The sequence below is a fragment of the Idiomarina sp. PL1-037 genome (genome assembly GCF_034422975.1).
Classification (GTDB): domain Bacteria; phylum Pseudomonadota; class Gammaproteobacteria; order Enterobacterales; family Alteromonadaceae; genus Idiomarina.
In genome coordinates this window covers 1-57671 of record NZ_CP139873.1, presented here as the reverse complement: position 1 = coordinate 57671, position 57671 = coordinate 1, and the positions used below count along the sequence as shown (strand labels likewise).

Below are 57671 nucleotides of genomic sequence, written 5' to 3'. Positions count from 1 at the left end.
CGCTTCATCGATGTGGGTACAGGGCCCGGGTTACCAGGTCTTCCCTTAGCCATAGCCGAACCGGATAAAGAATTTGTTTTGCTTGATAGTTTGGGCAAGCGCATCCGTTTTATTCGTCAGGTTTGTCATGAGCTAAAACTGAACAATGTCACTGCTGTGCAAGCGCGGGTGGAAGACTATCAGGATGAAAAGCAGTTTGATGGTGTAATCAGTAGAGCCTTTGCCTCGCTTAATGATATGCTTTCGTGGTGTGAACATTTACCGGCTGAAAACGGTCGGTTTTATGCGTTGAAAGGGCTGTATCCGCAAGACGAACTGGAGCAGTTGCCTGAGCAATATAAAATTGAAAGTATTGATCAAATTAACGTTCCCGGCATTGATGCGAGCCGGCATATCGTCATTATAAGCAAACGGTCATAAAACAACCGACTGTCGACTACCCGACAACAACAAGAGGTTATAAAACCCGTGGCTAGAACCATTGCTATTGCGAATCAAAAAGGCGGAGTAGGAAAAACAACCACAGCAGTTAACTTAGCTGCGTCCATGGCTGCTACTCGTCGCAAAGTGTTGTTGATTGATCTGGACCCTCAGGGTAACGCGACTATGGGTAGTGGCGTTGATAAGTACGATGTTGAAAATACCGTTTACGAATTGCTGATTGAAGAAAAGCCAGTCGGCGACGTTGCCGTAAAAGATACCAACGGGAAATACCATTTAATTGCAGCTAATGCTGATGCTACGGCTGCTGAAATTAAATTAATGGAAGTCTTTGCGCGCGAACTGCGTTTGCGTAATGCGCTTAAAGCCGTTCAGGACAGCTACGATTATATTTTTATTGATTGTCCGCCATCGCTGAATATGCTGACCGTTAATGGCATGGCTGCCGCTGATTCTATTCTTGTGCCTATGCAGTGCGAGTATTATGCACTGGAAGGCCTTACCGCATTAATGGAAACCATTCGTCAGCTGGCCGATGTGGTGAACCCCGGGCTGGAAATTGAAGGTATTTTGCGGACTATGTACGATCCGCGTAATCGTCTGGCTAACGATGTTTCAGAACAACTTAAAAACCACTTTGGTGAGAAAGTTTACCGAACTGTTATTCCACGTAACGTCCGTTTAGCCGAAGCGCCGTCATTTGGTGCGCCGGCTATGTACTACGACAAGTCATCCACCGGATCAAAGGCCTATTTAGCCTTAGCGGGTGAACTAATCCGACGTTCTGAAAATCGTAAAGAAGTAATAAAAGAATCATAACAAGGGAATAAAGCGAATCATGTCGGCAAAAAAACGAGGTTTAGGTCGCGGTCTGGATGCCTTACTAACCAGTAATCAGCAAAACTCTGACCGTCAATCAGAGCAAGTGACGGAAGAAGTTAAAGGTGAGTTACAGAAGCTGCCGGTTGAGTTTTTAAAGCCCGGCCGTTACCAACCTCGTAAAGACATGTCACCCGAAGCATTAGAAGACTTAGCCGCTTCGGTAAAAGCTCAGGGAATAATCCAGCCTATTGTTGTGCGCCCCGTTGGCAACGACGAATATGAGATTATTGCGGGTGAACGTCGCTGGCGTGCGGCGCAGCTGGCGAAACTTGAACTCGTTCCTTGTTTAATCAAAGACGTGCCCGATGAAGCTGCAGTAGCTATCGCGTTAATTGAAAACATTCAGCGTGAAGATTTAAACGCGATGGAAGAAGCCACCGCATTACAACGATTGTTGGTTGAGTTCCAGATGACTCACCAGGATGTTGCTCAGGCGGTGGGTAAGTCCCGCACTACAGTGACCAATTTGCTGCGTCTGAATAATTTGCAGGACGGCGTTAAAGTGTTGCTGGAGCGTGGTGATATTGAACTTGGCCATGCCAAGTTGTTGCTTGCGCTGGAAGGTGAGCAACAGGCCGATGTAGCGCAACAGATTGTCGCAAAAGATATGACCGTACGTGACGCAGAAAAATTGGTCAGACGGACAATTGACCCTCCTAAAGAAACCGAAAAACCAAAGCCAGACGCTAATATTGAGCATTTAGAAACCAAGTTGTCTGAGACCCTGGGAGCCAAAGTTTCCATTAATCATGGTCGTAAAGGAAAAGGTAAACTGGTTATTAGTTATACCAATCTGGACGAACTGGATGGCATTCTGACTCACATCAAATAATGATTTCCAATGCATTGATTGTTGTAGAACTTTTGTTAAATGGCATAGAAACCGTCGGCTACAGGCAAATTTGTTTGCAATTGCATGGCAGATCTTTATACTAGCGCGAGTTTCATTGTGGCTAGTTAAAAGCCTCAAAAAAATAACCGCCAGTTAAAAGGTTTTCGTCGTGACACAGGCACTTAATGCGGTAGGTAAAAAGCTGGCAGGTAAAGTTGTAGGTACACAATTTATAGCGGTTTTGATAGCCGCACTTGTCACGATAGCGGTTTCAAATACACAGTCGGCTTTGGGTATTCTGTGTGGCGGATTAACCGTCGTAATACCAAGCGCTCTATTTGCACTTATCGCTTTTAGACACGCAGGAGCGCGCGCTAATCAGAAAGTTGTACAAAGTTTCTTTTTAGGCGAAGGCGTTAAACTACTGCTTACAGCAGTGTTGTTAACAATCGCATTGCTGGTAACAAATTTATATCCTGTGTGGTTATTGGTCGGTTTTGTCATCGCCGTCACCATGCAGTGGATAGCACCGGTTTTATTTTTAAAATCAACCTAACTGGGAAACAACATGATAAGTGGAGAACAAACTCCGACTCAGTATATCCAGCATCACCTCCAAAATTGGACGGTTGGTGAAGGGTTCTGGGCGGTGAACGTCGATACTATCTTCTGGTCCGTGTTACTGGGTGTGCTGTTTCTGTGGAGTTTCCGCAGAGTAGCTAAAAAATCCTCTGCTGGGGTACCTGGTAAATGGCAATGCTTTGTCGAAATGCTTGTCGAGTTTGTCGATAACAGCGTCAAAGAATCCTTTCACGGTAAAGATAAACTGATAGCACCTCTGGCATTAACCATCTTCGTCTGGATATTCCTGATGAACCTGATGGACTTAATTCCGGTTGACTGGTTACCAACAGCTGCTATGTATGGTGGTTATTGGTTAGGCTTTGTTGACGACCCGCATGACGTGTACATGAAAGTCGTACCAACAACGGACCTGAATACAACCTTTGCATTGAGTTTAAGCGTATTTGCGCTAATTATTATCTACTCAATCAAATACAAAGGCGTGAAAGGTTTCGCTAAAGAAATGACTTTTACCCCGTTTAATCACTGGGCATTAATACCAGTGAACTTTGTACTGGAAAGTATCACGTTATTGGCAAAACCAGCGTCACTGGCACTGCGTTTGTTCGGTAACCTGTATGCAGGTGAATTGATATTTATTCTAATTGCAATGATTGGATTCTGGCAGCTACCGGCGCACTTTGCGTGGGCAGTGTTCCATATTCTGGTTATTACATTGCAAGCGTTTATTTTCATGATGCTGACCATTGTTTACTTAAGCATGGCATCATCTGAACATTAGTGTTCGAAACAAAAGTTTTTAGCTTTACTTTTAACTTTAATCTACTGAAAAACTGGAGAAATCAATGGAAACTGTAGTTGCTTTTACTGCTATCGCTGTATCAATCATGATCGGTCTGGCTGCACTGGGTACTGCCCTGGGCTTTGGTATTCTGGGTGGTAAATTCCTGGAAGCTGCTGCTCGTCAACCAGAACTGGCACCACAGCTGCAAGTTAAAATGTTCATCGTTGCAGGTCTTATCGATGCTATCGCGATGATCGGTGTTGCTGTTGCATTGCTGTTCACGTTTGCGAACCCATTCTTAACCCAGGTAGCAGGCTAATCGTTATTCGACGGTCACCAACTGAAGGAGGTCCGTTGTGAACATCAACGCTACTCTAATTGGACAAACGATCGCGTTTATCGTGTTCGTGTGGTTCTGCATGAAATTTGTATGGCCACCGATCATCAAAGCTATCGAGGAACGTCAGAAGAAAATTGCTGACGGCCTTAATGCCGGTGAACGTGCTCAAAAAGATTTAGAGAAAGCCCAGCAAGAAATTGCCGAGCAGCTCAAAGAAGCGAAACAGCAAGCCGCTGAAATCATTGAACAGTCGAAAAAACGTGGTGCTAAAATTGTTGAGGAAGAAACTCAACGTGGCCACGAAGAACGTGAAAAAATCGTTGCGGCCGGACATGAAGAAGTTGCTGCTGAACGCAACCGCGTTCGCGAAGAGCTGCGCAAGCAAGTTGCCGTATTAGCGGTGTCTGGGGCTCAGAAAATCATTGAGCGTGAAATTGATAAAGACGCTCATAGTGACATTGTTGAAAAACTGGTCGCTGAACTTTAATAAAGGGGTTTGAGCTTATGTCAGAACTGACTACGGTCGCTCGCCCTTACGCAAAAGCAGCTTTTGATTTTGCTTTAGAACAGGGAGCGCTCGATAAGTGGGCAGAAATGCTTAGCTTCGCTGCTGCGGTAGCGCAAGACGAGACTATTGCCTCATTTTTGAGTAGCTCCTCGACTGTTGGGAAAACAACAGAAGTTTTCTTAGGTGTTTGTGGCGACGAGCTCGACGACGACGCTAAGAACTTCGTTAAAGTATTGGCTGAAAATGAACGTCTGCCAGTGCTGCCAGCAGTTAGTGAGCTCTATCAGTCGCTTCGTGCTGAACATGACAAAGAAGTCACTGTCGATGTTAAATCGGCAGTTAAACTGCTGAAAGCACAACAAACGGCTTTGAGTAAAGCACTTGAGAAGCGCCTGCAACGCAAAATTAAGCTGAACTGCAGTGTCGACAAGTCCATTATTGGCGGACTTGTTATAGAAGCTGGTGATACCGTTATTGACGGCACCTTGCGCGGCAAGCTCGACAGACTTGCTTACGCACTGCAATCCTAATTGGGGACTTGAGCATGCAATTGAATTCAAATGAAATCGCAGAACTGATCAAACAGCGAATTGAGAAGTTCGAAGTCACCAGCGAAGCTCGCAACGAAGGTACCATCATGTCTGTACAAGACGGTATCATTCGCATCCACGGACTTGCAGACTGTCTGCAAGGCGAAATGGTTGAGCTACCTGGTAATCGTTACGCTATCGCACTAAACCTTGAACGTGATTCTGTTGGTGCGGTTGTTATGGGCCCTTATGCAGACTTGCAGGAAGGCACCAAAGTAAAATCAACAGGTCGTATTCTGGAAGTTCCGGTTGGCGAAAAACTGTTGGGTCGTGTGGTTAACACACTAGGCCAGCCTATCGACGGTAAAGGTCCTATCGAAGCTGACGGCTATGAGCCAGTCGAGAAAATCGCACCGGGCGTTATTGAACGCCAGTCAGTTGATCAGCCAGTACAAACGGGTTATAAATCAATTGACTCGATGATTCCAGTTGGTCGTGGTCAGCGTGAGCTTATCATTGGTGACCGTCAGACAGGTAAAACGGCTTTAGCAGTAGACGCTATCATCAACCAGAAAGATTCTGGTATTAAGTGTGTTTACGTAGCCATTGGTCAGAAGAACTCAACCATTTCAGCGGTTGTACGTAAGTTAGAAGAGCACGGTGCAATGGAAAACACCATTGTGGTTGCAGCTTCTGCTTCTGAATCAGCGGCCCTGCAATATCTGGCAGCTTACTCTGGTTGTACCATGGGTGAGTACTTCCGTGATCGCGGTGAAGACTCTCTTATTGTCTACGATGACCTGTCTAAACAGGCTGTTGCTTATCGTCAAATTTCACTGTTGTTGCGTCGTCCTCCGGGTCGTGAAGCATTCCCTGGTGATGTTTTCTACCTTCACTCTCGTCTACTTGAGCGTGCTGCGCGTGTAAACGCTGACTACGTAGAAAAATTCACTGACGGTAAAGTGAAAGGCCAGACCGGCTCATTAACTGCCTTACCTATCATTGAAACTCAGGCAGGTGACGTATCGGCATTCGTACCGACTAACGTTATCTCTATCACCGATGGTCAGATCTTCTTAGAAACTGACTTGTTTAACTCAGGTATTCGTCCTGCGGTTAACGCCGGTGTCTCGGTTTCTCGTGTTGGTGGTTCAGCACAAACTAAAATCATCAAGAAACTGGGTGGCGGTATCCGTCTAGCCCTGGCTCAGTATCGTGAATTGGCGGCGTTCGCGCAGTTCGCATCTGACCTTGATGAATCGACTCGTTCACAGTTGGAACACGGTCAACGTGTAACCGAGCTGATGAAACAGAAACAGTACAAGCCTATGAGCGTTGCTCAAATGGCTGTATCAATTTATGCCGTTGAAAAAGGCTTTTTGAAAGACGTAGAAATCGACAAAATCATGGATTTTGAAGAGTCACTGCAATCTTTTATGGCGAGCGAATACGCCGAGCTAATGGCTGAGATTGATAAAACTGGCAACTATAACGACGACATCGATGCACAATTGAAAGCCGCGCTTGAGAAATTCAAGCAAACGCAATCATGGTAATCGCACCTGGCCGCAGTAGCGGCCATTTGTCGTTGAGTTAACAGGAGAATCGTCATGGCCAGCGGTAAAGAGATAAAAACTCAGATCTCGAGTATCGGTAATACTCAGAAGATCACCAGTGCTATGGAAATGGTCGCTGCGTCGAAAATGAAAAAGGCGCAAGAACGTATGGAGGCAAGTCGCCCCTATGCAGACACCATTCGCAAGGTGATTGGTCATGTGGCGCGCGGTAACCTCGAATATCGTCATCCATTTATGGAAGAACGTCAGGTTAAGCGTGTGGGTTACATCATTGTGTCTACCGATCGTGGTTTGTGTGGCGGCTTGAATGGTAATGAATTCAAGAAGGTCGTTAAGCACGCTAACGAATGGAAAGAGCAGGATGTTGAAGCGGATTTTGCCGCTATAGGCAGCAAAGCAACCAGTTATTTTAAGCGTTTTGGTAAGTTGAAAGCGCAGGTTTCAGGTATGGGTGATAAGCCAGAACTGAAAGAAATCACCGGTTCAATCCAGGTTATGCTGGATGCTTTCGAAGAAGGCAAAATCGATCGCTTGTACGTTGTATTCAACAAATTTGTGAATACGATGACCCAGGAGCCGACCATTCATCAATTGTTGCCATTGCCGCAAGCAGGATCGGAAGAAGATGTGCAGACAGGTAGCTGGGATTATCTGTATGAGCCGAATCCAGAAAGTATCCTCGATACGCTAATTCGTCGCTTCGTAGAAATGCAAGTGTACCAGGGCGTAGTGGATAACTTTGCTAGCGAGCAAGCCGCTCGGATGATTGCTATGAAAGCTGCAACCGACAATGCCGAAGACATTATTGATCAATTACAATTGCGATATAACAAGGCGCGTCAGGCAGCAATTACGCAAGAAATTTCGGAAATCGTGTCCGGCGCCGAAGCGGTATAACGCGGCAACGGTTAACAGAATTGAAGAGTTAGAGGAAACGTCATGAGTCAAGGTAAGGTCGTACAAATTATCGGCGCCGTTGTGGATTTAGAATTTCCACAAGACGCTGTACCAAAAGTATACGACGCACTGAAAGTGACCGAAGGTGGTTTAGAAGGTTTGGTTCTGGAAGTTCAGCAGCAGCTGGGCGGCGGAATCGTGCGTGCCATCGCAATGGGTACAACTGACGGTCTGCGTCGTGGTGTCACCGTTCAAAATAGCGGTGAATCAATCATGGTTCCAGTGGGTAAGAAAACCCTGGGCCGTATTATGGATGTATTGGGTAACCCAATTGATGAAGCGGGCCCTATCGGTGAAGAAGAGAGAATGTCGATTCACCGTGCGGCACCAAGCTACGAAGAACAGTCAAACACGAACGAACTGTTAGAAACCGGTATCAAAGTCATCGACTTGATTTGCCCGTTCGCTAAAGGTGGTAAAGTCGGTCTGTTCGGTGGTGCTGGTGTTGGTAAAACCGTTAACATGATGGAGCTTATCCGTAACATCGCTATCGAGCACAGCGGTTACTCAGTATTCGCCGGTGTTGGTGAGCGTACTCGTGAAGGTAACGACTTCTATCACGAGATGAACGATTCAAACGTTCTGGATAAAGTATCATTGGTTTATGGTCAGATGAACGAGCCACCGGGTAACCGTCTGCGTGTTGCTTTAACGGGCTTGACTGTCGCCGAGAAATTCCGTGACGAAGGTCGCGATGTGCTTTTCTTCGTTGATAACATCTACCGTTACACTCTCGCCGGAACGGAAGTATCAGCATTGTTAGGCCGTATGCCTTCAGCGGTAGGTTATCAGCCTACGCTGGCCGAAGAAATGGGTGTTCTGCAGGAACGTATCACCTCTACTAAGACAGGTTCAATCACGTCTGTACAGGCCGTTTACGTACCTGCGGATGACTTGACTGACCCATCTCCGGCAACAACCTTTGCTCACTTGGATGCGACTGTTGTACTTAACCGTGACATTGCGTCATTGGGTATCTACCCTGCGGTTGATCCTTTGGACTCAACTTCACGTCAGTTGGACCCACAGGTTATCGGTGATGAGCATTACGACACAGCAATGGGTGTTCAGGAAGTACTGCAACGCTATAAAGAACTAAAAGACATTATAGCCATTCTGGGTATGGACGAGCTGTCTGAAGAAGACAAACAGTCAGTATCTCGTGCTCGTAAAATTCAGCGTTTCTTGTCGCAGCCTTTCTTCGTAGCCGAAGTATTCACTGGTGCTCCAGGTAAATATGTATCTTTGAAAGATACCATTGCCGGTTTTAAAGGCATTTTGGAAGGTGAATACGACGACATGCCTGAGCAGGCCTTCTACATGGTTGGTACCATCGAAGAAGCGGTAGAAAAAGCCAAAAACCTGTAACCGACCGGGAGGTTTGAATGGCAGCACAAACATTAAATCTGGACATTGTCAGCGCTGAAGACAAATTGTTTTCAGGCGTTGTACAAACAGTTCAGGTCACTGGTAGCGAAGGTGAGCTGGGTATTTACCCAGGTCACGCGCCCCTACTGACTAAAATCAAACCAGGTATGGTTCGTTATGTCAGTGAAGCGGGTGACGAAGAGCTTTTGTATGTTGCCGGTGGTGTGGTAGAAGTACAGCCAGGTCACGTTATTGTTCTTGCGGACGTTGCTGTTCGTGGTGACGAGCTTGACTTGCAGGAAGCTGAAGCAGCGAAAAAACGCGCTGAAGAAGCCATTGCCGATTCAAGTGCAGATGTGACCTATGCCGAAGCTATTGCTGAGCTATCGCGAGCGTTGGCTCAAATCGATATTATTCGTAAGCTTAAGCGCTAAAACTTCTGCGTTAAAATACGTAAAAGGCCTTGTTGTTAGTGCAACAGGGCCTTTTTTGTCGTTACAATAAGCTAATGTCATAAGGCTTACGCCAGCGATACTGAATCAAGGATACATTAATATGAAGTTACGCGTTGTTATTCTGGCCGCAGGAAAAGGAACCCGCATGCGATCGGAGCTTCCCAAGGTGCTGCACAAAGTGGCAAATAAACCGATGGTAGAGCATGTTATCGATACGGCACGATCGCTTAAGCCAGACGCCATTAATTTAATTTACGGCCATGGCGGTGACCAGCTTAAACAGGCGATAGCAGGTGATGACTTAACCTGGGTTGAACAACGCGAGCAATTGGGTACAGGTCATGCGGTTCAGCAGGTTATCCCCCACCTGAAAAGCAGTGAAAAAGTCATTATTTTATATGGTGACGTGCCCCTGTTAACAGAGTCGACATTAATTAAGCTGGTAACCGCCAGCGCAAATACCTCGCTTGGCCTGCTGACTATGACGTTAACAGAACCAACAGGTTATGGCCGTATTGTGCGTAATGAACGTCGCAGTGTAACCGGCATTGTTGAGCAAAAGGACGCAAATGCTCAGCAATTAGCTATTAAAGAGGTGAATACCGGCATTATGATTGCCGACAGCGACAAGCTAAAAAGTTGGCTTGAGCAACTGAGCAATGACAACGCGCAAAAAGAGTATTACCTGACCGATATTGTGGCAATGGCCGCGCGGGAAGGTGTTAATATTGCCACTGCACAGCCTGACAACGCGCAGGAAGTGGAAGGAGCCAATAACCGTCAGCAGTTAGCCTCTTTAGAGCGTGCGCTGCAACAGCGTCAGGCAGAAGAGCTCATGACTCAGGGTGTCACCTTAATTGACCCTGCTCGTTTTGATTGCCGCGGTAAACTAAGCGCTGGCAGCGATGTCACTATTGATATTAACGCGGTGTTTGAAGGCAATGTGGTTCTGGGTGACCGGGTTGTCATTGAACCAAACTGCGTCATAAGAAACTCCGTTATTGGTGATGACACCGTTATTCGCGCAAACTCTCATATTGAAGACGCAAAAGTGGCTAAAGGCTGTAAAGTCGGTCCTTTTGCGCGTTTGCGTCCCGGGGCGGAACTTGCGGATGAAGCGCAGGTCGGAAACTTTGTCGAAATGAAAAAAAGCCGCCTGGGTAAAGGCTCTAAAGCCAGCCATTTAACCTATTTGGGAGACACCCAGGTGGGTGAATACGCAAACATTGGTGCAGGTACCATTACTTGCAATTATGATGGTGTGAATAAGGCGCTTACCGAAATTGGTGACGGCGCATTTATTGGCTCAAACAGCTCTCTGGTTGCGCCTGTCGCCATTGGTAAGAATGCAACCGTTGGCGCCGGCTCGGTCATAACCCGCGCGGTAGCGGATGAAGAACTGGCTGTAGCCCGCGGCAAGCAGCGTAATATCAGCGGATGGCAACGTCCTCAGTCGAAAAAAGGAAGTTAATTTATGTGCGGTATTGTAGGTGCCACCTCGGAACGTCGGGTAACAGGTATTTTGCTGGAAGGTTTGAAACGACTGGAATACCGGGGTTATGACTCGGCTGGTGTGGCTGTTATTGACGCTGATAATCACCTTAAAAGCGTACGCCGTACCGGTAAGGTACAAGAGTTAAAAGACGCGATAGACCAGAATCCCTTAGACGGCACTATTGGTATTGCCCATACGCGCTGGGCGACGCATGGCGGCGTGACCGAAGCGAACGCTCACCCTCACCGCTCTGAAGATGAAATTGCCGTAGTGCATAATGGCATTATTGAAAACCATGAACGCCTGCGCGAAGAGCTGCAAGCGGAAGGTTATGTTTTTAATTCGAAAACTGACACTGAAGTAATCGCTCACTTAATTCATCATGAGAGAAAAACTCATGGCGACTTACTGGCGGCGGTTAAGTCGGCAGTACGTCAGCTGGAAGGTGCTTACGGCACCGTGGTTATGGATACTAAATATCCTGAGCGTTTAGTGGTGGCCCGTTCAGGCAGCCCTCTGGTTATTGGTGTGGGTATTGGTGAGAACTTTGTAGCTTCAGATCAGCTCGCGTTATTGCCCGTAACCCGTCAGTTTATTTACCTGGAAGAAGGTGATGTTGCAGACATTAACCGCACTGAAATCGATATTTACGACACTGAAGGTAACGCTGTAGAACGTGAGGTTGTTGAATCTGACGTAAGCTACGATGCGGGTGGTAAAGGCCAATATCGCCACTTTATGCTGAAAGAAATTTACGAGCAGCCTATTGCCGTGCGTAACACGCTGGAAGGTCGTTTGTCTGAAACCACCGTGCTGGATAACGCTTTTGGTGAAGATGCAGCGAGTATCTTAAAAGACATTGAACACGTTCAGATAGTTGCCTGTGGTACCAGTTACCATGCGGGAATGGTGGCACGTTATTGGCTGGAGTCTATGGCGAATGTGTCATGCAATGTCGAAATTGCCTCGGAGTTTCGTTACCGCAAGTCCTATGTTCACCCGAACAGCTTGTTGGTGACCATTTCACAAAGCGGTGAAACAGCAGATACTCTCGCGGCACTGCGTTTATCTAAAAAGCTTGGCTATAAAGGCAGCCTGACCATTTGCAACGTAGGCTCATCGTCTATGGTGCGCGAATCTGACCTAGCCTTTTTAACCCGCGCCGGTGCAGAAATTGGTGTGGCGTCGACCAAAGCCTTTACTACCCAGTTAACTGGTCTGCTTATGCTGACTTTAGGCATTGGTAAATACCGGGGCATGCCAGAGCAGCAGCAAGAAGCCGTAGTTCATGCCCTGCAAGCCTTACCAACCAAGCTGGAAGAAGCGGTATCATTAGCGGATGAAATTGAAGAATTAGCGCAAGACTTTGCCAATAAAGAGCATAGTTTGTTCCTGGGGCGTGGTAACCAATACCCTATTGCTATGGAAGGTGCGTTAAAACTGAAAGAAATTTCCTACATTCACGCCGAAGCCTATGCCGCAGGTGAGTTAAAGCACGGCCCGTTAGCGCTTATTGATGAAGAAATGCCGGTTATTGTTGTAGCACCGAATAACGATTTACTGGAAAAGCTGAAGTCCAACGTTGAAGAAGTACGCGCCCGCGGCGGCCTGATGTACGTTTTTGCCGACAAAAACGCCCGCTTCAAAGGCGATGACTCGTTAACCGTACTTAACGTCTGCCATTGCGACGAAGTAATAGCACCTATTGTTTATACCGTTCCTTTACAGCTGCTGTCTTACTACGTTGCCTTGATAAAAGGTACCGATGTGGATCAGCCCAGGAACTTGGCCAAATCAGTTACCGTTGAATAAGGAAGGGCCGAAAGGCCCTTTTTTTTGTCGGTGTACATTAAAGTTTTTAAATAACATTAATGATCTTAAAAAATGGTGAATTTACATTAAAGTCTTTAAATTCTTATAGCCCGGGTATTTACCCGGGGGACTGATTTAAAGTTACATTAACCCGGTATTGGTTAATACCCGGGGAACTATAAATACTGACTACTTTCTTTTGTGTTAAGCGTAAGCTAGTCACTTCACATCATAAACCCTTTTGCTACAAAGGCTATAGAGTCGCCAGGCAGTGACTAATTTTTTAGTACTGTCACAAATTTAGTCATTGGTACCAGGCACCCGGGATAATATTGGCGTGACTTTTCTCTATCTACCCGGGTTAACAAACGGTAAGACCCGGGTGTTTTTAAGAGCTTTAATGTCAAAAGGAAAAGAGTGGCTATATAAAAAAGAATTCGAACCTGTAATTTAGTCATTTTTAGATTTTTTCTGAAATGTCAGGGTCATCCTCATTTTCTTTGTAGACTAAGTAAACTTCCCCTTCAATGGTTTTAAGCTGAGCCTCGTAAACAACATTTTCTATTAGACGGACTCTTTCAGGCTTCATTATAATTTCATTATTGGCTTTATGAACACTCAGTCACAGTTGCCAATACACCGGGAACCGCCAATAAACAATCTGCTGTAAGGAGACCATCCCGACACTCCTCCTCCGGCAGCATTCAGTAAGGTCTTTTTATCAAGACCTATCACTTTTCCTAAATAACCATAATTGTAGTTACCTGCATCTGCTTTTCTACTACTCTATCTGTGAGTTTTCATTCCACAATTATCTTAGCATTTTTATAATTCAATAAAACTCGTAGCTCTTTCACTCCCTGCACTTCTGCTGGTTGCATAACAATGCTAATTGGTTGCTCAATTTTTTGGATGAGATCCTTGGAAAATTGTTCGGGTGAACTCTGTTGGGAATAATCAAGAACTGCTGCACAAACCTCATCATTGCAGCCAATACTTCTAGGCAACATTCCATTATTGGATTGAACAACATCGTGGACTGAATTTCTAAACCGCTGTTCGAATTCTTGGTTACTTGCGGTGTTTTCAATTTGATATACCAAAGAATCGAAATTTCTTAATCGAAATGCCATTTCGACTGAAGTATCAGATAAACCACCTTCGTTCGCGGATAGATTATTAATCAGGTCGTCTATAGAAGAGACGTCGTCAGGCTGGCTCTTGTCATCGGGTTTTATAGTGATTCCTGAAGATTGTTGAGTATTAATAGAGGCCTTGTTTTCGCCGGGGAGTTGTTCTACCGAATTCAATGGATCCATTGTCTTATTATAATCTGTCGAATCCGCGGGTTGATTTAACTCAGTGCCGTTGGTCGGGAGCGGTGATTCGGGTGAATAGAGGAATACTAACGTTGCAACAACGCTAAGCCCTATTAGTAGTAAATATAGTTTTTTCATAAGTTAACTCTCTAACTGACACTAAAATAGCTTAAAGCACCTAACAACCGAAGTCATTGTTAGGTGCGCCTAGTACTAAGCTCTATTCTATTATGATCGCGTCTCGCCTGAGCTCAGCGACAGTTCCTCCACAACAATCGCCGATCGTCATAGGAGGTCCGGAGTCAATGCTGCAAGAGTTAGAGCATTCATACGTAGTTCCATTTACCGTCACTTTGTCTGCATAGCTAACACCGGAAAAAAGCACTGCAAACGTTGCTAGTATCGATGTAAAAAATATTTTTTTCAAAACACATTCTCCACAGTTGATTGTTTATTGGAGAGATACCTCAAAGGCTGCAGAATAAAGCATCAGTAATTATCTACGTACATCGTCTCCGTCTCCCCTCATTTTCAAGCTTTAAAACTACATAAAGCTGATATTAATATTGTTGAGCTATTTATTTATGTCAAATATTTTTAACATCTATATATTATTATTAGTTTTCATAAAACTGTTTAAAGCCGCCCCTGCGTAAGGGCAAAATGAACTTCTTATTGCCTGCCAATGGACAAAGCCTGATAATCCCCGAAGGATCACTTAAGGAATGACACCAGTGTTTAACCGAAACTGGACTGCTGTAAGTTTATTGGTTTTAGCCTGTTCGCAATTGACAGCCTGTAACTCCGATTCGTCGTCAGAAAATACGGATAATGGGGAATCTGGCATATGGCAACCCAAACCAGGGACAAGCTGGCATTGGCAGTTGGAGAACTACGACAACCTGAATGTAAACAAGGACGTCGAGGTGTTCGATATCGATTTATTTGAAGGTTCAGAGGGTGGTGACGAAAGCATCATCAGTTCATTAAAGGCCAACGATAAGCGAGTTATTTGTTACTTCAGTGCAGGAACCCGAGAAGACTGGCGACCCGATGCGAGTGAGTTCTCGGACGACGCGGTTATTGCCGATGGTGAAATGGCAGACTGGCCGGGCGAGGTCTGGCTGGACATAAATAATGAAGTTGTCCTGAATGAAAATATCAAACCTATTATGGAAGCGCGTCTGGACTTAGCTCAATCTGCGGGCTGTGATGCGGTTGAACCCGACAATGTCGACGGTTATATCAACACTGACGAGACAAAGGGCATTATCACTTACGATGATCAGCTAAATTACAATAAATGGTTAGCAAATGCCGCACATTCGCGGGGTTTGAGTATTGGTTTAAAGAACGATGTAGACCAACTGAATGAACTAGTTAGTGACTTTGATTTTGCCGTAAACGAACAGTGTTATGCCTACGGGAATGAATGCGTCAGTTACGAAGACACTTTCCTGAATAATAACAAAGCGGTGTTTGTGCAAGAGTACTATGAAGACGGCTCTGAGGGTGAAATCAGTCAGCAGGAGTTCGAAAGTAATGCCTGCTCTTACTTCCTTGGTGTTGGTATTTCCGCTTTGTGGAAAGAGGGTTTTAACCTCGATGGGGAAAACGTTCTGAGCTGCAGCGAATTATGCGTTAAAGAAAAGGTCAATTTCCTTGGTTTGGATCAATTTTGGACAGGCTTAACGTAAGCTACTATTTTGAATGTGAGACTGTAAAAGATTTTGTGTAAATGGCTGACTGCACTGTTAAATCCGGTCCTGGTACATAATCTCGAATTGCGCCATGGCCGGTTTCCAGTTGCGTATGGGCATCGTCCACTTTTTCGATGCCTGATGCAAGGCTAAGTACAATACCTTCATGATAGCCTCATCATTTGGGAACGACCGGCGAGTCTTGGTAATTTTACGCAATGACGCGTTCAGCGATTCGATGGCGTTAGTGGTGTAGATAGCCTTACGTATCTCCGCCGGGTATTCGAAGAATACGCTTAAGCGTTCCCAGTTTGCCCGCCATGAGCGGCTTATGGTCGGATGCTCTTCATCCCACTTTTCAGCGAACTCTTCCAGCGCCTGCTCTGCTGCAGCGCGGGTGGCAGCGCCATAAATTAGCTTTAAGTCAGCTGCGATAGTCTTGCGTTGCTTCCAGTTCACGTAACGCAACGAGTGGCGAATTTGATGCACGATGCACAGTTGCACCTGAGTTTTCGGGTAAACCGCTTCAATGGCTTCAGGGAAGCCTTTAAGGCCATCGCAACAAGCGATAAAGATATCATCGACGCCGCGATTTTTAAGCTCGTTCATCACAGATAACCAGAATTTAGCGCCTTCGGTTTGCGCCATCCACAGGCCAAGGAGCTCTTTTTCACCGTCGGTGTTAATGCCAAGCGCCAGGTAGACTGACTTATTTTGAACAACGCCAGAGTCACGGCTGCGAACCACCAGGCAATCGAGGTATACGACCGGGTAAAGCTTTGCCAGTGGTCGATGTTGCCAGGCCTTTACTTCCTCCATCACCTCGTTTGTAACCTGAGATATGAATGTGGGGGATACTTCAACACCGTAGGCTTCTTCGAGGTAAGCCTGGATATCCCGAGTAGTCATGCCTCTGGCATAGAGCGCGACGATGCGCTCATCGAATCCGTTAAGCTGGCGTTCGCCCTTGCGGACTAATTTAGGCTCAAAGCTACCGTTGCGATCACGGGGAATATCCAGCTCGACGTCACCGTTAGTGCTACGAACAGCCTTCTTGGTTTTACCGTTGCGGGAGTTACCGCTGTTATTGCCGGCCGCATCATTTGGGGCGTAGCCTAAATGGGCTTGCATCTCGGCTTCTAAAGCGCGTTCAGCGACTTTCTTGGTAAGCTGCTTGAGCAGCCCAGCTTCACCTAAAATGTCTTCTGGCGAGTCACAGCCATCAAGCAGCTGATCGATGAGTTTGTCTGATATTGGCATTCTGATATCCTTCTGCGATATTGGTAAGAATGCCATTTACACAGATATTTTTACACTCTCTTGAATGTAGTCATATTTTTATTTTAATCGCCTGAATTCTAAAATAATTTAACCAGATCAAGGAGCCAGCATGGAGAATTTTCTATCGCTATGGGGCGAGTCGGCCTATACCAGTCTGGGCTTTTTCTGGATGGCGTTGTGGGCATTTGTACTAGGTTATTTAATCAGTAGCTTAATCCAAGTGCTCATCACAAAGCGTCGAATGCGCAAGGCTATGGGCGGCAATGACTTGAAGTCTGTGTCACTTGGCACTTTCTTTGGCTTTATCTCCAGTTCTTGCAGTTTCGCTGCGTTATCAACCACCCGGGCTTTGTTTAACAAAGGAGCGGCGTTCAGTGCTTCAATGGCGTTTATGCTGGCCTCCACTAATCTGGTTATTGAACTGGGCTTTGTTATTTCTATTTTCCTTGGTTGGCAGTTTGTGGTTGGTGAATACGTTGGCGGGTTATTGCTGATTTTATTCGTCTGGCTCTTTATTACGCTAACTAACCCTCAAAAACTGATTAAGAATGCGCGAAAAGAAGACGAAGAGGACGACGAACATCAACACGAGAGCACATTATCGGATCTTTTCAGTAAGGATACCTGGCAAAAGGTAGGCCAAAAGTACGTAATGGAATGGCAAATGGTCTGGCAAGACGTACTTATTGGTTTTACGGTCGCTGGTGTTATTTCCGCCTTTGTGCCTAGTGCGTTTTTTGAATGGTTGTTTATTGGTGTGGGTACAGAGGGTGACCCGGGTTTCTGGTCATTACTTCAACAAGCGGTAGTGGGTCCGGTGGCTGCATTTTTCACCTTTATTGGCTCTATGGGCAACATTCCACTGGCTGCCGTTTTGTTTGGTGAAGGTGTGGCCTTTGCTGGTGTTATGGCGTTTATTTTTTCCGACTTAATTGTACTGCCTGTGCTCAAAATTAATGCGCGGTATTATGGCTGGAAAATGGCTCTGTACATAGCCTTAATGCTCTTTACCTGCCTGGTCGCGGCGTCTTTAGCTATGCATTATGGTTTACTGGCGTTTGATTTACTGCCGGATGCATCGCAGTGGTCCTCTCCGGCAGAACAGCAGCACTTTAAGCTGGACTATGGCTTTGTTCTGAACCTTATTTTCTTACTGCTGAGCGTTGTTATGGTTGTGCTTTGGCGGCACAAGCAAAAAGAACATCAACATCACCACCACCATCATGACCATGGCGGCTCATCTTCGTTGAGCGACAAGGTTATGAATGGACTGTGCGGTATCAGTGTCCTTTGGTTAATAGCCGGAATGACTGTCTATGTTTTATAAAAATATCTTAACGACGACGCTCTCTTGTGGCATGTTTAGAACATGAAAATTTTAATTTGTGATGATTCAACCGTCGCTCGCAAAAGTATTGAGCTTGCTCTGCCCAAGGGCTGGAATATTGAGGTGCGCTTTGCTGAAAATGGGCAAGAGGCACTCGACTTAGTCGAGAAAGGGTTGGCAGAGTTGCTTTTCCTGGATTTAACCATGCCTGTAATGGATGGTTTTGAGGTATTGCGAAAGATTAAGGAAAAGCAGCTAGACTGTCTCACCATCGTTGTTTCCGGTGATATACAAGCAACCTCTCAGCGAGAGGTTGAAAAATTAGGTGCGCTAGGCTTTATAAGAAAACCGGTTGTTATTGAGGAGTTACACAGTTTACTTGAGCGTTACGGGCTCATTAAAGAACTGTTACCCGAGAACGTTCAACGCGAACAAGCGAAAAGTGGGCACATAGAACCTACTGATATTTTAAAAGAAATGAGCAATATCGCCCTTGGCGATGCTGCTAAGCTGCTTGGCGATATGCTGGGATCTTTCATTCAACTACCCGTTCCTGATGTTGCGAAGCAGCCTTACGATAAACTTATTAATGAACTTCATAATGAAAATTACCGCATTAATATGGTGTCTGAAGGCTTTGTTGGTAATGCCATTGCTGGAGAAGCTATTTTATGTGTCGACAACCGCACGTTTAGCGACTTGCCATCTAAACTTTCGGACTACCACGGTTATGAATTTCAGGACGATAGCCAAAGTGTCTTTTTGGATGTAGCCTCAACCCTTATAGCGGCTTTTTTGAAAAGCTTCTCTTCTCAACTCGATTTAGAGCTAAACATTAGTCAGCCAGCTTTTCTGGGAATGAGCGAAACGATCAATAATGTCTTTAAAGAGGACGTTAAGGATAAGCAGGTTTTAATCATCACCATTGATTACGAGATCCCTGATTACAATCTTAATTGCGATCTCTTTGTTATTTTTACTGAAGCTTCAATTGCCGCACTTGAAGAAAGAGCCGGGTACTTTATCGATGAATAAAGATGAACTGGATATCAGCAATTTACATTGGGTATTACAAATCCTTCAGAATATCGAAGTGGGTTTAGTGGTTTTTGACAGGGACTATGAGGTCAAAGTATGGAATGGCTTTATGGAAAACCACAGTGGTATAAGCAGTGTTGCTGCTAAAGACAAAAACTTGTTCAAGCTACTACCAACCCTGCCGGAAAGCTGGTTTGAATACAAAGTGGAATCTGTACTAAAGCTGGGCATTCAGGCGCACTGTAACTGGCAACAGGAACCTCATATTCTGAACTTTGAAAATACCAGACCTTTTACCGCAAAATCGGAGCTAATGTTTCAGAACGTAACGCTGTTCCCGTTGTTTTCCACCGACAAGAAGATTAACCACATTTGTGCGTTGGTTTACGATGTGAGTGATGAAGCCAATAACTTATTAGAGTTGAAAACAATCAGTCAAACCGACGCCTTAACTCAGTTATTTAATCGCGGGCATTGGCAAAATATGTTCGAGCAAGAGTTTCTTCGCTGCCAGCGTTATGACGACACCGCTTCGGTTGTCATGTTGGATATAGACCATTTTAAGGCCGTTAATGATACCTATGGGCATCAACTGGGTGATAAGGCTATTCAGTTGATAGCGAAAATCATATTGGACAGTCAGCGTGAAACCGATATTTGTGGACGTTACGGGGGGGAAGAGTTTGTCATACTCTTGCCTCACACTTCAGTAAATGAAGGTGTTTTAGTGGCCGAGCGTCTGAGAGAGAAAGTAGAGAATACTCTGCTGCCTCTGGGTAAAGAATATAACAACGAACAATTGCAGTTAACGATTAGCGCTGGTGTTGCGGAGTTTTCGGATGAATTTTCGACTGCCGAGAATTGGCTGGAAAAGGCTGACGCTGCATTGTATCAATCTAAAGAGAATGGTCGAAACCAAGTGGCAAAATAAAACCTCCGGCCAATAGCCGGAGGTTTTTAAGTTAGAATGAAGTTATGATATTCAACTCATCGGTCACTTTACTTTTGTCCGACACATAACCTATCCCTTGCGGGTTATTAAGCAAAAACGATATAACCTCGTCATCACTTTTTAATTCATTAAGTGGTGTTCCACGCCCAGTAAATTTAAGTTTAGCCCAGTGGCGCTTTAACTGTTCACCCGATTTTCCTACTAAAGATTCCTCAAAGGCTTTACGCGCCGACGAATCTTCAGGTAAATTTACGCCTTTTAACACCTGAGACTGGCCCAAATAAATTCTGGAAACAGACTCTTCGTTAATTTCCGTTTGTGATACCACTACACCATTTTGTGCAAAAGTTGAAAAGCTTAGTACGCTTGTTACAAAAACGATGAGAAATGAAGTAATTTTTTTCATCATAATTCCTTAAAATACAAATTGAACAGCGGCAGAAACCAATACGTCAGACTCGTCTGTGCGCTCATAATCCGAGTGTGTGACGTCAAACTTCAATACTGCGCTTGGAGCGATGTTAAAGTTTGCGCCAAGAGATGTGTAAGTGGCTTCGCTAAGAAAACTATTTACGGCTTGGTCGATACCCGCCTGTAAAACTGGAGAGCTCACGTTAAAGCGTTCCGCATCGACGACTTCATCATCGGTTTTCCCAACTGTGGTATGAACGGCCCAGCTATCGAAACGCTTACCTGCAGTAATGTAGCTAGAGCGCTGCTTGGGGATATAGCTATTTTCGACTTCGAGCTCGGTGTACTCACCACCCACAAACCAATTAAAGTTGTCGTACATAAAGCCTACGCTTGCGAAAGTCCCTTTATCTTCAGAAACGTCTAGTTCAGAAACGATTTGACTTTCACCTGCACTTGTTAAACTGTTAAAGAAGTCGCCAATTTTCTGCTCTTGTCCATTAAGCTCAATGGCTACGTCTTCAACCTGAATATTGGTATCGTTGGTCTGGTAATACGCAATACGCATGGTTAAATTATTGTAGATGGCACTGGTATTAAAGCCTATCAAGTTGTTCATTTCGGCTTTGGCTTCTTCAGTACCGCCTGCCTCAATGTCATCGTTCATGTTGCCGGCTATAATTTGGGTATTAAAAATAAAGTCACCGACAAAGGCATTGTGCTGGACGCTCACACCGGTGTAGTTATCAAACGCTACGCGGTAAACGCTTTGTGGCGTGCGTAACCAGTGGTAGCTGTAACCTACGTCGAGAGAGTCGGAGTACATATAAAAAGGTAGGCGTAATTTACCAATATTAACGCTCGCTGAATCCGTTAATTGATATTGAATGTAAGCCCATTCAACGCCCAAATCAAAATCGTCAGAACCACGGGAAATAAGTTGACTGGTAACGGTCAGCTTATCGGATAGACTGGCTTTTGCCTGGAGTGCAAAAAGCGTTTCCGGATTAAAATCCAGATCATTATCATAGCCAAATAGCTGGTCATCGCTGCCGGTGGTCATACCCGCTGCAATGTTACCAAAGCCACTCCACTCAATCTTATCCTGTGCTTGAGACGGGAGACCAGTAAGTAGTGCAGCTGCACCTATACAAGCCACTAAAGAATACTTCATTTAAAACTCCTGAGATTGTTCGCATCCTCTTAATTTAGAGGAATGTAAATTTGGCGAAATTTTGCACGTTTAAATTTCCAAGAGCAATAGTTCAATCGTTCTATTAAAAAGTGTTAAATTATGTACAACACTTCAATTTTTCGTTTGTTGTTGTCATTTGAGACAAAAACGAATCAACAATTAAGGTAGCTATGCACCACCATCATCACGAAAGCTCATCTGAGCGCATCGGTTGGGCGTTTTTTCTTAATTTATGCTTTACCGTTATTGAATTTATTGGTGGAATTTTAACCAATAGTACAGCCATTTTAGCTGACGCGGTACACGATCTTGGCGACAGTATCTCCATTGGCATGGCCTGGTTGCTGGATAAATTCAGTCGTAAAGATGCGACACAGACATTTACCTATGGTTATCAGCGTTTATCTCTGGTTGGCGCCTTTATTAACGCGGTTGTACTGACCGCAGGCTCTATCTGGGTTTTATTTGAAGCCATTCCCCGTTTATGGGATCCGGTAATGCCAATGGCGGAAGGAATGGCTTTATTGGCTATATTCGGCGTGATTGTAAATGGTTATGCGGCGTTTAAGTTGTCCCATGGTAAATCGTTAAACGAACGCGTACTTAACTGGCATTTACTCGAGGATGTACTGGGCTGGGTTGCGGTTTTAATCGTGTCGATTATTTTAATGTTTGTCGACTGGCCTATTCTTGATCCTTTGCTGTCTGTTGGCTTCACTTTGTTCATTTTGATTAACGTTGTCCGTCACCTGGGTTCTACCGTGAAGCTCTTTGTGCAGGCCTCTCCAGACCCTAAAGTGTACCGGAAAATACGTGAGCAACTGACCTCGCTGGAGCTGGTTAATGATGCCCATCATTTGCATTTTTGGTCATTGGATGGCGAGCGTCATGTATTAACGGCGCATATTGTGGTATCAAAAGAACTGGAATGTGCAGAGCGCGCACTTTTAAAGCAGCAAATATCGGAGCAGCTGGCAGCGTTTGAATTAGCTCATACCACCATAGAACTGGAATACCCTGACGAAGCTTGTCGAGACCATTAACAGGAGAAGATCATGGAGTTGTTCGGAAGTTATACCTCGCCGTTCGTAAGACATTGCCGTATTGCTTTGCTTGAGACCAAGACAAAGTTCTCATTTACCGAAACGGATTTTGAAACCAGTGCCAAATTAAGCCCGGCGAAGAAGGTTCCTTTTCTTCACCACCAAAACTTACGTTTGCACGACTCTACCAGCATTCTAAAATATGTCCGGGAGAAGGCGGATGAGCGCTTCTTTGCCGATGTAAAAGATTTTGATCAATACTGTCTGGTTAATACGGCGATGGATTCAGCAGTCAATATCTTTTTACTAGAGAGAGAAGGCGTGACAGCGGACAGTGTTAAATATGTTAAGCGCCAGCAGCAGCGTATTGATGACATACTGCAGCTAATGGAAGATAAAGACCATGCGGTGGCTTATGAAGGTCCGCACCCTTTTAGTGACGGCGAACTGAGGCTGGGTTGTTTCTTAAGCTGGGGACTTTTCCGTGAGCGATTTAATCTGGATAAGTATCCGCGACTTCAGGCCTTTGTCGATAAGTTAAACGACTACCCTTACTTCGCGGATACTGATCCGGGTCGTTCTTAAATATCCTTAATAGCACGGCTGCGTTCGGGTATTTCCTCGTTTAGCAGCCGGTCATTTTGCGAATAATCCACGGGCACATCAATAAGGTGCACACCGGGCTTGTTAAGGCAGTCTTTTAACAGCGGTATCAGGTTTTCGGTTTTATCCAAACGGTACCCGTTAGCGCCGTAAGACTCAGCATATTTCACAAAATCCGGATTGCCGAAATCTAAGCCGTAATCGCTCAGTTTCATATGCTGCTGCTTCCACTTGATCATGCCATAGCCACTATCGTTTAAGATAACGACAACAATATCCAGCCCCATGCGTACCGCGGTTTCAAGCTCCTGAGAGTTCATCATAAAACCGCCGTCACCGCATATTGCCATGACTTTCTTTTCCGGATTAACCAGTTTGGCTGCCATTGCAGAGGGTAATCCCGCTCCCATGGAAGCAAGAGCATTATCTAGCAGTACAGTGTTTGGTTGTCTTGCGGGATAGTTACGGGCAAACCAAATTTTGTAGATGCCGTTATCCAGTGCAATGACGCCGTCATCTGGCATCGCTTCACGCACATCTTCAACAAGACGTTGAGGTAAGACCGGAAAGCTACCGTCGTGAGCGCCTTCATCAGTATGGTCGCGCATGTGATCGCGAACCTTCAGAATAAAATCGAAATCCCAGTGACTTTGCGGTTCAATCCCCTCTTTTAACTGCCAGATACTGTTGCCAATATCACCGATCATGCTGGCATGAGGAAAGTAAACTGAGTCAACCTGAGCACCCTGAAAATTAATGTGTACAACTTTACGGTTATCGTTGTCGCCGGTTTTCATCATAAAGGGCGGCTTTTCAACTACGTCGTGACCGACATTAAGAATCAGGTCAGATTTTTCGATGGCGCGGTGTGGGTAATCGCCATCGGAAACCGCCGCATTACCAAGCCAGCGTGGGTGATCTTCGTTTATAACACCCTTACCCATTTGTGTGGTAATAAAAGGAATACCGGTTTTATCGACAAACTCACGCAGCATTTTGGCTGTAATTTTCCGGTTAGCGGCAGCACCTATAAGCAGTAACGGATGTTTGGCTTCACGCAGTAACTCCAATATGCGACGAACCGATTTGTGCTCGGTTATGGGACGGCGCGAGTGGCTTGGTTCAATCGGCAGAGTGTTCACATCTTCGCGACTAATATCGTCGGATAGCTCCAGATGAGAAGCGCCGGGGCGCTCGTCCTCTGCCCGGCGGAATGCTTCACGTATGTGCGCCGGAATACTGCTGGCACTGACAATAGCCTGCGTGTATTTGGTAATGGGCGTCATCATGTCCACTACATCAATGATCTGGAACTGACCCTGATGACGCTCTTTTATGGGCTTCTGACCGGTAATAACCACCATAGGCATAGCGCCGAGTTGCGCGTAGGCGACGGGAGTAACCAAGTTGGTTGCTCCCGGACCTAAGGTGGAAAGACACACTCCGGGTTTGCCGGTCAGGCGGCCATAAGTGGCGGCCATAAAACCTGCACCCTGCTCGTGGCGGGTTAAAATGAGCTCAATACTGGATTTTGAGAGGGACTCAAGTAAGTCCAGGTTCTCTTCGCCGGGAATGCCGAAAATGTACTTCACACCCTCGTTTTCAAGTGCTTTTACGAATAAATCGGATGCTTTCACTTCGCTTTCTCCTTGCGTTAAAGAATATTTTTCTAGTTAGGCCTACGTAAAGCATAGGAGAGATGATCAAAAAAATCCGTAACCAGAGTCAACTGATTACGGATTTTACAGTTTTTAAACCTGAGTTTTAGAACGAGTAACTGACTTTCGAGTAAACAAAGCGACCACGAGGGTTGTGAACGCTTGATGCGTACCCGTAAAGATCATCGTTAAATGCTTCTGGGGGTTCTTCGTCGAGTAGGTTAGTTGCACCTATAGTTAAACGAAGCTCTGACGTTACATCGTAATAAGCTTGTAAATCGACAAGCAGCTGCTTATCAACGGTACGAGCTTTACTCGCTTCAACTTCAGCTGGTGCTTGATAATCTTCAAACTCGCCAATGTAGTTCAGATTCAAATTAACGCCTAACGCATCACGAGACCACTCCGCACGAGCAGTCCAGCGATGTTCTGGATACTCGTATTCACCGGCGTAATCAATGCCGTCTTTTTCAAACTTACTCATATAAGACCAATCAAGCCCTAAGCGAACATCGCCAATGTCTTGTAGTTCCCAATTATAGTTAGCCGAAAAATCGACCCCCGCAGCTTCTTGGCTGGAAAGGTTAACATAGGTATTGTAAAGGGTTGCTAACTCACCCAGCTCATCACCTGGTAATGGGTCGCGACGCTCACAGATTTCACTGTCTTGGTCATTACAATGTTCCGCGTAGACGTTCTCAAAGTCGTTTTGAACAATTTTGTTATCTTGTTCAATTGACCAGTAATCGGCAGAGAGGTCAAAAGCGTCACTAACCTGCCAAACACCACCGATGTTGTAGTTCGAAGACTCTTCTGGCTCTAATCCTTCAGACCCTGAGAAAACAATAGTGTAGTCAAGTGGTACGCAGCTTTCTTGATCTGCTTCACAACGATAGGTATCAGTGAAGAAAGTTGATACTTGTGACGGACCAAGGCCGATTTGCGCCAGTGAAGGAGCACGGAAACCTTCACCATATGATGCACGTAAAGTTACGTCTTCAGTTGGACGCCACTGTAATTTAAACTGTGGGTTAAAAGTTGAGCCGAAGTCGCTGTAGTCGTCGTAACGTCCAGCAACAGTTGCTTCTAATTGATCAGTAATTGGGATTAGGAACTCGACATATGCAGCCCACTGGTCGCGCTCGGCCTCCGCTTGTACAGACTCAGTACCAAAAATTAAACCGCGCTGGAACTGATCATCAGGCTGGTCGAAAACGTCTTCTTCACGGTACTCGAGGCCAGCTGCCATGGATACCCAACGTTCACCCAATTGGAAAGCTTCGCCCGCGATACTGGCGTCAATGGCGGTCAAGTGTGACTTACCACGGCGCACAAGTGATGTAGTAATATCGTTAATTACATCAGGATCATTGACTGTACCACCAAACGGATTGTAGTTACCTTCGTTAATTTCTTCTTGTAAGAAATCGGTACGCACCCAACCTTGCTCACGTGAACCGGTTTGCATACCTTCACTACGCCCTTTCTGGTAGGAAACATCCCAGTTCCAGCCGCCTAAGTTCCCTCTTAGTCCAGCAATAAAGCGCAGAGTGTCAGACTCGACGTCCCAAATACGGGGACCTGCATCAACTGTTCTAAAAAAGTTAATATCAACACGCTCACCCCAGGGGTTATTAGGGTGGTCGGCTGGCACATAAAGTCCGGCATCGGCATCAAGAGGCGTTGGTGCGCCGCCTGCTTTCGAACGGTTGTGCTGAGCTGCGATTTCAATATAGCCTTCTACGTCTCTTGAAAACTCTTTTCGAGATTGAACAATGGCACCCACGCGTTCAGCTTCCGGAAAAATTTGAGCATAAGGCCCGTAATCGAAAACACAGCGTGTTCCAACTAGTGAGTCTGAAGGGCAGTCCGGATCTGCTCGCTCCTCACCGTCTACAATAAAGCTTCCGGGGAAACCTCGCGATGAACGGAAATCGTTACCGCCCCACGGGCTTTGATTTGCCGTACCATTCCGACCAAACTCTGCACCTGTTATTGAGGTGTTTTTCCAGTAGTCCAGAATCATCGTGGTGTTACTGTCGTCGTCGCCAGTGCCCCAAACCAAACTCATACTGGTCTCTTCGTAGTTAACATCACCGGTTGTTCCACCGTGACTGGCGGTTAATTCTGTACCAACAAAGTCATCTCTTAAAATGATGTTAACGACACCAGCAACGGCGTCTGACCCGTATATTGCTGAAGCCCCATCTTTTAGAATATCAATTCGTTCAATGGCGGCTACCGGAATTGAGTTGATATCAACAAAGGAGTTGGCTACACCTTCAGCAAATGAGGACACAGCGACTCGGCGCCCGTTTAGCAGAACCAGTGTTGAGTCCGCACCAAAGCCACGCAAGCTGATAGCAGCTGCACCGTTAGCAGTGGTGTCCTGACTGTTTCCCTGGGTTGAGAAGGTTCCGACACCTGCCGATGGTAAGCGCTCTAATAACTGCTGTAGGTTGTTAAAACCTGAAGCTTCAATGCTTTCTCTGTCAATTACCTCTACCGGAGAAGCGCCTTCCATATCGGTTCGTGAAATTCGTGAGCCAGTAACCTGAATGCGCTCAAGAGCGTCATCGTTTGCTTCACTGCTTCCTTGTTGCGCAAAGCTGGGAGGTGCGGTAAAAGCTGCGCCTATAGCTAATGCACAAAGAGAATATTTAAAATTTGTTTTCATTCTTGTTCTCCCTGGGATTTTTTTATTTATTTGTGTGCAAAATGAACAGTGCACAATCGTTTATTACATTCTTATAACACTTGGTCAAGTGTATTAACTGTAAATACCGGGGATTTAAACAAGACATATTCGACTTTAGTCGAAACTGAAATTTTAAGGGGTTCTGGTGGGTTAAAAATAAAAAACCCGCAACTCAAGCGAGTCGCGGGTTCTTGGTGTTCTTATCGACGAATCGATTAAGAGTTTTCATCACCAGTCAGCTCTTCTAAGCGGCCACGAAGTTCTTCGTCGTTTTGTGCTTGCTGAATAATCATGTTGTACTCTTGCGGAGTCAGGCCTGCGTCTTCAACGGCTCCAATCATTTCTTGCTGCGCAGACTGTTGAATCTCGCGAGCTTCTTCCTGGTTTTCAGCTTCCTGGAACTGGTCACGATATTTTTCAGTAACGCCCTGAACGTCTTCCATAGCGGTTACAAACTTAACCAGCATGCCTTCAGTAATTTCCTGAGTTTGCTGCTGTTGCTGTGCCATTGGATCTTGAGCTTGCTGCTGTTGAGCCATTGCTGCAGTGCTACCCAGTGCGAATACAGTTGCTAATGCGATAATTGTCTTTTGCATGATAATCTCCTAAATGAATTTATCAGTTTTAATTACGCCCTAACTAAAGCGAAGACTGTGCCAACTTTTCAAGTATTTGATTTTTAATATCTTTTTTATATTGAGAGTTTGCGCACAGAAAAACCGCTGAAAAATGTGTATCCTTAGTACACAGTCAAAGGAGGCAGTGTGACAAAAAGATACAGTTGGCCATTATCCAGCCTGCAGCGGCGGCTCTTAATGTATGTCGTTGTGCCTATGCTATTGATTTCCGGCGTTGCAATAAGTGTTGGCTTACAGGTCGCCTCTGATGAGGCTAATGAGCGACTAAAAAGTGACCTGGAGTTGCTGGGCCGAGCCATTAGCTTACCTATTAGTGACGCGTTGTTGAATAACGATCTGGCAACAGTGCAGGCTAATCTGGACTCGGTGTTCAATATCGGTCGGGTTTACGGCGCATCGGTTTATAACGTGTATGGTCAGCAGGTAGCAGAAGCGGGCATTACTGAAACCGATTTAAGCAACAGTCAGCTGGCGCTGCAAACGGTCCAGACAGGAATAAAGCAGGACGACTACCGACGGGTTGAGGGGCGCGATGTCTTCTCCCAGTTCCTGCCTATTGTTGACCGTGGTGGTCGCATTATTGGTTTATTACAGATAAACCGTCGTGCCAGTGACTTTGATGAATCTTTTGAAACGCTGAGTCAATACGCCTGGCTCAGTTGGGCGGCATTCGGCTTAATTACTATTGCCGTGTTGGTGTTTGGTCATTATCGCGGTGTTGGTCGGCACGTGGTTGCACTTAAAGACGCGATGCTGCGGGTAGCTGAAGGGAATCGCAGTACACGGGTTACACCGGCTGGCCCGTCAGAATTGCAGGAGGTTGCGCAGGGCTTCAACCGTATGCTTGATAGTATCACTGAGGCTGAGCAAGAACTGGAGCAGCGTCGGGAGCACGAGGCCTCTCTGCAACAGGCATTACGAGAGCAGGAAAAAATGGCGGCTATTGGTAGCGTCGCCAGTGGTGTTGCGCATGAATTAGGCGCTCCGCTTACCGTTATTGACGGACGCGCCAGCCGATTATTACGCAACCATAAAGATGAAGACAGTCAGCGCCAGTTAAAAGCGGTAAGAGGCCAGGTGCAGCGGTTAACCGGGCTGGTCAATCAATTGCTGGCGTTTTCCCGCACGCCGGTGCAGCAGCGCGAAGCCATTTCTTTACGTGACCTGATAGCAACAGCCATGACCAGCATAGAGTTTGAGCAGGATAAAGGGTCGGCCAAAGTGGTCATTAAGGAGCTTGTCGACGTTATTTTGAAAGTGGATATCAAGCGACTGGAACTGGCGTTGGTGAATGTTCTTCGCAATGGTTTGCAGGCCGCTGAATCGGAAGTTTTAGTGGCAGCTGAGTTTGCAGATGAAGGCGTTATTATCACCATTGATGACGACGGTGAAGGGTTGCCCGAGTCGATGAAAAATAAGGCCTTGCAGCCTTTTGAAACCAATAAACCTCAGGGTAAAGGCACCGGACTTGGTTTAACCATCGTTAAACACGTATTGAATGATCATAATGGGGAATTGTCGTTAACCAATAACCCTAATGGTGGCTGTCGGGTCACCTTAAGTTTACCTGCGCAATGCCTTCGGCAAGCAGTTATCAAAGGAGGTAGTGAATGACCGCAGCAAAAGCGATGATAGGCGTCATTGAGGATGATCCGGCTCTGCAGGAGCTATTGGTTGAAGAGCTGGAGGCCGAAGGCTATAAAGTTACGGCCTGGGGAAGTGTTGAAGCCTTTAAAAAATCGATAACGCCATTGGATTTGGTTATCAGCGACATTCGCTTACCGGGGCTGTCGGGCCTGTCTTTACTGGAAAGTTTAAAAAATGAAGATAACTCGCCTGCGCTATTATTGATTACCGCTTTTGGTACGGTTGATCAGGCGGTTGATGCCCTAAAACAAGGAGCCGATGACTTTCTAACCAAGCCGCTGGATGTTGAGCATTTATTGCTTAGCGTAAAACGGATCTTAGAGCATCGGTCACTGCAGCGGGAGCTTAAACGGTATCGTCAGCAACAAAAAGGCCCCGGGGGCTTAGTCGGTCAAAGCCCGTCAATGCGAAAACTGTATGACCAGATAGAGCGCATTGCTCCGGCAGACGGCAGCGTGTTAATTACCGGTGAAAGCGGTACCGGTAAAGAGTTGGTGGCTAAGGCACTGCATCAGTTAAGTGACCGTGCTGAGCAGAGTTTTCAGGCAGTGAACTGTGCAGGCATTCCGGCCGATTTAATGGAAAGTGAATTCTTTGGTCATGCAGCCGGCGCGTTTACCGGTGCTCAGAAAAAACGCCAGGGTCTGCTTAAGCAGGCCGACGGGGGCACTTTGTTATTGGACGAAATTGGCGAAATGCCAATGGCGTTGCAGGCCAAACTGCTACGTGTTTTGCAGGAGGGTACGATTCGCGCCGTGGGCAGCGACGAAGAAGAAACAGTGAATGTCCGGATCCTGGCTGCAACCCATCAGGACTTAGAAAAACAGGTAGAGGACGGGCGTTTTCGACAGGATTTATTTTATCGTCTGGAAACCTTTAGCTTACGAGTGCCACCGTTGCGCGAGCGTGGTGAGGACATAGAGCGCTTAGCTAATTACTTTCTACAGCAGTTGCAAAAAAACAGTGATAAAACGGTTCGCAGTATTTCTCCGGCTGCACTGGAGCAACTTTATCGCTACCGTTTTCCCGGCAACGTACGTGAACTACAAAATGCTATTGAACGTGCTTTTACCTTTTCCAGAGACGATAAAATAGCCGTCGAAGATTTACCGCAAAGGATCCTGGATAGTGAGCATGAATCCGAAGTGGATTATGGCACCGAGTGGCCGACTCTGGATGAGTATCAAAATCAGTACATTCGTAAGGTACTGTCTCATGCCGAGGGGAACAAATCTAAAGCCGCAGAAATTCTCGGAGTCACAAGGCGTACCTTATACCGCTGGCTGGAACAGCATGGCGAGTGATCAAACGCGCGTTTTATCACGTAGTCTATACTAAGTTTTGAATCATCTAACGGGAGTACTAAGTGAAAGTATTAATGGTATTAACCTCACACGATAAACTCGGTGACACAGACCATAAAACGGGTTTCTGGGTAGAAGAGTTTGCGGCACCGTACTATGTTCTTACTGATTCAGGTGTGGAAGTGACTCTGGCATCGCCTAAGGGTGGCAAGCCACCGATTGATCCAAACAGCACAACGCCGGATGCACAGACCGAAGCAACTGAGCGCTTTGACAAAGACAAAACGGCGCAGCAAAAACTAGAAACAACCTGCAAACTGGACGAAGTTGACCCGGAAGGTTTTGACGCAATTTTCTATCCGGGTGGTCACGGACCTTTATGGGATTTAACCAACGACGAGCACTCCATTAAGCTCATTGAGCACTTTTGGAGCCGAGACAAGCCTGTTTCTGCTGTTTGCCACGCGCCCGCGGCGTTACTAAATGCTAAAACGCCATGTGGTGATCCTATCGTCCAGGGTCGTACAGTTACTGGCTTTAGTAACAGTGAAGAAGCTGCTGTTGAGCTTACCGACGTGGTCCCGTTCTTGCTGGAAGACGAGTTAACCGCCAAAGGCGGCCATTATCGTAAGGTGGACGATTGGCAGGCATATGCAGTACAGGACGGTATGTTGATTACCGGTCAGAACCCTGCTTCATCGGAGCAGACCGCACAGCGCCTGCTCGATGTGTTAAGGAAAAGTCTGTAAAGACAGCTTAAAAGCGTCGGCGCCAGCTAATGCCGACGCTGGCCTGTCGGCCTACTGCAGGCTCAAAGGAACGTCCACTGCCCTGATTAACCACAACCGCTCCTACGTAGTCTTTGTCGGTAATGTTATCAACCCTTGCCCATACATCCAGCTCGCTCTTAGCCCATTGCCAATCGCGGCTTACGGCGATATCCCAGGTCGTGTAAGACGGCGCAAAGGTATCGTTTGCATCATTCACCGGTGTCTCGTTGCGGTACTGTCCGGCTAACTGAACTAGCCACTGCTCTGTGGGTTGCCAGTTAAGACGTAAATACCCCTGACTCTTTGCTACGCCGGGCAACTGACTTCCCTGCAACGGACCGTTATCAAAGGTTGCATCGATGTAACTGTATGAAAGCAGTAAATCTAACTGTTGCGTTAATGCGCCGTTAATACTGAGTTCAGCACCTTCACGTGAGGTTTCCGACGCGTTGCGGTAGGTTGTGCGACCGTCGTTTGACTGATCTACGAGAATTTCGTCTTCGCTTTCAATACCAAAGAAAGCGAAATGCAGACGCCAGTCGTTATCGAGTTGGTGTTTAACACCCCATTCCCACTGATCATTGGTCGATGGACCCAGTTCGCGGTTCAGACCCGAGCCCTGATTCCGGTATGCCAGCTCGGTCAGTGTCGGCGTTTCAAACCCCTGTCCAATGCTTAGATAAGTCGCTGAGGTAGGCAGAAACTGCCAGGTAACTGAAACTGCTGCCGTGGTCTCGCTAAAGTCGCGGCTGCCGCTGTCATCGGAGTTATCTAGCTCGGTAAAGTAGTCTTCTACCTCATAATTAATATCGCTGTAACGAACGCCGCCTGTTGCTGAAAGCTCTTCTGACAACTGCCACTGAAAACGCAGATACACCGAGGCATTTTCAATCCAGTTAAACTCATTGCGGCGCAAGTCACCTTTTTCACCATTGTCATTCACATAACCAAAGCGGTGATCTTGCTGGCGTTCTAATTGCGCTCCCACGGTTGCCGACCAGTTAACTCCGCGTTGACGCCAGCGCGCATGCGCACCTTCAAACTGACGCGAAACGTCAATTACTGCTCCCGAGCTTGTTGTGTCGTCACCGGCGAACGGCAGAAACTGCTCTATGTCGCGGTCACCCTGCCACAGCGAAAGTAACCCTTCACCATTGTCGCGTTCATGAAACCAGCTAAAAGACCCCTGACGGTGGTGAATATCTTTCCGCGTATTGAAATCAACTGCCCGTTGTACGGTTTGGGTTGGGTCTTCGCGCCAGTCTTCTGGGGTTAGTGCGCTGGGATCCTGCAATAATGGCGCATCGTTATTGTCGTAACGAATAACAAAACGGTTCTGGTCATCCCACTGATGATACCAGCGCACCGCCTGTTGCTGGCGCTCGGCAGAGTTGTGCCTGCGCGGGCCGTCGGTCTGAAAATCTGAGGCTAAAATTTGCAACTGGTTGGTGCTGGTTGCCCATTGGGCATTAACATTGTACCGCTGAGTGTCATTCTCGCTGAACTTTCCACCCCATTCCAGTGCGGTTTCTGTTGGTTTGCGGCTGAACCATTCAACCACACCGCCACCTGAGTTCCCGTAAAGCGTTGCTAATGGGCCGCGTAATACTTCCAGCGAATCAATGCTGTCGAGAAAAATGCTCGAAGTTTGTGCCTGGCCGTCGGGCATAGATAATGGAATGCCGTCGACGTTTAACTGCAAACCCCGCACCCCAAAGGCCGCACGCGAGCCAAAGCCCCGAACCACAAGCCGTGTATCCTGTGCGTAGTTATAACGGTTGTCGGCCTGAATACCAGCCACCCCGGCTAAGGCATCGCCTGCATCAATTTTCATAGAAGGTAAGGTATTTTCCACGCTCACGCGGTCGATACTGGCCGCTGTGGTTAGCCAGGGGGTTTCGCTTTGTGTCGCTGTCACAACAACGGTCTCATCGACATCTGCGGAATGAACAACGAAAGAGGCCGCCAATAAAGGCAGCCCCGTGTAAGTGAGTTTTTTTAATACAGCTGAATACAACATAATTAATCCGCCGGTTTTATTTGAATAATGGCGCCATCAGACTGGTCAGTTAATAAATAGAGGTAACCGTCAGGGCCCTGGTTAATGTCGCGAATGCGAGCTTCAACAGCGTCTTCAAATAAACGCTCTTCATGCATCATGCGACCTTCATACAAGTCCAGGCGAGCAACCAGTGAACTTTTCAAAGCTGCGACAAAGAAATCGCCTTTCCACTCGGGAAACGCATCGCCGGTGTAGAATGTGGCGCCGGCCGTGGCAATAGAGGGCACCCAGTAATAGAAGGGTTGCTCCATACCTTCTTTAACCGCATCTTCGCTGATAATGCCACCGCCGTAATCAACACCATAAGTAATTTCCGGCCAACCGTAGTTTTTTCCGGCTTCAGGAATGTTTACCTCGTCACCGCCCTGAGGACCGTGTTCAACAGTCCACAGTTTGCCCGTTTCAGGATGAATATCGGCACCCTGCACATTACGGTGACCGTACGACCAGATTTCATCCAGAGCGTTGTCATCGTTCACAAAAGGGTTGTCTTCCGGGATGCTGCCATCAGGCCAGATGCGTACTACTTTACCGTGATGGTTATCCAGTGTTTGTGCATCGTCCATGCGTGAATAGCGGTCACCTAAAGTAATGTATAAGTGCCCTTCAGGGGAAAAGACTAACCGAGAACCAAAGTGAGCATTACTCTCATATTTTGGTGCCTGGCGGAAGATGACATCTTTATTAGTAAGCTTTTTATCATTAAGCTTGGCACGCATCACCGCAGTACTGTTACCTTTACCGTCGTCCTGGGCTGCTTCAGAATAGCTAATGTAAACCCAGTTGTTTTCTTCAAAGTTGGGGTCAACGGTTATATCCAGCATGCCGCCCTGACTCTTAGCAACGACTTTCGGGGCGCCACTGATTTTTTCACGGTAACTGCCGTCGGCAGATACCCAATAGATGTCGCCGGAGCGCTCGGTAACTAAGATGCTTTTGTCAGGAAGAAAGGTCATACCCCAGGGGTTAGTAAAGCCGTCAGCCAATGTACTAACGCTCACTTTATGGCGTTCGGTTTCGACATTTTCGGCTGTGGCTGTGACGCTTACTGAAGCTGCCAACATTGCCGTTAAAACAAACTTTGGATTGAACATAGGTCTCTCCTTCTCATTTAATTAATTAGAGTATACGTCATTCCTCAGAATTTTGATGACACAGTGCTTGATCTGTTTGTCGCTTTGACCGTTAATACTCATATCAGTTATTAAAAATGCATTAGGTACCCATGAGCGGCAACGTTTTTAGCACCGACTCCTTACTTGTTTTAGCACAATGGTCAGCCGCCATTTTTGTTTTGGCTATTATTACCCTGGTGATTTCTATCGGCGTTATGTATGTCGTCGATAAAACCCAGAACAAGCACACCATTCGCCATAATTATCCGGTTGTGGGGCGCTTTCGGTATTTATTTGAGCGCATGGGAGAATTCATGCGCCAGTATTTCTTTGCTATGGATCGCGAAGAAATGCCCTTTAACCGGGCGCAACGAAGCTGGGTCTATCGTGCCGCAAAAAATGCGGACCGTAACGTCGCGTTTGGTTCCACCCGCGATTTAAGCCGCACGGGTACCATTATTTTCAGTAACGCTCCTTACCCACCTATGGCTGAGCAGGCGACATCGCCTGAGCCGGTTATTATTGGTCCGTATTGCCAGAAGCCCTACTCACCAGTTTCCTACTTTCATGTGTCCGGAATGAGTTATGGCGCGTTGTCACCGGTTGCGGTTAAGTCATTGTCGCAGGGCGCGGCGAAAGCTGGCTGCTGGCTCAATACCGGTGAGGGCGGTTTATCGCCTTACCATTTGATGGGGCATTGCGATATTGTCTTCCAAATGGGAACCGCGAAGTTTGGGGTACGGGATAAAGAAGGGCGGCTGGATAAAGATCGTCTTGCTGAGCTGGGTCGCCACGATAATGTGAAAATGTTTGAAATAAAGCTGAGTCAGGGCGCTAAACCAGGTAAAGGCGGTATTTTACCGGGCGTAAAAGTGAATAAGGAAATTGCACAAATACGTGGTCTTGTGGAGGGCGAAGACGCTATTAGCCCGAACCGGCACCCGGAAATCAGTAACAATGAAGAGCTGCTCGACTTCATTGAAAAAGTACGCAAAATTACCGGCAAACCCACCGGTTTTAAATTTGTTATGGGTGACCCTTCGTGGATAGACGAACTCATAGACTGCATTTTGACCCGCGGCGAAGAGTCCGCCCCTGATTTTATTACATTGGACAGCGCTGATGGCGGAACCGGAGCGGCACCGCAACCGCTAATGGACTACGTTGGCCTGAAAGTGACTGAGAGCTTGCCTGTGCTTATTGATAAGCTCACCGAAGCAGGGTTGGATGGCCGCGTTCGCGTGGTTGTCTCCGGTAAAATGATAACACCCGCTGATGTTGCTTGGGCTATTGCGATGGGAGCCGATTTTGTCACCTCGGCGCGAGGCTTTATGTTCTCGTTGGGTTGCATTCAGGCTATGCAGTGTAATAAAAACACTTGCCCGACCGGGGTAACTACTGACGATCCTAAGTTAATGAGAGGGCTTGATCCAGAAGATAAATCGGTACGTGTCGCTAACTACCATAAATACATGGAGTATGGCGTCAATATTATTGCGCATTCCTGCGGTGTGACTGACCCGCGTCGGTTGAACCGTCGTCATGCCCGGGTCATTAAACCCGACGGGGAAAGCATTAGTCTGGCCGACCGTTATCCGTTGCCGCCGGCCAGGCGTCGTTAATTTAATTCAGGGTGTTGACCGGCAAAAGCCTGGCAATTTCTTCCGCAACTTTACGGAAAGTTTGTCGGCGGCTGGTGGTCGGGCGGTATACCAGGCCAATATCGCGGGAAGCTTCCTGTCCGCTGGGCTTTAATGAAACAAGGTCGGTATTATCCAAAATCCCCTGATCAATCGCCATTTGTGGAATAAAGGTAGCACCTAAGCGGGCGTCAGCCATTTGTACCAAGCTGTGCAGGCTGGTTGCCGTAAAAGGGTTCATCTTAATAGAGTCGGTTAGTTGGCAGGCTGCGACTGCATGACCGGTCATGCAGTGTTCTTTTTCCAGCAGGAAAATACTGCGGTCAGGTAATTTATCGTAATCAACTGGCTCACCGACGGTTTCTGCCAGCTCTTTATGGACCACTAATTTGAACGGATCACGACCCAGTATCCACTTCTGATTCCCCTGAATATCCATAGGCAGCGCCAGCAAAAGAATATCCAGCTCGCCGTTACGCAGGCGGTGCAGCAAGTTTTGTGTGGTATCTTCAGAAAGTTGCAGCAGCAGTTTAGGGAACTTGCTCTGTAAATTTTTACTGAGCTCACCAATCACAAACGGGGCTATGGTCGGAATAATACCGAGTCTTAACGGCCCTTCCATAATATTGCCCTGCCCCTGAGCGTAATGAAGTAACTCTTCTGAGGAACTGATGATGTCCCGTGCTTTTTCTACAATTTCTTCGCCTAAGGCAGTAAAGAGGAAGGATTTATGGTCGCGCTCAATAAGTTGGCAGTCGAGTTGCTCTTCCAGGTTTTGGATACCACTGCTCAGTGTCGACTGGCTGACATTGCACTCCGCTGCCGCACGATTAAAGTTTTGTTCCTGGTGCAGTGCCAGTAAGTAACTCAGGTTTTTCAGGCTGGGCAATTTACTCATAGGTTATCCGTTGCGTTATCTGTTTAATTGGTATTTCCGATTATCATAATCCGTTTTATTCGTTTTATCCAATCTGTCTCCGTCCGTACACTAGCTCTCGACTCGTTAAGGAACGAATACATTTTAAATCCCAATCAAGGAGACAATTTATGTTAACAGTAGGCGATAAACTACCAGAATTCAGCGTTATTGCGGCAAAACCTAAGTTCAACATGCCGGAAGAGAACGGCGAAAGCGCTTTTGAAACTATCGACAACAACAGCTTTGAAGGTAAGTGGAAAATCATTTTCTTCTACCCAAAAGATTTCACTTTTGTTTGCCCAACTGAAATTGTTGAGTTCGCAAAATTGAACGAAGACTTTGCTGACCGTGACGCCGTTGTTATGGGCGGCAGCACCGATAACGAATTTGTGAAATTGGCATGGCGCCGTGAGCACCCTGACCTTGACCGTCTGAACCAATACTCTTTTGCTGACGACGGTTCTTTGGTTGACGGATTAGGTGCTCGTGACAAAGCTGAAAACGTTGCTTTGCGTGCTACGTTCATTGTTGACCCGCACAACGTTATTCAGCATGTATCAGTAAACAACCTGAACGTGGGCCGTAACCCGGCAGAAATCGTCCGTATTTTAGACGGTTTACAGACTGATGAACTGTGCCCTTGTAACCGTGCACTGGGCGGCGACACGCTTTAATCGGTGTCTATTTCTCAAAAGTAAGCGCTGATGGCAACGCCATCGGCGCCCACTAGGCACTTTTACAGTATTTCAGGAGTTAAGCATGGCAATTGCAGACTACAAACAGTTACTGGGTGATCACAGCAAAGACACCAAACTTAACCTGTCGAGCTTGTTCTCAAACGTTGAGCAGTCAGGTCTAACAAATGACCAGTTCTATGGCACAGCACTTTCACTGGTTTACACCTTGTCGAACGACGAGCTGACTCAGGCAGTGGAAGAAGAAGCCGAAGGCAAAATTGAAGAAAACGTAAAGACTGCCGCAAAAACGGCAGCGTCATTAATGGCAATGAACAACGTTTATTATCGCTTCCTGCATTTATCAAGCGATAAACAGTTTTCTAAGCTTCCTGCGGGACTCCGCATGAACGCAATGGCTAACCCGGGTGTGGATAAAGCCGACTTTGAGTTGTTCTCACTGGCGGTATCGGCACTTAATGGTTGTGGTATGTGCATTGACTCGCACGTGCAAACCTTGCTGAAGCACGAGGTTTCGGCACAAGCAATACAATCGTCAATTAAGTTGGCGGCGGTACTTAATGCAGCCTTAACTGCACGCAAACTGTCGTAAACCCTCTAGGGGCTCCCCTTTGCCCCGTGCAACCTTTGCCCGTACCTTTTGGTGCGGGCTTTTTTTTGCGCTTTTGGCGCTCCTTAGTTTATGTCCTACGCTTAATAATAAATGTAAAGGAGGTGACTATGCTGAGCATTAATGCTGACCGCTTAAAAAAATCCGTGCTGGAGCTATCCAAAATTGGTTATAACGAAACTGATCATGGTATGTACCGCTGGGGTTTTACCGATGCTGATATGGAAGCCCGCCGCTGGATGCTGGAGCAAGCTAAAGCCGAAGGTTTTGAAACCTTTATGGATGGTGCCGGTAATGTGTTTTTTGGTATTGGTGACTACTGCAAAAAACCAGCTATTCTTACCGGTTCACATCTCGATACTGTTCCCGCCGGAGGGATATTCGATGGCGCACTCGGGGTTTTAGCAGGCTTCGAAGTTTTGCGCTCGATCAAAGAAAATGACGTGAAATTAGCGCATCCTGTATGGGTGGTTGGTACAGCCGAAGAAGAAGGTCGATTCGGTGGCATGATGGGGTCTCAGGCTATTGCGGGTGTGCTGAATCCGGACTGGCTTATGTCAGCTCACGATGCCGATAATGTGTATTTAAAGGACGCGATGGCTACCCATGGCATGGACGTTATGGATGCGCTGGACGCTGCATGGCCTCCGGAGCGATTGAAAGCTTTTTATGAACTGCACATTGAACAAGGGCCGGTGCTGTTCCAGAAAGAGATAACCATTGGTGCAGTGGAAGGTATTTCCGGGGTGTTCAAATGGATAGTTCACTTAAAAGGCAAAGCCGACCATGCCGGTACAGCACCAATGAATATGCGCAGTGACGCCTTTATGGGACTGGCAGATTTTGCTCACGAAATTGAGCGCATTATTGCCGAAGATGGCACCGATAAAACGCGCATTACCGTGGGCAAGGTGGACTTGAAACCTGGTAGCCCGCATACCGTGCCGGGTGAAGCGGTGTTTACTATTGTTGGCCGAGACATGAACCTTGATGTAATGAAAGAGCTGGCAGACTCCTGCAACAAGGCATTGTCAGCAATAGCGCGTAAGCATCGGTTGAAGTTTGAATACGAACAAGTGAGCTGGCTGAACCCTCAGGCCTGTTCAGAAAAGCTGACGAAACAAATAGAAGAGAAAGCCAAAGCTCGAAATTACTCGTGTCTGAAAATGCCCAGTGGTGCAGGACACGATGCTCAATTTTTTACAGAGATTACGGAATCCGGGCTAATATTTATCCCGTCTGTAAATGGGGTCAGTCACGCGCCCGATGAGTGGTCGCACTGGCATGACGTGGAAGCTGGTTGTAACATACTTTTAGATTGCATTATTAATTCAGCCCAGTGAGCTGCGCAAACAGTTAAGATCCGTTATACTGTGCGCACCTCGCCGTGACACTATGTGGTATTGCTCATGGAACAAAAAATAACGGTTCAGTCCGCCGATAAAGTCAAAATTCAGCGTCCAGACGGACAGAAACACAACGATAACTACTCCCCTCGCAGCCGCATTTATGTGCGCGATACTAAAGGTGCCATGGAGTATTTTAGACGCGGTTTTGGTTTTTTGCTGCTGGCCGTCTTTGCTCTCATTCCCTGGTTGACTTACCAGGGCGAACAAGCGGTTCTGCTTGATATTATGGAGCAGCGCTTCCGAATTTACGGTTTAACCTTATGGCCGCAGGACTTCACTGTAGTTGCCTGGTTTGCGATTGTGGCAGCCGTTGCGTTATTTTTTGTGACGACGGTTTTTGGTCGGGTCTGGTGCGGGTTTATGTGTCCACAAACCACCTGGACCTTTATTTTTATGTGGTTTGAGAAAAAGTTCGAAGGCCCGCGTAACAAGCGTATTAAGCTGGACGAACGCAAAATGGACTTTGACAAGTTCTGGCGTAAAGCGGGTAAACAAAGTGGTTGGATACTGGTGTCTTTATTAACCGCGATGACCTTTGTGGGTTACTTTACCGACATACGCGAACTGTTCCTGAACTTCTTCACCCTGGACGCCGGTTTCTGGGCAACCTTTAGTGTTCTCTTTTTTGCATTCTGTACCTATGGCAACGCCGGTTATATGCGGGAAATTATGTGTACGCACATGTGTCCTTACGCGCGTTTCCAGTCAGCTATGTTCGATAAAGACACTTACACCGTGTCTTATGATGCTGAACGAGGCGAGCCTCGTGGTCCTCGTTCGCGCAAGGCCGACCCTGCTGAAAAAGGCTTAGGTCACTGCATTGACTGCTATATGTGCGTGCAGGTATGCCCAACCGGTATCGATATCCGAAACGGCCTGCAATATGAATGCATTGACTGTGGTGCCTGTATTGATGCCTGTAATGACGTTATGGATAAAATGAATTATCCAAAAGGACTTATCCGCTTTACTACCGAACGTAACTTAGCGGCTAAAAACAAAAAAGAGAAAACCAATCCGTGGCGGATGAAGAGTATCGGCTACTTTATTATGGTTCTGGTGGTGAGTAGCGTGCTGGTATGGGACGTCGCAACTCGTGTGCCTCTTGAGGTCGATGTATTACGTGATCGTAACCAGCTGTTCAGAGAAAACATTGAAGGACAAATTGAAAACGTCTTTACCTTAAAGCTGGTCAATAAGTCACAACAGGACATGACTTACCGCGTGGAGGTTAAAGGCTTTGACGAGTTCGAGTTAATTGGCGATTCCACAAAACAGGTTTCTGCGGGGGAAGTTGGAACCTTGCCGGTAACGGTAGCAGTTCCACCATCATTGTTAGAAGGTCAGGTCACAGAGTTTTACTTCGTGGTCACAGCGGTTGATAATGCGGATATAACTAATACGCATCAGAGCCGCTTTTTATATGAATGATTCTACAGAGAACGCGTCGGACTTTGCTTTTCAGGGACTGACGCCGGATCTGGTTGTTAATGCCTTAGAAAGTGTCGGTTTGTATCCCGCCTCGGGCTTGCTGGCACTTAACAGCTACGAAAACCGGGTTTATCAGTTTGCTGACGATGATCGCAAACGTTACGTGGCAAAATTCTATCGCCCGCAGCGCTGGCGTACAGAACAAATTAACGAAGAACTTGAGTTTGTTGAGGAACTGGCGCAAGCCGAAGTTCCGGCAGTTTCGGCTCTGGAGCTTCAGGGTAAGCGTCTGCACGAGTTTGAAGGCTATCGTTTTTGTGTGTATTCAAGCATTGGCGGCAGAGCCTTTGAGCCTAACGATCTGGACGAACTGGAGCGGCTGGGACGTCAAATAGGCCGTATGCACGCGGTGGCTCAGGCGGGCAAGTTTAAAGTCCGGGAAACCATTGACTATGAAGGTTTTGTGGAACAGTCCGTGGCCGAGCTACACCAGTCCGCTTTATTACCCGCTGAATTAAAAGACGCCTTTTTTGCCATTCTTGATCCCTTAAGTGAGCGCTTACGTTCTACACCTTTGCAGGACTTCGAGTATCAGCGCCTGCACGGTGACTGCCATATTGGTAATATTCTGCAGTATGAAGAGCAACTGACTTTTGTCGATTTTGATGATTGTCGCTCTGGGCCTGCGATTCAGGACTTATGGATGATGCTGAACGGGTCGCATCAGGAGCAAACCTTACAGATGGATGCCCTGCTGACCGGCTACGAAGATTTCTGCGAATTTGATACGGCGCAATTGATATTAATTGAACCTTTGCGCAGTTTCAGAATCATTCAATATATGGCATGGTTATCACGCCGGTGGCAAGACAGTGCCTTTCAGCGAGCGTTTCCCTGGTTTGCAGAAAGCCGATATTGGGAGCAGCAGATTCTGGCACTGAAAGAACAATTGGCGGGGCTGGATGAAGCGCCGCTGAACCTTGGCTTTAATGGCTAATTTGAATAGATAGTTTTAACAGATAACAGGAAATGATGATGAAAAAGTGGTTAATGGGTTTTGCCGGAGCATTAATGGTCGCAGCGGGTTTTGCTCAGGCTCAGAATTTTGAAGAGGGTGTTCACTACGAAGTGATAGCCGATGAAGCGACCAGTAAACCGGAGATCACCGAGTTCTTTTCGTTTTATTGTGTCCATTGCTACCGCTTTGAACCTATTGCAAAAGAAATGAAGTCAGAATACCCGGATGCCTTTAAAAAGGCGCATGTGTCGTTTCTGGGGCCTCGTAACATGGGTGAAACCATGACTCAGGCTTTTGTGGCTGCGCAAAAACTGAATAAAGAAGAAGAAATTGCTGCGGCTATTTTTGATTACAACTTCAACAAAAACAGCATGCTGACGAGTAAAGAAGACATTCGTAATGTGTTTATTGTAAACGATGTATCCGGCGATGAGTTCGATAAAGCCATGGCGAGCTTCACTGTTCGCGCTGCGGCTTCCAAAATGGATCGTCGGGCAAGTAAATTAGGAGTTAACGCAACACCAAGTTTTATTGTTAATGGTAAATACAAAATGCTGCCACAGGGTTTCCGTGACAGCGACAATTTCCAGGAAGACTTTTCTGACTTAGCTGGTTATCTGCTGGAAAAATAACTCAGTGCCCTGAATTACTTTGAGAATGTGTGCCTTTTCCGCTTTGCTCGGAGAAGGCCTGATTATTGTTCATATACTGGTAATTTTTCAGTTCAAAGTCCGCCATAACACTGTATAAGTACTCCAGAATAGAGCTTTGTATCGCCTCATATTTTGTCCATTCGGTTTCTTTAGCGAACGCATAAATCTCTAATGGTATGCCGGCGGCGGTTGGCTGCATCAGACGTGCCATGTGCAGGAGATCTTCCCTCACCTGCTTGTGATTTTTCAGATAGTTATTAGCAAAGACACGAAATACCGTTAAATTACTAACGGGCTTTTGCAGTTCGTTTTCTCTCAGCCAATCCTCAGTCGATTGATCAAAGTGCTTTTCGGCAATTTCTTTCAGTTCCTCATCGGATAAAATCCGGGAACTGTCCAGGTCAATCATTAATGACCGACGCATGCGGCGTCCACCGGTATTAACCATGCCTTGCCAGTTTTTAAATGATTCGTGAATCAATATATAGGTGGGTAAGAAAACAATGGTTTTATCCCAGTTCTGAACTTTTACGGAAATGAGCCCTACTTCCTGCACGGTGCCATCAACGCCATGGTCGGACAGCTCTATCCAGTCACCAATGGCGACCATACGGTTGGTTGCCAGTTGTACCCCGGCAACAAATCCCATTAAGGTGTCTCTGAAAACCACCATGAGAATGGCTGTCATTGCCCCAAAGCCGCTGAGTAAATACATGGGGGATTTGTTCATAATAATGGCGACGGTAATGATAATGGCCATTAATACCAGAATTAACTTTGCCACCTGTATTACACCGGTAATGGGCACTTCTCTAGCTTTATAAGAGTAGTCGTAGGCAATGGAAACGACGTTCGCTAAAGCCGTGAGAATACTGGTAATAACCCAGGTGAGGTAAACACCAACAACGGTGCGCAGCGGCGACTGCCAACTCTCAAAGTCATCAATAAAAAGAATCGGGATGAAATTGTGAATGACGATAATAGGAGCCAGGTTGGCACAGCGCTTGAAGAAACCACTGTTGACCAAAGAGTTATACCACCGCTCCGGTGCTTTGCTTAACACTCGGTCGATGGCATGATTGATAACCCAGCGCGCGACAACATAGGCAAGGTAACAGCCAATTAAAACCAATAATGAACTAACAATCAGATCAAGCTCTGGTAATTTCCCTTCAATGCCGAGCTTTTCTAGCCATTCTTTTACGAACTCAAAGTTCATTATAAAACTCCCTTATCGGGTGCTGTGAATTTCCTTACGCATTTCGTCAATGGTTTCGTCTTTTTCCTGCCAGCGTTGATTGAGCCATTGCTGGAAATAAGCCCTAAAAGCTTCATCACTGGCATAGTCGCCGATTAAATCATCTGTAATAGGCCGTGTCTTTATATCAACATAGACGTTTTTTAATTTTCCGCTTAGTAAATGCCAGACTACCGGGCGTTTATCGGTTCCCGGATAGACAATGGTAATATCCAAGATGGCCTCAAACTGACCACCCATAATCTGCAAAGAGAAAGCCGTACCGCCTGCCTTAGGTGGCAGCAGGTTGCGAAAAGGGCTCTGTTTTTTCGCGTGCTTTTCCGGGGTAAAGCGCGTGCCTTCACAGAAATTCACCACAGTTGTAGGGATGTGGCGGAATTTCGCGCAAGAACGTGTCGTCGTTGCAATGTCTTTGCCTTTTAAGTGCGGCTTTTTCTCCAGCAACTCTTTTGAGTAGCGTTTCATAAAAGGCATATCCAGTACCCAGCAACCCCAGCCAATAATGGGGATCCACATAAGTTGTGACTTTAAAAAGAAGCGCGGCATAGGCATGTGGCGACGAGTCAAATGCATTAGCACCAGCACATCGACCCAGCTACGATGGTTAGCCATAACCATGTACCAGCCTTTTTCGTGGATATCGAGGTCACCTTTAATGTGCCATTCCATGCGTTGAGTCAGCTGAAACATCAGCGACATGCAGTATGCCCAGATTCGGAATAAAGCGTTTCCCAAAAAAGAACAAATGCGCTGAGGTCTTTTAAAAGGCAGTAACACTTTAAAAATACCAATACTAATAATCGAAACACCAATAATAGCGGTGGTGATTAATCCCCATGAAAAGTTAATAATGACTCTGAAGGGAATGAGTATTGATGTCAGCATGCTGCCCTATCCTAATTAGAAACAATGAGATAAATAATAACTGAAGCCAGTAATGATGTCTGTTGGTAACGAGTAAAAATTAATGGTACTGTATATATGTACAGTATTCGGAGGTTTTATGCAGACAAAGCTTCAGACTCTTATTCAGCAAGGGCTTGTTTGGCATGGTCAGGTTACCGACAGTCAGGCAGCTACCTTAAGCTCTGGTTTTTCGTCGTTAGATACTGCGCTGGGCGGTGGCTGGCAATACCCGGGGTTGCATGAGTGGCAGTTGCAAACCTCGTTTTCCGAGCAGGCACTATTGTTGCCATTAATACAGCATGCGGTGCAACAAAAGCAGTCGGTGTTCTGGGTAAACCCTCCGGCCTGGTTATCGGCTGCTGGCTTACACCATTATGGGCTTAATGAGTCTATGCAGGTGGTTATTCAGACCAATGCAGAGAAAGCCGCCTGGGCGTTTGAGCAGATATTGCAGACAAAAAATGCGCTGGCGTTAGGTTGGTTTGCGCAAAAAGAAACGACAGCTAAATCTGTTCGGCGTTGGTATAAAGCGGCCCAAACCGGGCAAATGGGCGTGGTATTGAGCGAACCTGCTTTAAATGAAGAAGCGCGGGCTTATTCGAACCGCGTACGGTTAAAGCTTGATGAAGCGGGAGTTACGCTCGACATACTAAAACGCAAAGTTGGCTGGCCACTGGAAAGCGTTGTTCTGAACTAATGTGGTTATATTGTCATTTTTCCCAATTGCTACTGGATAACCGGGGGCGCTTACAGCCTGACAGCAACACCCAGCCGTTGGCACTTTACCAGTTACAGGGTAACCAGTCGGTTATAGTGCAGTGCAACACCCTGGCTCGGGAGGCTGGGGTAAAACCCTCTATCCAGACGGTTATGGCAATATCGCTTTGTGAGCAACTGCAACTCGTTGAATATATTCCGGAGCGGGAACAGCAGGTATTGCAGCAATTAGCCACCCGACTTTACCAGTGGGCAGCTAAGTTAGTTCTGTATCCACCCAAAGGTCTGGTAATTGAGTTGAGTAGTCTGGTGCAGCTGTATGGCGGGATGAGTGCGGCATTTAATACTCTATCCCGCGAGGTTCATGCGCTGCCAATTAAGGCTCAGTTGGCAGTCGCGGATAACCCCTTAGCAGCTCGGTTATTAGCGGAATATGATTGCCCGGTTTCGTTAAACCCCCAAGAGTCCGCACAACTGCTGGCTCAGCTACCGATTAGTGCTGCCGGTTTAGGAACAAAAATACAGAAGCATTGTAAAGCCGCCGGTTTTCGTCAGTTGGGAGAGCTCATACAGTTATCGGGAGATGAAGTCGGCCGGCAGTTGGGCCTGGAAACACAGTTATATCTGGAGCAGCTTCAGGGTCGCCAGCAGCAAAGTTATCATTTTTTCACGCCACCGGAAAGGTTCCGACAAAGCCTGGATCTGGTCACAGAAATTCCTCACTGGCAAGGCTTGCTGTTTCCGTTAAAGCGCTTGTTTGGTGAGCTGGAAGACTTTCTCTACCAGCGACAAAAGATAACCCAGCAGGTCAGTATTGAACTGCATCACCGATATGAGTCTCCTTCTGTTGTTCCCGTCGCTTTAGCTGAACCCGGCTGGCGGGGGCAGAGCTTTTTGTCGTTACTGCAGTTGAAAATGGAGTCCATACCTTTACCGGAAGCGGTTATAGAAATTACGCTGGTGGCCAATGAACTATTGCCGTCTGAACAGCACAACAGTCACTTTTTTGGAGGGGAGCAACACCGGCATGAAACACTGCAGCTCATTGGCCGGTTACAGGCGAAGCTCGGCAACAATGCCGTGTTCTCGCCGGCTATTAATGATGACCCACGTCCAGGTCATAACGAATTTCGACGCCCCGCAGGGGAAAAGTCCCAAGTGTTATCTGCGGCGCCTAAGCGGCCTCTTTGGCTGTTACAGCCTCCACAGCTAACTTCAATCGATTTATGGCAGCTATGGCACGGGCCGGAACGCAAAGTCTGTGGCTGGTGGGACGCCGGCGACATAGCCCGCGATTACTGGATTGCCCGGGACAAATTTCAGCGTGTGGGCTGGCTCTATTTTGAGTCCGGACAGTGGTATTTACATGGCTGGTTCAGCTGATATGCCTAAAGGTTCCAGTACAGCGTCCTTTGCTGAGCTACACAGCTTAAGCCACTACAGCTTTTTGCGTTCGGCCGCTTCGCCGGAAGAGCTAGTGATGCGCGCAGATGAGTTAGGCTATAACGCCATAGCAATAACTGACGAATGCTCTGTGGCAGGTATTGTAAAAGCCTATCAGGAGTCAAAAACGCGGGATATAAAACTCATTGTAGGTAGTGAATTCAGGGTGGCTGAAGTGGGTACACTGGTTGTGTTGGCGCCAACCAGAGAGGCTTACGCGGAGCTTTGTAAAAAAATCACACTGTTTCGTAGTCGCAGTGAAAAAGGCCATTATCAGGCCAACATCGATGATTTTTTCGAAGGATTCTCTCAGTGTCTTTTATTGTGGCAGCCGGACTTTTCTCAGGCCCAGCTTCTGGCTATTGGTGAAAAGTTGAAGTTGGTATGGCAGCAGCGGTTTTGGTTACTATACGAGCGGCACTATCAGGCTGACGACGAAAGAGCTTTTCAGGCTATGGTTGAGCTACAACAGGCCGTTAAAGTGAAAGTCGCCTGCGCTGGTGGCGTTCGCATGGCAACCACTGAACAACAGCCGCTGTATGATATTCTGAACGCGATCCAACATGGTGGCTCTTTAGCGCATCACCCCGGCTTAGCCAGTAACAACGCGGAGCATCATCTACGAAGCCTGAGTGAGTTGCAACAGTGCTACCCGCAAAAGTGGCTAGGCGAAACACTGGCTATTGCTCAGCGGTGTCAGTTTTGTCTATCTGAACTTCGTTACGAATATCCGGCTGAACTGGTTCCTGAAGGCATGAGTGCCTCCGGCTACTTAAAGCAGTTAACTGAGCAAGGTGCTCGCTGGCGTTATCCGCAAGGTGTGCCCGAGTCGGTAAAAGCACTTTACTTAAAAGAACTTAGCCTGATAAAAGAGCAAAGCTACGAGCCTTTCTTTTTAACCATTCATGACTTAGTTTGTTTTGCCCGTGAGCAAGGGATCTTATTTCAAGGACGTGGTTCAGCAGCAAATTCGGTGGTTTGTTATTGTCTGGGCATTACCGCGGTTAATCCGGCGCAGATTCAGGTGTTGTTTGAACGTTTTATTTCTAAGGAACGGAACGAGCCACCGGATATTGATGTGGATTTTGAGCACGAGCGCCGAGAAGAAGTCATTCAGTACATTTACCGCAAATACGGTCGGCAGCGCGCAGCGTTGGCTGCAACGGTGATCACCTACCGTTTTAAAAGTGCTTTTCGCGATGTTGGCAAAGCTCTGGGTTTTAGTGAACAGCAAATGCAGTATTTCCGCCGCAATTTAGACCGGCGGGACAAAGAGCAAAGCTGGCAGCAACAGCTAGCACAGCAGCACTCCGAAATCACAAATTCGTTAAGGGGTCAGCACCTTTTACGGTTCACTGAGCAATTGATGGGTACTCCCCGGCATTTGTCGCAGCATGTCGGTGGTTTTGTTATTGCTGCCGATGACTTGTCACGGCTGGTTCCGGTAGAAAATGCCTCAATGACGGACCGAACGGTTATTCAGTGGGACAAGACGGATCTCGAAAGCCTGGGCTTATTAAAAGTGGACGTGCTGGCGCTGGGTATGCTGACGGCCTTACGAAAAATGCTGGCGCTTATCAATTCGCGCTATGGCCAGCAACTGACCATGGCAACCATTCCGCAGGAGGATAGTCGGGTTTATCAGCAGCTACAAGCCGCTGACTCTATGGGGATTTTTCAAATAGAGTCGCGTGCGCAAATGAATATGTTGCCGCGATTAAAACCCAAAACTTTCTATGATCTGGTTATTCAGATTGCGATAGTCCGGCCCGGCCCCATACAAGGCGACATGGTACATCCCTTTTTACGTCGTCGTGCAGGTCTGGAAGAAGTTGATTACCCTAGTGACGAAGTAAAGTTGGTATTAAAAAGAACACTGGGCGTACCTATTTTTCAGGAGCAGGTTATTAAGCTGGCTATGGTCGCGGCTGGCTTTAGCGGTGGCGAGGCGGACCAGCTTCGTCGGGCTATGGCGTCGTGGGGGCAAAACGGGCATTTAACCCGTTTTGAAGACAAGCTTATTAACGGCATGCTGGAGCGGGGTTATAAACAGGAGTTTGCCGAACGGTTGTTCCGGCAAATTTGTGGTTTTGGACAATATGGTTTTCCTGAGTCGCATTCTGCCAGCTTTGCCAATCTGGCTTATGCGTCGTCCTGGTTTAAGACCTACCACCCGGCTGCTTTTTATGTGGGCTTGCTGAATAGTTTACCTATGGGGTTTTACTCGGCATCGCAGTTGGTACAGGACGCACAACGCCACGACGTAAAGTTTTTAGCCGCGGATATTAACGACAGCGACTGGGACTATTATTGGTTACCTAAAGAAGATACGAAGTCCAATGAGACTGTACGAATGGGCTTACGGCAAATTCAGGGCTTATCTGAAAGCAGAATAAAGCATACGTTGGCGCAAAGGCCGGAGGACGGTTTCACTAGCATGCATGAGTTGCGACAAAGTGGATTGCGGGACTCCGATATCAACGCCCTCGCCCGCGCCGATGCGTTAAAGAGTGTTGCTGGGCATCGGCATCAGGCACATTGGCAAAGCTTGTCTATAAGTGATCAGCAAATGCCGTTGTTTGAGCATGTTAAGGATCGCCCTGCCCGCCAACTGCCAGCGCCTGATGAGCCGGACAACATAAAAGCAGATTATGAATCTACCGGGTTGACCTTAGGCCGCCACCCATTAGCTTTACTGAGAAATAACTCCGAATTAAAAAACTGCGTAATGGCTCGCGACCTCATAACCTGTCGCTCAGGGCAAGTACTGACTCTGGCCGGCTTAGTCACCTGCCGGCAAAGGCCCGGCACCCGTAGCGGCGTCACTTTTTTAACTTTGGAAGATGAAAGTGGAAACAGTAATGTGGTGGTCTGGGCGAATACTGCCCGCCAATTTCGACAATGCTTCCTGACCAGCAACCTGCTTTGGGTAAAAGGCATTGTCGAAATTCACGACGGTGTGGTGCATGTTATTGCAGGCCGGTTAAAAGATTTATCTGGCCTGTTAAGTTTCTCTCGACTGGAAAGCCGTCGTTTTCACTAAGCTTCCATTAACTTAAGAAACTGGACTCACCTGTAAAAGGTAGTCGTCTTTCAAATCAACGTAGTTTTGTGCCGATTGGCTTAAAAAGCTCGTTTCACCACTATTAAGGCGTCTTTTCTTTTCAACCGGGCTGCCGACATATAAGTAGCCACTTTCTAAGCGTTTGCCCGGAGGAACCAGACTACCGGCTCCAATAATGACATCATCTTCTATTACGACATCATCCATTATAACGGCTGACATGCCTACTAATATGCGGTTACCCAGTTTGCAGCCATGCAACATGCAATGGTGCCCTACGGTAACTTCGTCCCCAATAACTAAGGGATGTCCATCAGGGTTGGCGTTGGATTTACGCGTAACATGAAGAACGGTTCCATCCTGAATGTTGCTGCGTTTACCAATAGTAATGCGGTTAACATCGCCTCTTGCTGCGACCATAGGCCATACGCTGCTGTCATCGCCTATTGTAATATTACCGACAATGACCGAGCTGGGGTCCAGGTAAACGCGTTCACCGATAACTGGTTCATATTCACAGTAACTACGGATATCTGCCATAAGTGTGCTCCTGAGTTAAAAGCTGTTACAACCTTTATAGCAGATAGCGGGGAATAGGTCATGTCTGGCCTAAGTTTGGCGAGAAAAGCAGCGTGTTGCTGAAACTTTACGCAGTCAGTAAAAAAACAGTTAGAAAGGTGATAAAAGCGCTTGACGGGACGAGTTAAATCTCTAAAATGCGCTCCACGTTCAAGGCAGGCAACGAAGCCGCCGAAAACCTAAGTTTTCTAAAAAATCTTTTTTCAAAAAAGTATTGACGGAAAACACACGGTGTGTAGAATACGCACCTCTCGCAGCCAAGGTTGCTGAGAAACGCTCTTTAACAATTATATCAAGCCAAGCAAACTGTGTGGGCACTTGCAGAAGTTAAGCAAACAGAAATATTTGTATTGCAACTTTTGAATGAGTGTTCAGCAAGGTTTCATTAATGAAGCTAAGCAAAAACGCGTAATTCATTGAGTTGATTGAACTACTTTTAATTGAAGAGTTTGATCATGGCTCAGATTGAACGCTGGCGGCAGGCCTAACACATGCAAGTCGAGCGGTAACAGAGAGAAGCTTGCTTCTCTGCTGACGAGCGGCGGACGGGTGAGTAATACTTGGGAATTTGCCTTTAGGCGGGGGACAACCACGGGAAACTGTGGCTAATACCGCATAATGTCTACGGACCAAAGTGGGGGACCTTCGGGCCTCACACCTAAAGATGAGCCCAAGCGGGATTAGCTAGTTGGTGGGGTAAAGGCTCACCAAGGCGACGATCCCTAGCTGTTCTGAGAGGATGATCAGCCACACTGGGACTGAGACACGGCCCAGACTCCTACGGGAGGCAGCAGTGGGGAATATTGCACAATGGGGGAAACCCTGATGCAGCCATGCCGCGTGTGTGAAGAAGGCCTTCGGGTTGTAAAGCACTTTCAGCGACGAGGAAGGGTGTTGTGTTAATAGCGCAGCACATTGACGTTAGTCGCAGAAGAAGCACCGGCTAACTCCGTGCCAGCAGCCGCGGTAATACGGAGGGTGCAAGCGTTAATCGGAATTACTGGGCGTAAAGCGTACGTAGGCGGCGTGTTAAGCAAGATGTGAAAGCCCCGGGCTCAACCTGGGAATTGCATTTTGAACTGGCATGCTAGAGTCCTGAAGAGGGTGGTAGAATTTCCAGTGTAGCGGTGAAATGCGTAGATATTGGAAGGAATACCGGTGGCGAAGGCGGCCACCTGGTCAGAGACTGACGCTGAGGTACGAAAGCGTGGGGAGCAAACAGGATTAGATACCCTGGTAGTCCACGCCGTAAACGATGTCAACTAGTTGTTCGTGTCATTAAGACGTGAGTAACGCAGCTAACGCACTAAGTTGACCGCCTGGGGAGTACGGCCGCAAGGTTAAAACTCAAATGAATTGACGGGGGCCCGCACAAGCGGTGGAGCATGTGGTTTAATTCGATGCAACGCGAAGAACCTTACCATCCCTTGACATCCAGTGAATTTTCCAGAGATGGATTAGTGCCTTCGGGAACACTGAGACAGGTGCTGCATGGCTGTCGTCAGCTCGTGTTGTGAGATGTTGGGTTAAGTCCCGCAACGAGCGCAACCCTTATCCTTAGTTGCCAGCACGTAATGGTGGGAACTCTGGGGAGACTGCCGGTGATAAACCGGAGGAAGGTGGGGACGACGTCAAGTCATCATGGCCCTTACGGGATGGGCTACACACGTGCTACAATGGCGCATACAAAGGGCAGCAAGCCAGCGATGGTTAGCGAATCTCATAAAGTGCGTCGTAGTCCGGATTGGAGTCTGCAACTCGACTCCATGAAGTCGGAATCGCTAGTAATCGTGGATCAGAATGCCACGGTGAATACGTTCCCGGGCCTTGTACACACCGCCCGTCACACCATGGGAGTGGGCTGCACCAGAAGTGGTTAGTTTAACCTTCGGGAGAACGATCACCACGGTGTGGTTCATGACTGGGGTGAAGTCGTAACAAGGTAGCCGTAGGGGAACCTGCGGCTGGATCACCTCCTTACAACTATGCTTATCTTTTGTGTACACAAAAAGTTGCGTCCTGCATTTTTTTGTATACCTCACATCCGTGTGAGTAAGTGTCCACACAGTTTGCAGGCTTGATATAAATAGAGAAGAAACTGGGTCTGTAGCTCAGCTGGTTAGAGCGCACCCCTGATAAGGGTGAGGTCGGCAGTTCAAGTCTGCCCAGACCCACCAAATTTGAACGATGGCTGCGTTGTTCGGGTATACGCATACTGATGTATGCTTCACACCCTATCGCCTTGCCCTCCTTCAAATTCCCTTGTCAGGGTTGCGGTGATGCTGAAAAGAGGGTTTCCCCGATGTCAGCACGCGCAGCATGAAGCTTCGAGAGCAAGGCGCACGTTGAGTGATTGAAGGAGCATGCCTCGATGGTATGTGACTGATTGAACGAATCGCGCAACGCAGCTATCGAAACTTCAGGCAAGCATTCGGGGCCATAGCTCAGCTGGGAGAGCGCCTGCCTTGCACGCAGGAGGTCAGCGGTTCGATCCCGCTTGGCTCCACCATTTCTTCTCTTCGTAACCGTTAGCGTTAAGTGTTCTTAAACAAGAATATTTACCGGTAACTAAGCGTTACGTGCTCTTTAACAACATGAAAAGCTGATTGTAATATTAAAAGTAAGAAATGCCACTCTACTTGAACAAACTGATTTGGTAGAGGCGTATCGAACTTGTGTACAGCGAGAACAAACAATCTTGGTCACGTATGCCAGACACCTTCGGGTTGTATGGTTAAGTGACTAAGCGTACACGGTGGATGCCTAGGCAGTTGGAGGCGATGAAGGACGTACTAACTTGCGATAAGCCATGATAAGCCAGTAAGAGGCACTTGAGTCATGGATTTCCGAATGGGGAAACCCACTCTGTTTACAGAGTATCCGGCACTGAATCAATAGGTGCCAGGAAGCGAACCCGGAGAACTGAAACATCTAAGTACCCGGAGGAAAAGAAATCAACCGAGATTTCCCCAGTAGCGGCGAGCGAACGGGAAGCAGCCCTTAAGCTTAACTTGTGCTAACAGAATCCGATGGGAAGCGGAGCCACAGACGGTGAGAGCCCGGTATGTGAAGGTGCATGATAAGTGAAATCGAGTAGGTCGGGACACGTGATATCCTGACTGAATATGGGGGGACCATCCTCCAAGGCTAAATACTCCCAACTGACCGATAGTGAACCAGTACCGTGAGGGAAAGGCGAAAAGAACCCCGGCGAGGGGAGTGAAACAGAACCTGAAACCGTGTACGTACAAGCAGTAGGAGCGGACTTGTTCCGTGACTGCGTACCTTTTGTATAATGGGTCAGCGACTTATATTCTGTAGCAAGGTTAACCGTATAGGGAAGCCGTAGGGAAACCGAGTCTTAACTGGGCGTTGAGTTGCAGGGTATAGACCCGAAACCGGGCGATCTAACCATGAGCAGGTTGAAGATTGAGTAACATCAATTGGAGGACCGAACCCACTTATGTTGAAAAATGAGGGGATGACTTGTGGCTAGGAGTGAAAGGCTAATCAAGCCCGGAGATAGCTGGTTCTCCCCGAAATCTATTTAGGTAGAGCCTCGGACGAATACCATTGGGGGTAGAGCACTGTTTGGGCTAGGGGGTCATCCCGACTTACCAACCCCATGCAAACTCCGAATACCAATGAGTAGTATCCGGGAGACACACGGCGGGTGCTAACGTCCGTCGTGAAGAGGGAAACAACCCAGACCGCCAGCTAAGGTCCCGAAGTTATGGCTCAGTGGGAAACGATGTGGGAAGGCAGAGACAGCTAGGAGGTTGGCTTAGAAGCAGCCATCCTTTAAAGAAAGCGTAATAGCTCACTAGTCGAGTCGGCCTGCGCGGAAGATGTAACGGGGCTAAGCCATACACCGAAGCTGCGGCTGCATGATTTATCATGCGGGGTAGGGGAGCGTTCTGTAAGTGGGCGAAGGTGGTTCGAGAGGACTGCTGGACATATCAGAAGTGCGAATGCTGACATGAGTAACGATAATGGGAGTGAAAAACTCCCACGCCAGAAGACCAAGGTTTCCTATCCCATGCTAATCAGGGTAGGGTAAGTCGGCCCCTAAGGCGAGGCGGAAACGCGTAGTCGATGGAAAACAGGTCAATATTCCTGTACCGATGTTCATTGCGATGGGGGGACGGAGAAGGCTAGGTGAGCCGGGCGTTGGTAGTCCCGGTGAAAGTGCGTAGGCTGAGGGTTTAGGTAAATCCGGACCCTTAAGGCCGAGACACGAGACGAGCACCCAAGGGTGCGAAGTTATTGATGCCATGCTTCCGGGAAAAGCCTCTAAGCTTCAGATGAACATTGACCGTACCCCAAACCGACACAGGTGGTCAGGTAGAGAATACTAAGGCGCTTGAGAGAACTCGGGTGAAGGAACTAGGCAAAATAGTACCGTAACTTCGGGAGAAGGTACGCCACTGGCGGTAATTGACTTCGCGTCAAGAGCTGCTGGTGGCCGCAGTGACCAGGTGGCTGGGACTGTTTATTAAAAACACAGCACTGTGCTAACACGAAAGTGGACGTATACGGTGTGACACCTGCCCGGTGCCGGAAGGTTAATTGATGGGGTTAGTTTTCGGACGAAGCTCTTGATCGAAGCCCCGGTAAACGGCGGCCGTAACTATAACGGTCCTAAGGTAGCGAAATTCCTTGTCGGGTAAGTTCCGACCTGCACGAATGGTGTAACCATGGCCACGCTGTCTCCACCCGAGACTCAGTGAAATTGAAATCGCAGTGAAGATGCTGTGTACCCGCGGCTAGACGGAAAGACCCCGTGAACCTTTACTACAGCTTGGCACTGAACATTGAACCTACATGTGTAGGATAGGTGGGAGGCTTTGAAGCACTGGCGCCAGTTGGTGTGGAGCCATCCTTGAAATACCACCCTTGTATGTTTGATGTTCTAACATTGGCCCCTTATCGGGGTTGTGGACAGTGCCTGGTGGGTAGTTTGACTGGGGCGGTCTCCTCCCAAAGAGTAACGGAGGAGCACGAAGGTTGGCTAAGTACGGTCGGACATCGTACGGTTAGTGCAATGGCAGAAGCCAGCTTAACTGCGAGACAGACACGTCGAGCAGATACGAAAGTAGGTCATAGTGATCCGGTGGTTCTGAATGGAAGGGCCATCGCTCAACGGATAAAAGGTACTCCGGGGATAACAGGCTGATACCGCCCAAGAGTTCATATCGACGGCGGTGTTTGGCACCTCGATGTCGGCTCATCACATCCTGGGGCTGAAGTCGGTCCCAAGGGTATGGCTGTTCGCCATTTAAAGTGGTACGCGAGCTGGGTTTAGAACGTCGTGAGACAGTTCGGTCCCTATCTGCCGTGGGCGTTTGAGAGTTGAGAGGAGCTGCTCCTAGTACGAGAGGACCGGAGTGGACGAACCTCTGGTGTTCGGGTTGTCACGCCAGTGGCATTGCCCGGTAGCTACGTTCGGAATCGATAACCGCTGAAAGCATCTAAGCGGGAAGCGAGCCTCGAGATAAGCTGTCACTAGCACTTAGAGTGCTCTGAAGGGTTGTTGAAGACTACAACGTTGATAGGCGGGGTGTGGAAGCGTAGTAATGCGTTGAGCTAACCCGTACTAATTGCCCGTGAGACTTAACCATACAACACCGAAGTTGTTTGAAGCGTTACGCACAAGCGAGCGACTTTACCGAATCGAAATTAAGAGAGTGGCCTTACTTAAAAAGCAGTCAGTTTTTACATGTTGTGACAGTTTATGTCTGGCGGCCATAGCGGTGTGGCACCACCTGAATCCATTCCGAACTCAGAAGTGAAACACACCAGCGCCGATGGTAGTGTGGGGTCTCCCCATGCGAGAGTAGGTCACCGCCAGACTACAAATAGAGAACCCCAGCCCAACCGGCTGGGGTTTTTTTATTCCTGTTCCTCGGCCAGCTCTACCCTCAGGGTTGCTGTGAATAGCCAGCGCCCCTTACACAAAGTCTCTCAATACACCCCCCGAGCGCGTTGTTTATGACTATCTC

47 protein-coding genes, 2 tRNA genes, 3 rRNA genes and 1 pseudogene (1 of these 53 running past the window's edge) are annotated in these 57671 nt (G+C 47.2%); 38 read left to right on the top strand and 15 right to left on the bottom strand.

Features of this window, described 5'->3' with window-relative positions; all coding sequences use genetic code 11:
• The 14 genes from rsmG to glmS form a co-directional block, all read left to right on the top strand.
• Window positions 1-420: the 3' portion of a 16S rRNA (guanine(527)-N(7))-methyltransferase RsmG gene (rsmG, locus tag U0358_RS00260; protein ID WP_322406605.1), read on the top strand. 201 nt of this gene lie to the left of the window's left edge; the window shows 420 of its 621 coding nt (coding positions 202-621); the start codon falls outside the window, past its left edge; it ends in the stop codon at window positions 418-420.
• 48 nt (window positions 421-468) lie between these two features.
• Window positions 469-1260 (top strand): ParA family protein, encoded by a 792-nt coding sequence (locus U0358_RS00255; protein WP_322406604.1) that lies wholly within the window; start codon window positions 469-471, stop codon window positions 1258-1260.
• Window positions 1261-1279: 19 nt separating this feature from the next.
• Window positions 1280-2155, top strand: coding sequence for a ParB/RepB/Spo0J family partition protein (locus U0358_RS00250; RefSeq protein ID WP_322406603.1), 876 nt, complete (start codon window positions 1280-1282; stop codon window positions 2153-2155).
• Window positions 2156-2324: 169 nt separating this feature from the next.
• A complete protein-coding gene (locus U0358_RS00245) occupies window positions 2325-2711 on the top strand; it encodes an ATP synthase subunit I (RefSeq protein WP_011235849.1) in 387 nt (128 codons plus the stop codon).
• Window positions 2712-2723: 12 nt separating this feature from the next.
• Entirely contained in the window at window positions 2724-3521 is a 798-nt protein-coding gene (gene atpB / locus U0358_RS00240; protein WP_322406602.1) for a F0F1 ATP synthase subunit A, read from the top strand.
• A gap of 64 nt (window positions 3522-3585) precedes the next feature.
• Window positions 3586-3843 carry a F0F1 ATP synthase subunit C gene (atpE, locus tag U0358_RS00235; RefSeq protein WP_011235847.1) on the top strand — a complete coding sequence of 86 codons (258 nt, stop codon included), beginning with the start codon at window positions 3586-3588 and terminating at the stop codon, window positions 3841-3843.
• Between the two features lie 37 nt (window positions 3844-3880).
• Complete coding sequence (atpF, locus tag U0358_RS00230) at window positions 3881-4351, top strand: F0F1 ATP synthase subunit B (RefSeq protein ID WP_011235846.1); 471 nt, start codon at window positions 3881-3883, stop codon at window positions 4349-4351.
• Window positions 4352-4368: 17 nt separating this feature from the next.
• Entirely contained in the window at window positions 4369-4902 is a 534-nt protein-coding gene (gene atpH / locus U0358_RS00225) for a F0F1 ATP synthase subunit delta (protein WP_317498384.1), read from the top strand.
• Between the two features lie 14 nt (window positions 4903-4916).
• Window positions 4917-6458, top strand: a complete 1542-nt coding sequence (gene atpA / locus U0358_RS00220) for a F0F1 ATP synthase subunit alpha (protein ID WP_317498385.1) — start codon at window positions 4917-4919, stop codon at window positions 6456-6458.
• Between the two features lie 54 nt (window positions 6459-6512).
• Window positions 6513-7376 carry a F0F1 ATP synthase subunit gamma gene (atpG, locus tag U0358_RS00215; protein WP_317498386.1) on the top strand — a complete coding sequence of 288 codons (864 nt, stop codon included), beginning with the start codon at window positions 6513-6515 and terminating at the stop codon, window positions 7374-7376.
• A 42-nt stretch (window positions 7377-7418) separates the two neighbouring features.
• The gene (atpD, locus tag U0358_RS00210) at window positions 7419-8804 is read left to right on the top strand and encodes a F0F1 ATP synthase subunit beta (RefSeq protein ID WP_322406601.1); all 1386 of its coding nucleotides are present in this window, start codon (window positions 7419-7421) and stop codon (window positions 8802-8804) included.
• A 17-nt stretch (window positions 8805-8821) separates the two neighbouring features.
• On the top strand, window positions 8822-9238 hold the full coding sequence (locus U0358_RS00205) for a F0F1 ATP synthase subunit epsilon (protein ID WP_322406600.1): 417 nt from the start codon (window positions 8822-8824) through the stop codon (window positions 9236-9238).
• 121 nt (window positions 9239-9359) lie between these two features.
• Window positions 9360-10730: a bifunctional UDP-N-acetylglucosamine diphosphorylase/glucosamine-1-phosphate N-acetyltransferase GlmU gene (gene glmU / locus U0358_RS00200; protein WP_322406599.1), complete on the top strand. Its 1371-nt coding sequence runs from the start codon at window positions 9360-9362 to the stop codon at window positions 10728-10730.
• Window positions 10731-10733: 3 nt separating this feature from the next.
• A complete protein-coding gene (glmS, locus tag U0358_RS00195) occupies window positions 10734-12566 on the top strand; it encodes a glutamine--fructose-6-phosphate transaminase (isomerizing) (RefSeq protein WP_322406598.1) in 1833 nt (610 codons plus the stop codon).
• A 460-nt stretch (window positions 12567-13026) separates the two neighbouring features.
• Here the strand turns inward: glmS and U0358_RS00190 are convergent, their stop codons facing one another.
• From U0358_RS00190 to U0358_RS00185, 3 genes and pseudogenes are all read right to left on the bottom strand, one after another.
• Window positions 13027-13155 carry a hypothetical protein gene (locus tag U0358_RS00190; RefSeq protein ID WP_322406597.1) on the bottom strand — a complete coding sequence of 43 codons (129 nt, stop codon included), beginning with the start codon at window positions 13153-13155 and terminating at the stop codon, window positions 13027-13029.
• Window positions 13156-13184: 29 nt separating this feature from the next.
• A pseudogene (locus U0358_RS13175) lies at window positions 13185-13334 on the bottom strand (polymorphic toxin type 44 domain-containing protein); the annotation flags it as partial.
• A 32-nt stretch (window positions 13335-13366) separates the two neighbouring features.
• Window positions 13367-14023 (bottom strand): hypothetical protein, encoded by a 657-nt coding sequence (locus U0358_RS00185; protein ID WP_322406596.1) that lies wholly within the window; start codon window positions 14021-14023, stop codon window positions 13367-13369.
• A gap of 587 nt (window positions 14024-14610) precedes the next feature.
• Between U0358_RS00185 and U0358_RS00180 the strand changes: the two genes are divergently transcribed.
• Window positions 14611-15582: an endo alpha-1,4 polygalactosaminidase gene (locus tag U0358_RS00180; protein WP_322406595.1), complete on the top strand. Its 972-nt coding sequence runs from the start codon at window positions 14611-14613 to the stop codon at window positions 15580-15582.
• A gap of 57 nt (window positions 15583-15639) precedes the next feature.
• Here the strand turns inward: U0358_RS00180 and U0358_RS00175 are convergent, their stop codons facing one another.
• A complete protein-coding gene (locus tag U0358_RS00175) occupies window positions 15640-16845 on the bottom strand; it encodes an IS256 family transposase (protein WP_322405945.1) in 1206 nt (401 codons plus the stop codon).
• A 130-nt stretch (window positions 16846-16975) separates the two neighbouring features.
• Between U0358_RS00175 and U0358_RS00170 the strand changes: the two genes are divergently transcribed.
• Genes U0358_RS00170 through U0358_RS00160 form a run of 3 tightly spaced genes read left to right on the top strand, consistent with a single transcriptional unit; the run spans window position 16976 to window position 20162 of the window.
• On the top strand, window positions 16976-18193 hold the full coding sequence (locus U0358_RS00170) for a permease (protein ID WP_322406594.1): 1218 nt from the start codon (window positions 16976-16978) through the stop codon (window positions 18191-18193).
• A gap of 42 nt (window positions 18194-18235) precedes the next feature.
• On the top strand, window positions 18236-19228 hold the full coding sequence (locus U0358_RS00165; RefSeq protein ID WP_322406593.1) for a response regulator: 993 nt from the start codon (window positions 18236-18238) through the stop codon (window positions 19226-19228).
• Window positions 19221-20162, top strand: a complete 942-nt coding sequence (locus U0358_RS00160; protein ID WP_322406592.1) for a GGDEF domain-containing protein — start codon at window positions 19221-19223, stop codon at window positions 20160-20162. The genes U0358_RS00165 and U0358_RS00160 overlap by 8 nt, the downstream gene beginning before the upstream one ends.
• 31 nt (window positions 20163-20193) lie before the next feature.
• On the opposite strand, the gene U0358_RS00155 is transcribed toward U0358_RS00160, so the two are convergent.
• Window positions 20194-20589, bottom strand: coding sequence for a phosphate ABC transporter substrate-binding protein (locus U0358_RS00155; RefSeq protein WP_322406591.1), 396 nt, complete (start codon window positions 20587-20589; stop codon window positions 20194-20196).
• A gap of 9 nt (window positions 20590-20598) precedes the next feature.
• Window positions 20599-21768 carry a hypothetical protein gene (locus tag U0358_RS00150; RefSeq protein ID WP_322406590.1) on the bottom strand — a complete coding sequence of 390 codons (1170 nt, stop codon included), beginning with the start codon at window positions 21766-21768 and terminating at the stop codon, window positions 20599-20601.
• A 191-nt stretch (window positions 21769-21959) separates the two neighbouring features.
• Here U0358_RS00150 and U0358_RS00145 point away from each other — a divergent pair, with 191 nt between their 5' ends.
• Window positions 21960-22832, top strand: a complete 873-nt coding sequence (locus U0358_RS00145; protein WP_322406589.1) for a cation diffusion facilitator family transporter — start codon at window positions 21960-21962, stop codon at window positions 22830-22832.
• Between the two features lie 12 nt (window positions 22833-22844).
• On the top strand, window positions 22845-23417 hold the full coding sequence (locus tag U0358_RS00140) for a glutathione S-transferase family protein (protein ID WP_322406588.1): 573 nt from the start codon (window positions 22845-22847) through the stop codon (window positions 23415-23417).
• Here the strand turns inward: U0358_RS00140 and U0358_RS00135 are convergent.
• The 3 genes from U0358_RS00135 to U0358_RS00125 form a co-directional block, all read right to left on the bottom strand.
• Window positions 23414-25072 carry an acetolactate synthase large subunit gene (locus U0358_RS00135; protein WP_322406587.1) on the bottom strand — a complete coding sequence of 553 codons (1659 nt, stop codon included), beginning with the start codon at window positions 25070-25072 and terminating at the stop codon, window positions 23414-23416. The two genes, U0358_RS00140 and U0358_RS00135, sit on opposite strands and share 4 nt — an antisense overlap.
• A gap of 127 nt (window positions 25073-25199) precedes the next feature.
• Window positions 25200-27770: a TonB-dependent receptor gene (locus tag U0358_RS00130; RefSeq protein ID WP_322406586.1), complete on the bottom strand. Its 2571-nt coding sequence runs from the start codon at window positions 27768-27770 to the stop codon at window positions 25200-25202.
• A 236-nt stretch (window positions 27771-28006) separates the two neighbouring features.
• Window positions 28007-28387 (bottom strand): DUF4168 domain-containing protein, encoded by a 381-nt coding sequence (locus U0358_RS00125; protein ID WP_322406585.1) that lies wholly within the window; start codon window positions 28385-28387, stop codon window positions 28007-28009.
• A 168-nt stretch (window positions 28388-28555) separates the two neighbouring features.
• Between U0358_RS00125 and U0358_RS00120 the strand changes: the two genes are divergently transcribed.
• From U0358_RS00120 to U0358_RS00110, 3 genes are all read left to right on the top strand, one after another.
• The gene (locus U0358_RS00120; RefSeq protein ID WP_317498430.1) at window positions 28556-30043 is read left to right on the top strand and encodes a sensor histidine kinase; all 1488 of its coding nucleotides are present in this window, start codon (window positions 28556-28558) and stop codon (window positions 30041-30043) included.
• Window positions 30040-31380: a sigma-54-dependent transcriptional regulator gene (locus U0358_RS00115; RefSeq protein ID WP_322406584.1), complete on the top strand. Its 1341-nt coding sequence runs from the start codon at window positions 30040-30042 to the stop codon at window positions 31378-31380. The genes U0358_RS00120 and U0358_RS00115 overlap by 4 nt, the downstream gene beginning before the upstream one ends.
• Window positions 31381-31442: 62 nt before the next feature.
• On the top strand, window positions 31443-32129 hold the full coding sequence (locus U0358_RS00110; RefSeq protein WP_322406583.1) for a type 1 glutamine amidotransferase domain-containing protein: 687 nt from the start codon (window positions 31443-31445) through the stop codon (window positions 32127-32129).
• Between the two features lie 7 nt (window positions 32130-32136).
• Here the strand turns inward: U0358_RS00110 and U0358_RS00105 are convergent, their stop codons facing one another.
• Window positions 32137-34170, bottom strand: a complete 2034-nt coding sequence (locus tag U0358_RS00105) for a TonB-dependent receptor family protein (RefSeq protein ID WP_322406582.1) — start codon at window positions 34168-34170, stop codon at window positions 32137-32139.
• Between the two features lie 2 nt (window positions 34171-34172).
• Window positions 34173-35306, bottom strand: coding sequence for a PQQ-dependent sugar dehydrogenase (locus U0358_RS00100; protein WP_322406581.1), 1134 nt, complete (start codon window positions 35304-35306; stop codon window positions 34173-34175).
• 131 nt (window positions 35307-35437) lie between these two features.
• On the opposite strand from U0358_RS00100, the gene U0358_RS00095 reads away from it, so the two are divergent.
• Window positions 35438-36949, top strand: coding sequence for an FMN-binding glutamate synthase family protein (locus U0358_RS00095; RefSeq protein WP_322406580.1), 1512 nt, complete (start codon window positions 35438-35440; stop codon window positions 36947-36949).
• 1 nt (window position 36950) lies between these two features.
• Here the strand turns inward: U0358_RS00095 and U0358_RS00090 are convergent, their stop codons facing one another.
• The gene (locus U0358_RS00090; RefSeq protein WP_317498436.1) at window positions 36951-37865 is read right to left on the bottom strand and encodes a hydrogen peroxide-inducible genes activator; all 915 of its coding nucleotides are present in this window, start codon (window positions 37863-37865) and stop codon (window positions 36951-36953) included.
• A 149-nt stretch (window positions 37866-38014) separates the two neighbouring features.
• Between U0358_RS00090 and U0358_RS00085 the strand changes: the two genes are divergently transcribed.
• The 6 genes from U0358_RS00085 (at window position 38015) to U0358_RS00060 (ending at window position 43681) form a co-directional block, all read left to right on the top strand.
• A complete protein-coding gene (locus tag U0358_RS00085) occupies window positions 38015-38560 on the top strand; it encodes a peroxiredoxin (protein ID WP_317498437.1) in 546 nt (181 codons plus the stop codon).
• A gap of 85 nt (window positions 38561-38645) precedes the next feature.
• Window positions 38646-39173, top strand: coding sequence for a carboxymuconolactone decarboxylase family protein (locus U0358_RS00080; RefSeq protein WP_317498438.1), 528 nt, complete (start codon window positions 38646-38648; stop codon window positions 39171-39173).
• A gap of 128 nt (window positions 39174-39301) precedes the next feature.
• Entirely contained in the window at window positions 39302-40534 is a 1233-nt protein-coding gene (locus tag U0358_RS00075; RefSeq protein WP_317498439.1) for a Zn-dependent hydrolase, read from the top strand.
• 66 nt (window positions 40535-40600) lie between these two features.
• Entirely contained in the window at window positions 40601-42031 is a 1431-nt protein-coding gene (ccoG, locus tag U0358_RS00070; RefSeq protein WP_317498440.1) for a cytochrome c oxidase accessory protein CcoG, read from the top strand.
• Window positions 42024-43028, top strand: coding sequence for a serine/threonine protein kinase (locus U0358_RS00065; RefSeq protein ID WP_322406579.1), 1005 nt, complete (start codon window positions 42024-42026; stop codon window positions 43026-43028). The genes ccoG and U0358_RS00065 overlap by 8 nt, the downstream gene beginning before the upstream one ends.
• Window positions 43029-43066: 38 nt before the next feature.
• A complete protein-coding gene (locus U0358_RS00060; protein WP_322406578.1) occupies window positions 43067-43681 on the top strand; it encodes a thiol:disulfide interchange protein DsbA/DsbL in 615 nt (204 codons plus the stop codon).
• A gap of 1 nt (window position 43682) precedes the next feature.
• Here U0358_RS00060 and U0358_RS00055 read toward each other — a convergent pair whose 3' ends face one another.
• Window positions 43683-44921: a mechanosensitive ion channel family protein gene (locus tag U0358_RS00055; protein ID WP_317498443.1), complete on the bottom strand. Its 1239-nt coding sequence runs from the start codon at window positions 44919-44921 to the stop codon at window positions 43683-43685.
• A 12-nt stretch (window positions 44922-44933) separates the two neighbouring features.
• Entirely contained in the window at window positions 44934-45845 is a 912-nt protein-coding gene (locus U0358_RS00050; protein WP_317498444.1) for a 1-acylglycerol-3-phosphate O-acyltransferase, YihG family, read from the bottom strand.
• 118 nt (window positions 45846-45963) lie between these two features.
• Here U0358_RS00050 and U0358_RS00045 point away from each other — a divergent pair, with 118 nt between their 5' ends.
• Genes U0358_RS00045 through U0358_RS00035 form a run of 3 tightly spaced genes read left to right on the top strand, consistent with a single transcriptional unit; the run spans window position 45964 to window position 51069 of the window.
• Window positions 45964-46563 (top strand): ImuA family protein, encoded by a 600-nt coding sequence (locus U0358_RS00045; RefSeq protein WP_317498445.1) that lies wholly within the window; start codon window positions 45964-45966, stop codon window positions 46561-46563.
• The gene (locus U0358_RS00040) at window positions 46563-47966 is read left to right on the top strand and encodes a Y-family DNA polymerase (protein ID WP_317498446.1); all 1404 of its coding nucleotides are present in this window, start codon (window positions 46563-46565) and stop codon (window positions 47964-47966) included. The genes U0358_RS00045 and U0358_RS00040 overlap by 1 nt, the downstream gene beginning before the upstream one ends.
• A complete protein-coding gene (locus U0358_RS00035; protein WP_322406577.1) occupies window positions 47950-51069 on the top strand; it encodes an error-prone DNA polymerase in 3120 nt (1039 codons plus the stop codon). The genes U0358_RS00040 and U0358_RS00035 overlap by 17 nt, the downstream gene beginning before the upstream one ends.
• Before the next feature lie 12 nt (window positions 51070-51081).
• Here U0358_RS00035 and U0358_RS00030 read toward each other — a convergent pair whose 3' ends face one another.
• Complete coding sequence (locus tag U0358_RS00030; RefSeq protein WP_253617513.1) at window positions 51082-51630, bottom strand: gamma carbonic anhydrase family protein; 549 nt, start codon at window positions 51628-51630, stop codon at window positions 51082-51084.
• A 476-nt stretch (window positions 51631-52106) separates the two neighbouring features.
• Here U0358_RS00030 and U0358_RS00025 point away from each other — a divergent pair.
• From U0358_RS00025 to rrf, 5 genes are all read left to right on the top strand, one after another.
• Window positions 52107-53649, top strand: a 16S ribosomal RNA gene (locus tag U0358_RS00025).
• Window positions 53650-53769: 120 nt separating this feature from the next.
• Window positions 53770-53846, top strand: a tRNA-Ile gene (locus tag U0358_RS00020).
• Window positions 53847-54102: 256 nt separating this feature from the next.
• Window positions 54103-54178 (top strand) — tRNA-Ala (locus tag U0358_RS00015).
• A 223-nt stretch (window positions 54179-54401) separates the two neighbouring features.
• Window positions 54402-57290 (top strand): 23S ribosomal RNA (locus tag U0358_RS00010).
• 116 nt (window positions 57291-57406) lie between these two features.
• Window positions 57407-57522, top strand: a 5S ribosomal RNA gene (rrf, locus tag U0358_RS00005).
• Together the 16S, 23S and 5S rRNA genes with 2 tRNA genes alongside form the textbook arrangement of a ribosomal RNA operon.
• Window positions 57523-57671: the final 149 nt, after the last annotated feature.

What these genes read in the sequence shown, in the direction of transcription:
- U0358_RS00075 (WP_317498439.1), top strand. Translation starts at nt 39,302, where the DNA reads ATGCTGAGCATTAATGCTGACCGCTTAAAAAAATCCGTGCTGGAGCTA.
- U0358_RS00165 (WP_322406593.1), top strand. Translation starts at nt 18,236, where the DNA reads ATGAAAATTTTAATTTGTGATGATTCAACCGTCGCTCGCAAAAGTATT.
- U0358_RS00040 (WP_317498446.1), top strand. Translation starts at nt 46,563, where the DNA reads ATGTGGTTATATTGTCATTTTTCCCAATTGCTACTGGATAACCGGGGG.
- atpG (WP_317498386.1), top strand. Translation starts at nt 6,513, where the DNA reads ATGGCCAGCGGTAAAGAGATAAAAACTCAGATCTCGAGTATCGGTAAT.
- atpH (WP_317498384.1), top strand. Translation starts at nt 4,369, where the DNA reads ATGTCAGAACTGACTACGGTCGCTCGCCCTTACGCAAAAGCAGCTTTT.
- U0358_RS00050 (WP_317498444.1), bottom strand. Translation starts at nt 45,845, where the DNA reads ATGCTGACATCAATACTCATTCCCTTCAGAGTCATTATTAACTTTTCA.
- U0358_RS00180 (WP_322406595.1), top strand. Translation starts at nt 14,611, where the DNA reads ATGACACCAGTGTTTAACCGAAACTGGACTGCTGTAAGTTTATTGGTT.
- U0358_RS00160 (WP_322406592.1), top strand. Translation starts at nt 19,221, where the DNA reads ATGAATAAAGATGAACTGGATATCAGCAATTTACATTGGGTATTACAA.
- U0358_RS00060 (WP_322406578.1), top strand. Translation starts at nt 43,067, where the DNA reads ATGAAAAAGTGGTTAATGGGTTTTGCCGGAGCATTAATGGTCGCAGCG.
- atpD (WP_322406601.1), top strand. Translation starts at nt 7,419, where the DNA reads ATGAGTCAAGGTAAGGTCGTACAAATTATCGGCGCCGTTGTGGATTTA.
- U0358_RS00045 (WP_317498445.1), top strand. Translation starts at nt 45,964, where the DNA reads ATGCAGACAAAGCTTCAGACTCTTATTCAGCAAGGGCTTGTTTGGCAT.
- U0358_RS00140 (WP_322406588.1), top strand. Translation starts at nt 22,845, where the DNA reads ATGGAGTTGTTCGGAAGTTATACCTCGCCGTTCGTAAGACATTGCCGT.
- U0358_RS00055 (WP_317498443.1), bottom strand. Translation starts at nt 44,921, where the DNA reads ATGAACTTTGAGTTCGTAAAAGAATGGCTAGAAAAGCTCGGCATTGAA.
- U0358_RS00125 (WP_322406585.1), bottom strand. Translation starts at nt 28,387, where the DNA reads ATGCAAAAGACAATTATCGCATTAGCAACTGTATTCGCACTGGGTAGC.
- U0358_RS00115 (WP_322406584.1), top strand. Translation starts at nt 30,040, where the DNA reads ATGACCGCAGCAAAAGCGATGATAGGCGTCATTGAGGATGATCCGGCT.
- glmU (WP_322406599.1), top strand. Translation starts at nt 9,360, where the DNA reads ATGAAGTTACGCGTTGTTATTCTGGCCGCAGGAAAAGGAACCCGCATG.
- U0358_RS00155 (WP_322406591.1), bottom strand. Translation starts at nt 20,589, where the DNA reads ATGAAAAAAATTACTTCATTTCTCATCGTTTTTGTAACAAGCGTACTA.
- U0358_RS00080 (WP_317498438.1), top strand. Translation starts at nt 38,646, where the DNA reads ATGGCAATTGCAGACTACAAACAGTTACTGGGTGATCACAGCAAAGAC.
- U0358_RS00250 (WP_322406603.1), top strand. Translation starts at nt 1,280, where the DNA reads ATGTCGGCAAAAAAACGAGGTTTAGGTCGCGGTCTGGATGCCTTACTA.
- U0358_RS00100 (WP_322406581.1), bottom strand. Translation starts at nt 35,306, where the DNA reads ATGTTCAATCCAAAGTTTGTTTTAACGGCAATGTTGGCAGCTTCAGTA.
- U0358_RS00170 (WP_322406594.1), top strand. Translation starts at nt 16,976, where the DNA reads ATGGAGAATTTTCTATCGCTATGGGGCGAGTCGGCCTATACCAGTCTG.
- U0358_RS00035 (WP_322406577.1), top strand. Translation starts at nt 47,950, where the DNA reads ATGGCTGGTTCAGCTGATATGCCTAAAGGTTCCAGTACAGCGTCCTTT.
- U0358_RS00095 (WP_322406580.1), top strand. Translation starts at nt 35,438, where the DNA reads ATGAGCGGCAACGTTTTTAGCACCGACTCCTTACTTGTTTTAGCACAA.
- U0358_RS00150 (WP_322406590.1), bottom strand. Translation starts at nt 21,768, where the DNA reads ATGAAGTATTCTTTAGTGGCTTGTATAGGTGCAGCTGCACTACTTACT.
- atpA (WP_317498385.1), top strand. Translation starts at nt 4,917, where the DNA reads ATGCAATTGAATTCAAATGAAATCGCAGAACTGATCAAACAGCGAATT.
- U0358_RS00185 (WP_322406596.1), bottom strand. Translation starts at nt 14,023, where the DNA reads ATGAAAAAACTATATTTACTACTAATAGGGCTTAGCGTTGTTGCAACG.
- atpB (WP_322406602.1), top strand. Translation starts at nt 2,724, where the DNA reads ATGATAAGTGGAGAACAAACTCCGACTCAGTATATCCAGCATCACCTC.
- U0358_RS00130 (WP_322406586.1), bottom strand. Translation starts at nt 27,770, where the DNA reads ATGAAAACAAATTTTAAATATTCTCTTTGTGCATTAGCTATAGGCGCA.
- U0358_RS00190 (WP_322406597.1), bottom strand. Translation starts at nt 13,155, where the DNA reads ATGAAGCCTGAAAGAGTCCGTCTAATAGAAAATGTTGTTTACGAGGCT.
- atpE (WP_011235847.1), top strand. Translation starts at nt 3,586, where the DNA reads ATGGAAACTGTAGTTGCTTTTACTGCTATCGCTGTATCAATCATGATC.
- glmS (WP_322406598.1), top strand. Translation starts at nt 10,734, where the DNA reads ATGTGCGGTATTGTAGGTGCCACCTCGGAACGTCGGGTAACAGGTATT.
- U0358_RS00105 (WP_322406582.1), bottom strand. Translation starts at nt 34,170, where the DNA reads ATGTTGTATTCAGCTGTATTAAAAAAACTCACTTACACGGGGCTGCCT.
- U0358_RS00205 (WP_322406600.1), top strand. Translation starts at nt 8,822, where the DNA reads ATGGCAGCACAAACATTAAATCTGGACATTGTCAGCGCTGAAGACAAA.
- U0358_RS00085 (WP_317498437.1), top strand. Translation starts at nt 38,015, where the DNA reads ATGTTAACAGTAGGCGATAAACTACCAGAATTCAGCGTTATTGCGGCA.
- U0358_RS00175 (WP_322405945.1), bottom strand. Translation starts at nt 16,845, where the DNA reads ATGCCAATATCAGACAAACTCATCGATCAGCTGCTTGATGGCTGTGAC.
- U0358_RS00065 (WP_322406579.1), top strand. Translation starts at nt 42,024, where the DNA reads ATGAATGATTCTACAGAGAACGCGTCGGACTTTGCTTTTCAGGGACTG.
- U0358_RS00090 (WP_317498436.1), bottom strand. Translation starts at nt 37,865, where the DNA reads ATGAGTAAATTGCCCAGCCTGAAAAACCTGAGTTACTTACTGGCACTG.
- U0358_RS00145 (WP_322406589.1), top strand. Translation starts at nt 21,960, where the DNA reads ATGCACCACCATCATCACGAAAGCTCATCTGAGCGCATCGGTTGGGCG.
- U0358_RS00030 (WP_253617513.1), bottom strand. Translation starts at nt 51,630, where the DNA reads ATGGCAGATATCCGTAGTTACTGTGAATATGAACCAGTTATCGGTGAA.
- ccoG (WP_317498440.1), top strand. Translation starts at nt 40,601, where the DNA reads ATGGAACAAAAAATAACGGTTCAGTCCGCCGATAAAGTCAAAATTCAG.